General features: G+C 37.7%; 55 protein-coding genes, 1 pseudogene and 1 riboswitch (1 of these 57 running past the window's edge). Of the genes and pseudogenes, 8 read left to right on the top strand and 48 right to left on the bottom strand.

From position 1 onward, the window contains the following. The first annotated feature begins 172 nt into the window (after positions 1 to 172). From IC621_RS00005 to IC621_RS00015, 3 genes are all read left to right on the top strand, one after another. On the top strand, positions 173 to 721 hold the full coding sequence (locus IC621_RS00005) for a cupin domain-containing protein (RefSeq protein ID WP_191154532.1): 549 nt from the start codon (positions 173 to 175) through the stop codon (positions 719 to 721). 170 nt (positions 722 to 891) lie between these two features. After that, entirely contained in the window at positions 892 to 2,676 is a 1,785-nt protein-coding gene (locus IC621_RS00010) for an L-lactate permease (RefSeq protein WP_191154534.1), read from the top strand. 223 nt (positions 2,677 to 2,899) lie between these two features. Continuing rightward, positions 2,900 to 3,127 (top strand): FtsW/RodA/SpoVE family cell cycle protein, encoded by a 228-nt coding sequence (locus IC621_RS00015; protein WP_191154536.1) that lies wholly within the window; start codon positions 2,900 to 2,902, stop codon positions 3,125 to 3,127. Between the two features lie 39 nt (positions 3,128 to 3,166). On the opposite strand, the gene aroA is transcribed toward IC621_RS00015, so the two are convergent. From aroA to IC621_RS00155, 28 genes and pseudogenes are all read right to left on the bottom strand, one after another. After that, a complete protein-coding gene (gene aroA / locus IC621_RS00020; RefSeq protein WP_191154538.1) occupies positions 3,167 to 4,447 on the bottom strand; it encodes a 3-phosphoshikimate 1-carboxyvinyltransferase in 1,281 nt (426 codons plus the stop codon). Positions 4,448 to 4,456: 9 nt separating this feature from the next. After that, positions 4,457 to 5,563, bottom strand: coding sequence for a prephenate dehydrogenase (locus IC621_RS00025; protein WP_191154540.1), 1,107 nt, complete (start codon positions 5,561 to 5,563; stop codon positions 4,457 to 4,459). A 42-nt stretch (positions 5,564 to 5,605) separates the two neighbouring features. Continuing rightward, positions 5,606 to 6,685, bottom strand: coding sequence for a histidinol-phosphate transaminase (hisC, locus tag IC621_RS00030; RefSeq protein ID WP_191155023.1), 1,080 nt, complete (start codon positions 6,683 to 6,685; stop codon positions 5,606 to 5,608). A gap of 56 nt (positions 6,686 to 6,741) precedes the next feature. Then, a complete protein-coding gene (gene trpA / locus IC621_RS00035) occupies positions 6,742 to 7,539 on the bottom strand; it encodes a tryptophan synthase subunit alpha (RefSeq protein ID WP_191154542.1) in 798 nt (265 codons plus the stop codon). After that, positions 7,502 to 8,734 (bottom strand): tryptophan synthase subunit beta, encoded by a 1,233-nt coding sequence (gene trpB / locus IC621_RS00040; protein ID WP_191154544.1) that lies wholly within the window; start codon positions 8,732 to 8,734, stop codon positions 7,502 to 7,504. The genes trpA and trpB overlap by 38 nt, the downstream gene beginning before the upstream one ends. Further along, positions 8,718 to 9,371: a phosphoribosylanthranilate isomerase gene (locus IC621_RS00045; protein ID WP_191154546.1), complete on the bottom strand. Its 654-nt coding sequence runs from the start codon at positions 9,369 to 9,371 to the stop codon at positions 8,718 to 8,720. The genes trpB and IC621_RS00045 overlap by 17 nt, the downstream gene beginning before the upstream one ends. Continuing rightward, entirely contained in the window at positions 9,352 to 10,128 is a 777-nt protein-coding gene (gene trpC / locus IC621_RS00050; protein ID WP_224752225.1) for an indole-3-glycerol phosphate synthase TrpC, read from the bottom strand. The genes IC621_RS00045 and trpC overlap by 20 nt, the downstream gene beginning before the upstream one ends. Next, on the bottom strand, positions 10,121 to 11,137 hold the full coding sequence (gene trpD, locus IC621_RS00055; RefSeq protein WP_191154550.1) for an anthranilate phosphoribosyltransferase: 1,017 nt from the start codon (positions 11,135 to 11,137) through the stop codon (positions 10,121 to 10,123). The genes trpC and trpD overlap by 8 nt, the downstream gene beginning before the upstream one ends. Further along, positions 11,134 to 12,642, bottom strand: a complete 1,509-nt coding sequence (gene trpE / locus IC621_RS00060) for an anthranilate synthase component I (RefSeq protein ID WP_191154552.1) — start codon at positions 12,640 to 12,642, stop codon at positions 11,134 to 11,136. The genes trpD and trpE overlap by 4 nt, the downstream gene beginning before the upstream one ends. A 492-nt stretch (positions 12,643 to 13,134) precedes the next feature. Beyond that, on the bottom strand, positions 13,135 to 13,500 hold the full coding sequence (gene aroH, locus IC621_RS00065) for a chorismate mutase (protein WP_191154554.1): 366 nt from the start codon (positions 13,498 to 13,500) through the stop codon (positions 13,135 to 13,137). Further along, the gene (aroB, locus tag IC621_RS00070) at positions 13,497 to 14,588 is read right to left on the bottom strand and encodes a 3-dehydroquinate synthase (RefSeq protein WP_191154556.1); all 1,092 of its coding nucleotides are present in this window, start codon (positions 14,586 to 14,588) and stop codon (positions 13,497 to 13,499) included. Before aroB ends, aroH begins: the two co-directional genes overlap by 4 nt. Beyond that, entirely contained in the window at positions 14,588 to 15,760 is a 1,173-nt protein-coding gene (gene aroC, locus IC621_RS00075) for a chorismate synthase (RefSeq protein WP_191154558.1), read from the bottom strand. Before aroC ends, aroB begins: the two co-directional genes overlap by 1 nt. 182 nt (positions 15,761 to 15,942) lie before the next feature. Next, positions 15,943 to 16,170, bottom strand: a pseudogene (locus IC621_RS00080) (CheR family methyltransferase); the annotation flags it as partial. Between the two features lie 491 nt (positions 16,171 to 16,661). Next, positions 16,662 to 17,111: a nucleoside-diphosphate kinase gene (ndk, locus tag IC621_RS00085; RefSeq protein WP_191155025.1), complete on the bottom strand. Its 450-nt coding sequence runs from the start codon at positions 17,109 to 17,111 to the stop codon at positions 16,662 to 16,664. 100 nt (positions 17,112 to 17,211) lie between these two features. Beyond that, positions 17,212 to 18,180, bottom strand: coding sequence for a heptaprenyl diphosphate synthase component II (hepT, locus tag IC621_RS00090; RefSeq protein WP_191154562.1), 969 nt, complete (start codon positions 18,178 to 18,180; stop codon positions 17,212 to 17,214). A gap of 10 nt (positions 18,181 to 18,190) precedes the next feature. Continuing rightward, positions 18,191 to 18,913, bottom strand: coding sequence for a demethylmenaquinone methyltransferase (locus IC621_RS00095; RefSeq protein ID WP_191154563.1), 723 nt, complete (start codon positions 18,911 to 18,913; stop codon positions 18,191 to 18,193). Between the two features lie 288 nt (positions 18,914 to 19,201). Next, positions 19,202 to 19,981, bottom strand: a complete 780-nt coding sequence (locus IC621_RS00100; protein ID WP_191154564.1) for a heptaprenyl diphosphate synthase component 1 — start codon at positions 19,979 to 19,981, stop codon at positions 19,202 to 19,204. A gap of 685 nt (positions 19,982 to 20,666) precedes the next feature. Then, complete coding sequence (gene mtrB, locus IC621_RS00105) at positions 20,667 to 20,900, bottom strand: trp RNA-binding attenuation protein MtrB (RefSeq protein ID WP_191154565.1); 234 nt, start codon at positions 20,898 to 20,900, stop codon at positions 20,667 to 20,669. A gap of 26 nt (positions 20,901 to 20,926) precedes the next feature. Next, on the bottom strand, positions 20,927 to 21,493 hold the full coding sequence (folE, locus tag IC621_RS00110; RefSeq protein ID WP_191154566.1) for a GTP cyclohydrolase I FolE: 567 nt from the start codon (positions 21,491 to 21,493) through the stop codon (positions 20,927 to 20,929). A 518-nt stretch (positions 21,494 to 22,011) separates the two neighbouring features. Next, a complete protein-coding gene (gene hbs / locus IC621_RS00115) occupies positions 22,012 to 22,290 on the bottom strand; it encodes a non-specific DNA-binding protein Hbs (RefSeq protein WP_191154567.1) in 279 nt (92 codons plus the stop codon). Positions 22,291 to 22,793: 503 nt separating this feature from the next. Further along, positions 22,794 to 24,272 carry a stage IV sporulation protein A gene (spoIVA, locus tag IC621_RS00120; RefSeq protein ID WP_191154568.1) on the bottom strand — a complete coding sequence of 493 codons (1,479 nt, stop codon included), beginning with the start codon at positions 24,270 to 24,272 and terminating at the stop codon, positions 22,794 to 22,796. A gap of 176 nt (positions 24,273 to 24,448) precedes the next feature. Then, entirely contained in the window at positions 24,449 to 25,171 is a 723-nt protein-coding gene (locus tag IC621_RS00125) for a hypothetical protein (RefSeq protein WP_191154570.1), read from the bottom strand. Between the two features lie 21 nt (positions 25,172 to 25,192). Continuing rightward, positions 25,193 to 25,396: a DUF2768 domain-containing protein gene (locus IC621_RS00130; protein ID WP_191154572.1), complete on the bottom strand. Its 204-nt coding sequence runs from the start codon at positions 25,394 to 25,396 to the stop codon at positions 25,193 to 25,195. A 456-nt stretch (positions 25,397 to 25,852) separates the two neighbouring features. Beyond that, complete coding sequence (locus IC621_RS00135; protein WP_191154574.1) at positions 25,853 to 26,890, bottom strand: NAD(P)H-dependent glycerol-3-phosphate dehydrogenase; 1,038 nt, start codon at positions 26,888 to 26,890, stop codon at positions 25,853 to 25,855. A 13-nt stretch (positions 26,891 to 26,903) separates the two neighbouring features. Further along, a complete protein-coding gene (gene der, locus IC621_RS00140) occupies positions 26,904 to 28,214 on the bottom strand; it encodes a ribosome biogenesis GTPase Der (RefSeq protein ID WP_191154576.1) in 1,311 nt (436 codons plus the stop codon). Positions 28,215 to 28,543: 329 nt separating this feature from the next. Then, positions 28,544 to 28,735: a capping complex subunit for YIEGIA gene (locus IC621_RS00145; RefSeq protein ID WP_191154578.1), complete on the bottom strand. Its 192-nt coding sequence runs from the start codon at positions 28,733 to 28,735 to the stop codon at positions 28,544 to 28,546. After that, positions 28,735 to 29,628 (bottom strand): YIEGIA family protein, encoded by an 894-nt coding sequence (locus tag IC621_RS00150; protein WP_191154580.1) that lies wholly within the window; start codon positions 29,626 to 29,628, stop codon positions 28,735 to 28,737. Before IC621_RS00150 ends, IC621_RS00145 begins: the two co-directional genes overlap by 1 nt. Before the next feature lies 1 nt (position 29,629). After that, on the bottom strand, positions 29,630 to 30,229 hold the full coding sequence (locus IC621_RS00155) for a YphA family membrane protein (RefSeq protein ID WP_191154582.1): 600 nt from the start codon (positions 30,227 to 30,229) through the stop codon (positions 29,630 to 29,632). Between the two features lie 126 nt (positions 30,230 to 30,355). Here IC621_RS00155 and IC621_RS00160 point away from each other — a divergent pair, with 126 nt between their 5' ends. Further along, complete coding sequence (locus tag IC621_RS00160) at positions 30,356 to 30,490, top strand: YpzI family protein (protein WP_191154584.1); 135 nt, start codon at positions 30,356 to 30,358, stop codon at positions 30,488 to 30,490. A 185-nt stretch (positions 30,491 to 30,675) separates the two neighbouring features. On the opposite strand, the gene fni is transcribed toward IC621_RS00160, so the two are convergent. From fni to prsW, 8 genes are all read right to left on the bottom strand, one after another. Then, on the bottom strand, positions 30,676 to 31,725 hold the full coding sequence (fni, locus tag IC621_RS00165; RefSeq protein WP_191154586.1) for a type 2 isopentenyl-diphosphate Delta-isomerase: 1,050 nt from the start codon (positions 31,723 to 31,725) through the stop codon (positions 30,676 to 30,678). Positions 31,726 to 31,735: 10 nt separating this feature from the next. Continuing rightward, complete coding sequence (gene rpsA / locus IC621_RS00170) at positions 31,736 to 32,881, bottom strand: 30S ribosomal protein S1 (RefSeq protein ID WP_191154588.1); 1,146 nt, start codon at positions 32,879 to 32,881, stop codon at positions 31,736 to 31,738. A gap of 221 nt (positions 32,882 to 33,102) precedes the next feature. Beyond that, positions 33,103 to 33,684: a lysophospholipid acyltransferase family protein gene (locus tag IC621_RS00175; RefSeq protein ID WP_191154590.1), complete on the bottom strand. Its 582-nt coding sequence runs from the start codon at positions 33,682 to 33,684 to the stop codon at positions 33,103 to 33,105. 2 nt (positions 33,685 to 33,686) lie between these two features. Next, positions 33,687 to 34,358, bottom strand: coding sequence for a (d)CMP kinase (gene cmk / locus IC621_RS00180; protein WP_191154591.1), 672 nt, complete (start codon positions 34,356 to 34,358; stop codon positions 33,687 to 33,689). Between the two features lie 372 nt (positions 34,359 to 34,730). Then, positions 34,731 to 34,907 carry a YpfB family protein gene (locus IC621_RS00185; protein ID WP_191154592.1) on the bottom strand — a complete coding sequence of 59 codons (177 nt, stop codon included), beginning with the start codon at positions 34,905 to 34,907 and terminating at the stop codon, positions 34,731 to 34,733. Positions 34,908 to 35,821: 914 nt separating this feature from the next. Further along, complete coding sequence (gene ypeB, locus IC621_RS00190; protein WP_191154593.1) at positions 35,822 to 37,162, bottom strand: germination protein YpeB; 1,341 nt, start codon at positions 37,160 to 37,162, stop codon at positions 35,822 to 35,824. 14 nt (positions 37,163 to 37,176) lie between these two features. Further along, positions 37,177 to 38,124 (bottom strand): spore cortex-lytic enzyme, encoded by a 948-nt coding sequence (gene sleB, locus IC621_RS00195; RefSeq protein WP_396652950.1) that lies wholly within the window; start codon positions 38,122 to 38,124, stop codon positions 37,177 to 37,179. Between the two features lie 279 nt (positions 38,125 to 38,403). Beyond that, the gene (gene prsW / locus IC621_RS00200) at positions 38,404 to 39,057 is read right to left on the bottom strand and encodes a glutamic-type intramembrane protease PrsW (protein WP_191154594.1); all 654 of its coding nucleotides are present in this window, start codon (positions 39,055 to 39,057) and stop codon (positions 38,404 to 38,406) included. Positions 39,058 to 39,170: 113 nt separating this feature from the next. Between prsW and IC621_RS00205 the strand changes: the two genes are divergently transcribed. Next, entirely contained in the window at positions 39,171 to 40,139 is a 969-nt protein-coding gene (locus tag IC621_RS00205) for an asparaginase (RefSeq protein WP_191154595.1), read from the top strand. A 219-nt stretch (positions 40,140 to 40,358) separates the two neighbouring features. Here IC621_RS00205 and IC621_RS00210 read toward each other — a convergent pair whose 3' ends face one another. The 11 genes from IC621_RS00210 to IC621_RS00260 form a co-directional block, all read right to left on the bottom strand. Then, the gene (locus tag IC621_RS00210) at positions 40,359 to 41,339 is read right to left on the bottom strand and encodes a YpdA family putative bacillithiol disulfide reductase (RefSeq protein WP_191154596.1); all 981 of its coding nucleotides are present in this window, start codon (positions 41,337 to 41,339) and stop codon (positions 40,359 to 40,361) included. 264 nt (positions 41,340 to 41,603) lie between these two features. Further along, the gene (locus IC621_RS00215; protein ID WP_191154597.1) at positions 41,604 to 42,875 is read right to left on the bottom strand and encodes a Glu/Leu/Phe/Val family dehydrogenase; all 1,272 of its coding nucleotides are present in this window, start codon (positions 42,873 to 42,875) and stop codon (positions 41,604 to 41,606) included. A 682-nt stretch (positions 42,876 to 43,557) separates the two neighbouring features. Further along, positions 43,558 to 44,145 carry a genetic competence negative regulator gene (locus IC621_RS00220; protein ID WP_191154598.1) on the bottom strand — a complete coding sequence of 196 codons (588 nt, stop codon included), beginning with the start codon at positions 44,143 to 44,145 and terminating at the stop codon, positions 43,558 to 43,560. A gap of 713 nt (positions 44,146 to 44,858) precedes the next feature. Further along, entirely contained in the window at positions 44,859 to 46,832 is a 1,974-nt protein-coding gene (locus IC621_RS00225) for a hypothetical protein (protein WP_191154600.1), read from the bottom strand. A 38-nt stretch (positions 46,833 to 46,870) separates the two neighbouring features. Further along, the gene (locus IC621_RS00230; protein WP_191154602.1) at positions 46,871 to 48,139 is read right to left on the bottom strand and encodes an ATP-grasp domain-containing protein; all 1,269 of its coding nucleotides are present in this window, start codon (positions 48,137 to 48,139) and stop codon (positions 46,871 to 46,873) included. Positions 48,140 to 48,266: 127 nt separating this feature from the next. After that, a complete protein-coding gene (locus IC621_RS00235; RefSeq protein ID WP_191154604.1) occupies positions 48,267 to 49,049 on the bottom strand; it encodes a metallophosphoesterase in 783 nt (260 codons plus the stop codon). A 251-nt stretch (positions 49,050 to 49,300) separates the two neighbouring features. Then, a complete protein-coding gene (locus tag IC621_RS00240) occupies positions 49,301 to 49,759 on the bottom strand; it encodes a DUF2663 family protein (protein ID WP_191154606.1) in 459 nt (152 codons plus the stop codon). Positions 49,760 to 49,830: 71 nt separating this feature from the next. Then, positions 49,831 to 50,394: a LysM peptidoglycan-binding domain-containing protein gene (locus IC621_RS00245; RefSeq protein WP_191154608.1), complete on the bottom strand. Its 564-nt coding sequence runs from the start codon at positions 50,392 to 50,394 to the stop codon at positions 49,831 to 49,833. Beyond that, positions 50,387 to 50,989 (bottom strand): CPBP family intramembrane glutamic endopeptidase, encoded by a 603-nt coding sequence (locus IC621_RS00250; RefSeq protein ID WP_191154609.1) that lies wholly within the window; start codon positions 50,987 to 50,989, stop codon positions 50,387 to 50,389. The genes IC621_RS00245 and IC621_RS00250 overlap by 8 nt, the downstream gene beginning before the upstream one ends. A gap of 5 nt (positions 50,990 to 50,994) precedes the next feature. Then, positions 50,995 to 52,461: a RecQ family ATP-dependent DNA helicase gene (locus IC621_RS00255; RefSeq protein ID WP_191154611.1), complete on the bottom strand. Its 1,467-nt coding sequence runs from the start codon at positions 52,459 to 52,461 to the stop codon at positions 50,995 to 50,997. A gap of 7 nt (positions 52,462 to 52,468) precedes the next feature. Then, positions 52,469 to 53,521 (bottom strand): helix-turn-helix domain-containing protein, encoded by a 1,053-nt coding sequence (locus IC621_RS00260; RefSeq protein WP_191154612.1) that lies wholly within the window; start codon positions 53,519 to 53,521, stop codon positions 52,469 to 52,471. A 462-nt stretch (positions 53,522 to 53,983) separates the two neighbouring features. On the opposite strand from IC621_RS00260, the gene IC621_RS00265 reads away from it, so the two are divergent. Further along, positions 53,984 to 54,232 (top strand): ferredoxin, encoded by a 249-nt coding sequence (locus tag IC621_RS00265; RefSeq protein ID WP_191154613.1) that lies wholly within the window; start codon positions 53,984 to 53,986, stop codon positions 54,230 to 54,232. A 433-nt stretch (positions 54,233 to 54,665) separates the two neighbouring features. Here IC621_RS00265 and IC621_RS00270 read toward each other — a convergent pair whose 3' ends face one another. Further along, the gene (locus IC621_RS00270) at positions 54,666 to 55,247 is read right to left on the bottom strand and encodes an ECF transporter S component (protein ID WP_191154614.1); all 582 of its coding nucleotides are present in this window, start codon (positions 55,245 to 55,247) and stop codon (positions 54,666 to 54,668) included. A gap of 172 nt (positions 55,248 to 55,419) precedes the next feature. Beyond that, positions 55,420 to 55,562: riboswitch (FMN riboswitch) on the bottom strand. A 209-nt stretch (positions 55,563 to 55,771) separates the two neighbouring features. Between IC621_RS00270 and serA the strand changes: the two genes are divergently transcribed. Both serA and IC621_RS00280 read left to right on the top strand, forming a co-directional pair. Beyond that, complete coding sequence (serA, locus tag IC621_RS00275; protein ID WP_191154615.1) at positions 55,772 to 57,346, top strand: phosphoglycerate dehydrogenase; 1,575 nt, start codon at positions 55,772 to 55,774, stop codon at positions 57,344 to 57,346. A gap of 238 nt (positions 57,347 to 57,584) precedes the next feature. Then, positions 57,585 to 57,671, top strand: the 5' portion of a protein-coding gene (locus tag IC621_RS00280) for a CatA-like O-acetyltransferase (protein WP_191154616.1). 30 nt of this gene lie beyond the right edge of the window; 87 of the gene's 117 nt are visible here — the first part of the coding sequence; the start codon lies at positions 57,585 to 57,587; the stop codon falls past the right edge of the window.

Here is a 57,671-nt window from a genome sequence, read left to right on the forward strand (position 1 = left end):
CCTAATGTTTGTTGTGGTAACTAACATTATTGCCAGGAATTCGTTCGTGTTTTCCTATTTTTGTGCTATTTTCACAAAAAGTGATGATGAATCAAACTATTAATTAACAAACAAGCTTGGTTTGTAAAGAATTAAATATCTATTATCCTAATCATATGAAGGAGGAAAAATAATGGGTAATGCAGCAGCAGAATTTATTAGTTACAAAGATTTTCTTCAAAAAAGTACAAAGCCAACCGTTCGACCTTGTATTTGGAAAGGAAAGGACATAATGAAACACTTAGATGAATCTTTGGCCGGAGATTTTATGGGTGATGGCAGAGGGGCAGTATCGCTTATTAATAAAGATACTGGGGATTCTTATGGGGTTTCACCTAATATAAATGCACTAGTACAAGTATTAAAACCAGGGGAACATAATAACCCGCATAAACACAGTAATTTTGCTATCTTTTTTGTCTTTCAGGGCGAAGGTTACAGTGTCATTAATGGAGAGAAGATCGAATGGGAAAAAGGAGATGTGTTTTTCTCCCCTGCTTGGCTAGAACACGAACATTGTAATACGTCTGATCATAAAAATGCTATTCTATATACGATTCAAGACGTTCCTACTCTTTCTGGTATAGGCGCATGGTTTTTAGAGGAACCTGTTGGGACAAAGCCACAACATGTTGTGGAGGAAGAGGTAAGCGATAAGAATAGTATTTTGCCAGAAAAGTAGTTTTTTACTTTATAGTAAGGTTTTATGAACGCAAAACTAGAAAATTCTATCTTAGAGGAAGAAGTTTGATGATATCATCCTTCTTCTCTTTTTAAGTATATTTTTCAGAATATTCTTTTTATTGAAAGGCGATGAAATTTTAAAGATAAATAGAAAGTAGAGGTGTAATAATGAGTCAATCACTTCTTATTTTACTAGCATTGTTACCTATTTTCATTATATTTTTATTTCTCGTAGTATTACGTTGGTCTGCCAAAAGAACAATGCTTTTAGCTTATATAATGGTATTAATTTTAGCTCTATTTGTATGGAAGATATCCATTAGCCAAGTCGCCGCCTCTAGTGTGAATGGACTTATAACCGTTTTCAATATACTTTATATTGTTTTTGGTGCCGTTCTTCTACTTCATACAATTAGGGAAAGTGGTGGATTAGGGCTTATTCGGGAGAGCGTTTCCACGATTACCAAAGACCGGCGTATCCAAGTAATAATAATTTTATGGATATTTGGTGCCTTTCTGGAAGGCGCAGCTGGTTTCGGATCAACCGGCGCAGTAATAGGACCACTACTGATGGGTCTTGGCTTCCCTGCCATGGCTGCAGCAATGGTTTGTATGATATTTCAAAGTTCTGCTGTATCCTTTGGTGCTGTCGGGACCCCTATATTAATTGGAGTGAGTACAGGATTAGGGGATGGCGCCATTGATAAAGTAAATGCCACAATTGGTGGATTATCATGGGATCAATACATTCACAGTATAGGTATAAAAGTAGCGCTTATTCACGGGATGGTAGGAGTATTTATACCTTTGTTCATGGTTGTGTTGTTATGTCGTTTCTTTGGCAAAAATAAGTCCTTTAAAGAAGGGCTTGGTGCATGGAAATTCGCTCTATTTGGGGGAGTTTGCCTAGCAGTACCTTACGTTTTAACAGCTATTTTCTTAGGACCAGAATTCCCATCGATTTTTGGTGGTTTAATTGGTGTAATACCAGCCGTAATCGCTGCAAAAAAAGGATGGTTTATGCCTAAGGATACGGTATGGGACTTCCAAGGAAAATCAAAATGGGATGAAAAATGGACAGGTTTGATAGAGATACAAGAAGAGGAAAAGACTGCACCATTTTCACTATTTAGAGCGTGGATACCTTATATTATTATGGCAATCGTGCTCTTTGTAACTAGACTTGATTACCTTCCTTTTGCTTCTTGGTTAAAAATATTAACTGTTAAATTTAATAATCTGTTTGGCACAGATATCAGTTCATCTATTGATATCTTCTATTCACCAGGCACTGTTTTTATAGTGGTATCGATATTAACGTATTGGATCCACGGTATGCGACTACAATCCTATCAAAAGGCAATAAAGTCATCGTCTGACATCATAATTGGGGCAGGAGCAGCTTTAATATTCGCAGTGCCGATGGTCCAGGTTTTTCTTCATAGTGATGGAGGGGCTGCAGAGTTTGCTAGTATACCCTCTGTTTTAGCCGATGGTTTTTCTGTTATTTCTGGAGGTGAATGGGCTTTTGTTGCACCTTTAATCGGGGCTATGGGGGCCTTCTTTGCTGGTAGTAATACTTTTAGTAACATGATGTTTAGCTTTTTCCAATTTGAAGTTGCTGAAAATGTTGGTATTAATTCATCTTGGGTAATAGCACTTCAATCCGTGGGAGCAGCTGCCGGTAATATAATTTGTGTGCATAATGTTGTAATGGCTTCAGCAGCAGTTGGACTTATCGGTAGGGAAGGAGAAGTATTAAGAAAGGTTCTCCTTCCAGCAGCCTATTATATTTTATTTACTGGAACTGTTGGATACATCATTTTAAATGGATTCGGTTTTAATCTTGGTACAATTATTGGAGTAGCTATTATTGGTACCATTGTAACTTTTATTGTTAAGAACCGGTCTTATCATCAAAAGCAACATAAATCAAATAACATAAACATGTGAAATACTCCCCTCTAGGAGGATAATGGTCGTTTCGGTTGGGGAACTCTTCTTTTCATTCATGCAAGTTTAGCACAAGGAAAAAACAGGTCGGATTTAGATTGGTTTTTGCATTCATGGTTTTTTGGATCAATAAAACATGTACAGGATGTGGGAGTAAGCTCCCTGGTCAGAATTTGAAAGCTGATGATCCATACTCCATACAAGGGGTATCTCCAATTCCTCTATGATTAGAATACAAGCATTTATTAACATTGGTGGAGCTACTGGAATGTTGCCTATTACCGGGGTTACGTTACCATTTGTAAGCTATGGCGGATCTTCTTTATTGTTGCTAATGATTTCGGTAGTAATACTTGTTAATATTTCGATGTTAATCAGGTTAAACGAGAATTCGACAAAAGCACCTGATAAAGGAGCCCCCGGCATAGCCAGGGGTTTTCTAAATCATTAAAAAAACCTGCCAACTCCTAAGGAGACGGCAGGTACCTTTTTATTCTGATAAATTCCGAAGATGTTCAAAAAATGAAGGATAAGAAACATTGATTGCCTCATTTCCTTCAAGCTGGATTGGTTCCTCGCAAATTGTCGAGGCAACTGCAAGCATCATGCCAATTCGATGATCACCATGACTTGAAACTATTGCCCCTCCTTTAAGGGCGGTTTTTCCACGAATGATCATTCCGTCATCTGTTGCTTCGATGTCAGCACCAAGCTTAGATAATTCAGAGACAACAGTATCGATTCTGTTCGTTTCTTTTACTTTTAATTCACTTGCATCTTTAATAACCGTCGTGCCTTCCGCTTGTGTAGCCAGCAAAGCAATAATTGGAATTTCATCAATTAATCGCGGAATTAGATCACCTGATATTTCCGTTGCTTTCAAATTAGAAGTTCGAACTATAAAATCAGCCATCGGTTCGGCTTGATCTGTCACCGAATTTGCTTGGGTAACTGATGCGCCCATGTTTAACAGGACATCGAGAATCCCTGTTCTTGTTTGATTAGTCCCGACTCTATTTAACCGAATTTCACTTCTTGGATTAATGGCACCGGCAGCTAGGAAAAAGGCAGCAGATGAAATATCGCCGGGTACAAAGATAGATGCAGCTGTTAATTCTTGGCCGCCTTTTATTTTTACTGTCAAACCATCAACCTCAAGGTTTACACCAAACGCTTTCAGCATGTTCTCGGTATGATCCCTTGATTTATGGGGTTCCCTAACAGTTGTCTCACCTTGAGCTTGCAATCCAGCCAAAAGAATGGCAGATTTCACTTGTGCGCTGGCAACTGGAGAAATGTAATTAATTCCTTTCAGGTCCCCGCCGCGAATGGATATCGGTGTATAATTGCCGTATTCACGTCCATCAATTTTAGCCCCCATTTGCTTAAGGGGATTTGTAACTCTAGACATCGGGCGCTTGGCTATAGACTCATCCCCGATTAAACACGAATGAAAGGGCAGTCCAGCTAGAACCCCTAATATTAGTCTCGTAGTTGTCCCTGAATTACCTACATCCAAGAGACTTGCAGGCTCTTTTAATTGACCCATTCCCTTTCCAACCACTGAAACATCTGTTCCTGATTGACTGATGCTCACACCCATTTTACGAAAGCAGCTGATTGTACTCAAACAGTCAGCACCCGGCAGAAAGTTTTCTATTTTTGTAACTCCATTTGCCATAGAACCAAACATCACAGCTCGGTGAGAAATGGATTTATCACCGGGAATTTGGATTTCTCCGTTTAACTTGTTTACTCTCTCTAATTTCATTTCAACACCTCAATCGCCAAAGAATGTGTCATAATCAGAATATTTTTCAATACAAGCTTTTGCTTCCTTCCGATCTTCTTCATTTTGAAAGCTGACCCTTAAAACTCCGTATATTTCTTCCCTGGTTTCGATAATTCGGATATTGGTAATACTTATTTGTTCTTTTGCTAAATAACCAGTGATCTCAGAAATAACCCCGGGATAATCAGGGACATCTATGTATAAATCATAAAAGGCGGGAATGGCCCCTTTTTGTCGCTGCGGTAGACCATCTCTATACGTTTTCGCATGAATGAAATAGTCGTGCAGCTTTTCCGCTTCCTCTGCTTCTACTAAAGCACGAATCGTATCCATTTCATGTTGCCAATCATTGAACAAATGGAGCAATTCCTCTTTATTATGTAACAAAATGTCTCTCCACATTGTCGGAGAACTCGAAGCTATCCTCGTAATATCTCTAAATCCGCCTGCTGCCATTCTTTTTATCATTGGATATTCATGATTAAATCTTTCAGCTTGGTGAACAAGACTTGCAGCAATTACGTGAGGGAAATGACTAATTACCCCTGTAATTGAATCATGCTCATCTGGCGCCATTTCAATTAGATTTGCCTTGGTCCCTTTTAAAAGCTTTTTTAACTCATCAATAGCAGCAGGGTCTGTATTATTTGAAGGAGTCAGGACATAAAAGGCATTTTCAAACAAATGGGGTTTTGCGGCTGTTATTCCTGATTTATGTGAGCCTGCCATCGGATGACCTCCGATAAATATCTTATCGGTTCCAAACTTATCAGCAGCATGCTCTACTATTTTTTGCTTCGTACTGCCAACATCCGTGACAATCACTTTTTGCTTTAATTCCATTTTGCTAAGATAATCTATTAAGGATAACGTTTGAACAACAGGTGTTGCTAAAATAATAAAGTCCGCAGCACTTGCTCCCATTTCAATCGTCTCGACTTTGTCGTCAATTACAGTTAAAAGCTTCGCGATATCTGCTTGCTCCTCATCTATATCAATCCCTAATATTTTGCAGTCAGGATATTCTTTTTTGATTGCAAGAGCGATGGATCCGCCGATAAGTCCTAAGCCAACCAAAAAAACTGTTTTATGCATCATATCACCTTTTCCAAAAAGAAGAGGTGATTTTCTCACCTCTTACACTATCGTTTTTAAAATTTCTATGATTTCTTCATTTTCCTGATGAGACCCGACAGTTATTCGGAGTGACGTTGGAAAGCCAAGTGCCTTTCCTGATCGGACAATATAACCGTGTTTTAAAAGTCCTTCAAATAACACATCAGCATCTTTTTTGAAATCAATCAATATAAAATTTCCTTCTGAAGGGTAATAGGTAAGGCCTGCTTGATCACAAAATTGATAATACTGCTGTAAGCCTTCTTTATTCTTAATTGAACATTCCTGTACAAAAGCTTGATCTTGAAGTGCTGCAATGGCTGCTGCTTGGGCAAGACGATTGGTATTAAACGGCTCACGGGCTGGTTCAATTTGTTTGATTAACTTCTTATTTGCAATTCCAAACCCAATTCGTAAAGCTGCTAATCCATAAGCCTTAGAAAATGTCCGTAAAATCATTAAATTAGGATAGTCATTAAGCAGCCTGATTGTATCAGGATAGTCAGAAGCTGTGACATATTCATAATAAGCTTCATCTAAAACGATTAAAACATGCTCCGGCACTTTTTTCAGAAAAGATAATAATCTGTTTTCGTTAACATAAGTCCCTGTAGGATTATTAGGACTGCAAACCCATATAACCCGAGTATGTTCATCAATGGCTTGCAGCATTTTTTCTAAGTCATGATGACCGTCCACCAAGGCAATTTCACGAATTTCAGCTTTTTCAATAACCGCATTATGCCGATATTGAGGAAAGGTTGGAGTCGCCATTACTGTATTCGTTTGTTCATTTAAAAATGCCCGGCAGATGATCTGAACAACTTCATCAGAACCGTTTCCAAAAATAAGCTGTTCCTCATCTACTTGAAGATGTTTTGCTGTGTGCTCCCTTAATGAAGCACTATACCCGTCAGGATAGATGGCTAATTCTTTTATTGCCTCTGCCAAAGCTACTTGAACCTCAATTGAGCTTCCGTAAGGATTCTCATTTGAAGCTAGCTTTACCACTTTTGTTAATCCGTACTCTTTTTTTACTTCTTCAATTGGTTTACCTGGTTGATAAGGCTTCAAATCTAATAGCTGTTTTTTAATCTGCAACTCGTTCCACCTCATTCTCTATATACTCCCTGCAAGTATTTGTTACCAAAACTAGTTTAGATAACAAATGATTTTGCAAATTGAGAGAACTCTATGATCGCTTCTTTCTCCGTCTGGTGATTAAGAAGTTTTTCTTCCAGCTTTTCAATTTCATTAACTAAGGCACTGCCAACGACAACCCCATCACATATTTGATTCATTCGTTTAACATGGTCGGAATGAGAGATTCCAAACCCAACCGCAACAGGGACTTTTGCATGTTCTTTAACCTTCATTAGAAATTCTTCTATGGCTGGATCAAAATCATTTCTTACTCCAGTCACGCCTAACGATGAAACACAATATATGAATCCTTTAGCATTAGTTGATATTTTACTTATCCGCTCTACTGATGTCGGTGCCACCATTGAAATATAAGTAACGTTATGATCCTCACATTGGGATCTGAGCTGATCACTTTCCTCAAATGGAAGATCTGGAACAATGAGACCATCAATCTGATTTTGTTCCGTTAAAGCGAAAAAGCGTTCCTTCCCTAATTGTAACACAGGATTATAATACGTAAAGAGAATAATTGGAATTGTTACTCCTTTTTCTTTTAACTCTCCGGCTAAATTCATAACCTTCTCAATGTTCATGTCATTTTTTAAAGCACGCTTCGTTGCTTTTTGAATGACAGGACCATCGGCAAGAGGATCTGAATATGGAACACCGAGCTCAATAGCTGATGCGCCTATCTTCTGGAGGGATAGGGCTAATTGAATTGTCGCATTGGGAGTGGGATCTCCAGCAGTAATAAAAGGAATAAACAACTTTTTATTTTGCTGCAACTGGTTCTTTATCTGTTGTTCCATCAAGTTCCACTCCTTCATCAAATGTTTTCATTAGTGTATGCACATCTTTATCTCCTCTTCCTGACAGGCAAATTAAGATGCTTTCATCAGAATTCATTGTTTTCGCCGCTTCAAAAGCTTTCGCTAAAGCATGTGCTGACTCAATAGCAGGCAAAATCCCTTCCTGCCTAGCTAATAACTCAAGAGCCTCTAAAGCTTGATCGTCTGTTGCACTTACATACTTCACTCTGTTTGAAAACGCAAGATGAGCATGTTCCGGACCTACACCAGGGTAATCCAGTCCTGCTGAAATAGAATAAGGTTCGATGATTTGTCCGTATTCATCTTGAATAAGATAAGTTAGAGACCCGTGAATAACTCCAACTGTACCTTTGGTGATCGTAGCAGCATGCAATGGCGTATCAATTCCTTTTCCTGCTGCTTCAACCCCAACTAAATTCACATCCTCTTCTATGAATGCAGCAAACATCCCTATGGCATTACTTCCCCCTCCAACACAAGCGTAAATCTTTTCAGGTAATTTTCCTTCTAAAGAAAGAAACTGCTTTTTTGCCTCATCCCCTATGATTCTTTGGAACTCCCTAACAATATATGGATAAGGATGAGGGCCAACTACAGAGCCTATCATATAAAAGTGATCCTCACAATGTTGAACCCAGTAACGAATCGCCTCATTTGTAGCATCTTTTAATGTTTTATTTCCGCTGTAAACAGGGACAACTTCTGCTCCAAGCAATTTCATTCGAAACACGTTTAATTGCTGTCTCTGAACATCTTCATCTCCCATAAACACTTTACATTCAAGACCAAACTTTGCCGCAACAGTTGCAGCCGCCACTCCATGCTGGCCGGCTCCTGTTTCTGCAATAATCTTTTTCTTACCCATTTTTTTCGCAAGTAATGCCTGGCCAATCGCATTGTTTATTTTGTGAGCACCTGTATGATTTAAATCTTCCCGTTTCAAATAAATTTTGGCTCCGCCAAGCTTTTTTGTTAGGTTATCAGCAAATGTAAGCGCAGTAGGCCTGCCCGAATAATCCTTTAACAGTGACTTATATTCTTCCTGAAAGCTTGGATCATTTATACAATTATGAAAGGCCTCTTCAATCTCGGCTAAAGGCTGCATTAATGTTTCGGGTACAAATTTGCCTCCAAATTCACCAAAACGCCCTTTCTCGTCAGGAAATTGATACATGCTTGTTCATCCTCTCTATTAATAATTGCAGCTTTGCAGAATCTTTCTTTTCATTTTGTTCAATTCCACTAGATAAATCAACTCCAGCTGGATGTAAGTCTAAGAGATTTGATACATTATCTGCATCGATTCCTCCTGCAATAAAACAAATTTTATTTAATTTTTGAGCCATTTTCTTATAGGAAGGAACACTCATCCAGTCGAATGTCTCTCCCGTCCCCCCCCACTCTCCTTTAATAAGAGTGTCAATTATATATCCATCAACAAAAGGCGCATATGCTGACATTTTGCTTACTGTATCAGCTTGATGATGGAGTGCCTTCCAAAAACAGGAATCAAAAGCAGCTGTTAATTCTTCCACTCTCTCAATGCTCTCATTTCCGTGAAGCTGAATCACGTCAAGAGGGACAGCATTTAAAACCTCAGCTATTTCTTCATTTGTTGGATTTACAAAAACTCCGACAATTTTTTGTGAAAAAGGAATGTGTCGACCGATCCATTCTTTTACTTCTTGAGGCTGTACCTGCCGTTTACCCTTAGCAAATATAAAGCCTAAATAATCGGCAGGAGATTGACTTGTTAGCAAAAAATCCTCGTATGACCTGTTTCCACACAGCTTAAGAAGTGGTTTTTGCATGACTTGTCTCCCCAAATAGTTCGTAGATGGCATTCTCCTGACTTTCTTTTCTCATTAGAGATTCTCCAACCAGTATTGCTTCTGCACCATCCTTCTTTACAACCTGCAAATCATCATAGGTATGAATTCCACTTTCGCTCACGACGATGGATTCGTTTGGAATAATTTCAACACAATGCTGTAATTGCCTTATATCTGTTTTAAAAGTGGTTAAATCCCGGTTATTTACACCAATTATTTTAGGGGTAAATAAAGCAAGCAGATTGGATAACGTTTCGTAAGAATGAACTTCAACCAAAACGTCCATCCCTTTTTCATACGCTGAAAGATATAACTCATATAATTTTGAAGGTTCAAGAGCTTCTCCAATTAACAGAATAGCGTCTGCTCCTATTTTTTTCGACTCCAGGACTTGAATATCTTCAATGATAAAATCTTTTCTTAGGACAGGTATTTGAACAGCCTTTTTTACCTTTGTCAAATAATCTCTGTTCCCTTGAAAAAAACGTTCATCCGTTAAAACGGAAAGGCAATCTGCCAATCCCTTTTCATATTCTTTTGCAATTTGGACCGGTTGAAAATTTTCTTTTATTAACCCTTTTGAAGGGGATGCTTTTTTCACTTCAGCAATTAGACCAACTTCTCTATTACTATTTTTTAACGCCTGAAAAAAAGATCGATTTTGAATATTTTCATCATTTGGCATTTTTATTTGCAGGATTTCCTCTTTTTTGTGCTTCAGGATTGTATTAAGCATATTTTTCTTCCTTTTCTCTAACAATTGTTTGAAGATGATCATAAACCTTACCGCTCGAAAGTGCTTGCAGAGCCAACTGTACTCCTTCAATCAAAGTTTTTGCTGTACCTGCTACATAAAGGGCAGCTCCGGCATTTAAAGCAACAATATTTTTGGCGCTTTGATTACTGTCTCCAGTGAAAATTTTTTGAATAAGAGTAGCACTTTCAATCGGTGTTTGGACTTGAATTTCTTCCAAGCACCCTTTTTTTAGATTTACGTCTTCAGGAGCAATGGAGTACCTTTTAATCTCCCCGTCTTTTAATTCAACAATATCCGTCTCTGTTGAGATGCTTAATTCATCAATGCCATCTCGCCCTGTGACAAGCAGAACATGTTCAGAACCTAATTCTCTAAGAGCTTCCGCCATTCGTTCAGCATAGTCTGTAGAAAAAACACCGATTACTTGTTTTTTTGTATTTGCAGGATTGGCAAGCGGTCCAATCAAGTTAAAAACTGTCCTAAACCCAATTTCTTTTCTTGGCGTGACAGCGTTTTTCATTGAAGCGTGATACAACGGAGCAAATAAAAAACTCATATGATTTTCATCAAGTGCTGTTTTAGCCTCAATTGGCGTTGTCTGGATCGGAATGCCAAGAAGCTCCAACACATCTGCGCTGCCGCTCTTTGAAGAGACAGCCCGATTTCCATGCTTTGCTACCTTTGTACCAGTTGCAGCTACAACAAGAGCACTAGCAGTCGAAATATTAAAGGTTGAAATACCGTCACCACCTGTGCCACAAGTGTCAATCACTTCGTCATTATATTCAAGAGAAATCATTTGCTTTTTCATCGCTTTTGTAAATCCAATGATCTCCTCTTTGGTTTCGCCTCTATATCTTAAGATAGATAAAAAACTAGCGATTTGACTTGCTGTTGCTTCCCCTTCCATAATTTGAAGCATACTTTCCTCCGCCTCTATAGAAGATAACGTTTCACCATTAATACATTTCGACAATAATTTTTTCATGCTTTTACCTCCCTTTTTGAAAAAACCTGCTCAGCAATTTGTATTGCATATATTAGGGCACTAGCCTTATTTCTAGTCTCTTTCCATTCAAGCTCAGGGACTGAATCAGCGACAATCCCTGCGCCAGCCTGCACATAAGCTGTTTGGTTACGGATGACCATCGTCCGAATCGTTATACAGGAGTCAATATTTCCATCAAACCCGATATACGCCACACATCCAGCATACTCGTCTCTTGCTGTAGGCTCTAATTCCTGAAGAATTTGCATTGCTCTTATTTTTGGAGCACCTGATACCGTTCCAGCTGGAAAAGAGGATAATAAAGCATCTACCGGGTGATAAGAATCCTTTAACCTTCCAGTTACTTTTGAAATTAAATGCATGACATGTGAAAAACGGACAAGCTTTTGTTTTAGAGGGACACTCACGGACCCGTATTCTGCAACCTTGCCAATATCATTTCGAGCCAGGTCTACGAGCATGACATGCTCGGCTATTTCTTTGTCGTCCTGTGAAAGATCCTTTGCAAGCTCCTCATCTTCTTCCGATGTCCTTCCGCGTCTTCTTGTACCAGCAATTGGATGAATTTCTAAATGGCCGTTTTGAATGTGAATCAATCTTTCAGGTGAACTCCCGACCAGCTCTGTTTCATCTGTTTTTATATAAAATAAGTAAGGAGATGGATTGATCGTTCTTAAAATCCTGTATAAATCAAATCCGCTTATCGTTATTGGAATTTGAAATCTTTGGGAAAGAACACCTTGAAAAATATCTCCGCTTCGAATATATTCCTTCACTTTTTCAACATCTTGTAAAAAGGTTTCTTTTTCATAATTTGAAGTTGCAAGCGAAAAGTCGACCTTGTTTCGTTCCATGATTGGTAAAAGGAGGTCATCGACTTTTTTACCAGCCTGCATTTTTGACAGTATTCGATTAATTTCTGCAATTCCATTTTCATATTTTTGTCGAATCATCTCTTTAGTATCTTTGTCTTGAAGTCTAACATACTTAATCATATACAATGCTTTTTCTTGATGATCAAACGCAAGCATCGTCGAACAAATAAATAAATGACATTTTTTCCGGTCCGATTGCTTCACAGAAACAGAAGGTTCAAACATGTGGATAGCTTCATAACCAATGTATCCAACCGCTCCCCCTGCAAAAGGTATCGATATATCTGGCAAGCTGACTTTCAATTCTGCATCAATCCAGCTCATAACGGACCTTAATGATTCTGATTCAAATTTGGCAGATTCGTTTTCTAATACTTCTAGCGTGTTATTACTTTCTTTAATTGTATAAAAAGGGTCTAAACCTATAAAGGAATATCTGGACCAGCTCGATTCATCATCCTTACTTTCAAGTAAATAAACAGCTTCATCTTCTAAACTTTTAAAAATCTGAATAGGTGTTAACGTGTCTACATTGAATCGTTTTACAATAGGAATCGTTCGGAAGAGGGAAGATTCTTTAAAAAATGAGTCAAAATCTTCATTAAACATTTGTATCACTCCTCGTATTAGTTTGAACGCGAGGAGAATGGAGGCATTTTGAGGTTAAAAAATAAAAACCCAAAAACAATCCAACGTAAATGGAAAGTCTTTGGGTAGTAGATTTTATGACAAAAAAACAAACCTCAGCTAAACTCTCTCATTCTCAGACTAGCTACCCTAAACTCAACTCTTTACTTGCTTTTTCATTTTTACCTTTTCTAAACTAATCTCATTCTTAAAACTTGTTATTATGGTATTACAGTTGATCTTTACTTGTCAATAATAGATTTAATTTTTTGATAATGAGAATTTTCCATCAATGGGGTTTTCTTCATCCCACTGATAGATAGAGAAAGCCCTCAGGATGCGAGTCACACAGATATGGCCACGACTAGGGAAGACACGGGTGAAATAGAGCCCGAGACGCCTTCTCACTATTCACCTGCTAAATACAATCCCTATTTTGTTTGACCACCCAAAGAGGTTTTGACCTAACCTGAGTTAGGAGTGGGATAAATCAGGCCTTAATAAAACGGCTCCCTTTAAGTATACATGCTGAATTTCTTTTTGATCAATATCCGTGTTTATCGTCATCATCACTCTTATGCAACGAGCTAGACCATCTGGTACGTCCATTTCTTTCATGCACATGATCGGGACATACTGCCATCCATCAAATGATCGAAGGGCTTTTGCAGGAAAAGTACTGTTGACGTCACTTGTTGCAGACACTAATATTTGTGCTACATCATATGGTTTTATATTGTTTAGCTCAATCATTTGTTTTAGCAATTGCTTTGTTGCATCCAAAATTTCCTCGGAATTGTTTTTCTCTACGGTTGTTGCCCCTCTTACTCCACGTATCAAACCAATTCCTCCTCTCTCCAGCTTTCCAGAAAGTTTGTCAATTCTGATGCTGTAAATTGTTCTATTTTCACTGATCCTGGTTTTTCTATGAGAACCATATTTATTTGACCTGATGTTGATTTTTTATCTGATATCATTCTGCTTATAAGATCTTCTGTAAGAAGGTTATCAGGAATTACAACTGGAAAACCCAGACTTTTAAACCAGGATTTTATTTTCACATAATTTAAGTCAACTTTAAAAACTTTTTCACTTAATGAAAAAGCAAATAGCATTCCCACAGCAACACAATCACCATGGGAAAGCTTACCGTAACCCATTTCCGCTTCTACCGCATGGCCCAACGTGTGTCCTAAATTCAAATAAGCACGAATACCTGCTTCTTTTTCATCCTGGCCGACAATTTCTGCTTTAACTTCAATACCCTTATAGATTATTTCAGCCAGATGGCTTTCATCAAGCATTTCTATATCCTCTATAGAAATAAGCTCCTGTAAAAAGGATTCCCCTTTAAGAAACGCATGCTTCACCACTTCGGCGAATCCTGATCTTAGCTCGAGAGACGGAAGCGATTTTATAAATAATGTATCATACAGAACCGCAATTGGTTGGTGGAAGGCTCCGATCATATTTTTACCGAGTGGATGATTAATGCCCACTTTCCCTCCAACTGCGCTGTCATGGGCTAAAAGAGTTGTCGGGATTTGAATGTATGGAATCCCCCTCATAAAGGTTGCTGCCACAAAACCAGCAAGATCACCGACGACCCCGCCTCCAAGGGCAATAATAAGAGACTTTCGGTCAAGCTTCTCCTGCAGTGCATAGGTTTGTATATCAATAAATTGTTGAAAAGATTTGGATTGCTCTCCGCTTTCTACTACAAATTTGCTGACAGGATAAGGGGTATCCATTAGAAGATGGAGTACTTTATCCCCGTAAAGTTGATTAACTGTACTATCGGTAATAAGTAATATTTTAGATAGTTGATTCATTCGATTTTTTAGAAAATCAGGCAAAGTCTGCAAACAATTTGGACCCACAATAACTGGGTATTTGGAAGAGGTTGTTTTAATTTCCAGCGTTCTCATTAAAACTCCCTCGCATATTTACGCATATTCTCCACATTTTCTTTAATTAGGTCAAGACGATCGATTCCAAATTGTTCAATTAAAGCATTAGCTACTTCCCATGCGACAACCGATTCAGCAACGACGCTTGCCGCTGGAACTGCACAGCTGTCAGAGCGTTCAATACTTGCAGAAAACGGCTCCTTGCTTTCAATGTCTACACTTTGAAGAGGCTTATATAATGTCGGAATAGGCTTCATGACACCTTTCACAACTATAGGCATCCCTGTCGTCATTCCTCCTTCAAAACCTCCTAACCGATTTGTCGTTCTGTAATACCCTTTTTCTTTACTCCATGCAATCTCGTCGTGGACTTCGCTACCTGGTTTGCGAGCTGCTTCAAAACCAATACCAAACTCAACACCTTTAAATGCATTAATGCTTAAAACAGCGCCAGCGATTTTTGCATCAAGTTTACGGTCATAATGAACATAACTTCCTACTCCAGGAGGCATCCCTTCTACAATTACCTCAACTACGCCTCCAATCGAGTCACCGTTTTCTTTCGCGGAATCAATAGCGTTCATCATTTTTTGACCAGCTTCCTCGTCATAACATCTAACTGGTGATTCCTCTGTTACTTTTCTTAAATCTTCTAAATCTTTATAACCCTGTCGCTCGGCCTTTATTCCCCCAATTTCTCTAACATGGCCGACAATCGTAATACCAAGCTCCGCTAGAATTTTTTTAGCAACCGCTCCAACTGCTACACGCACCGTCGTTTCCCTTGCAGAAGAACGTTCAAGTACATTTCTCATGTCTCGGTGGCCGTATTTGATTGCTCCGTTTAAATCAGCATGCCCAGGGCGGGGTCTTGTAATCTGTCTTTTTACTTCTTTTGCATCTTCCTCTGTGATTGGTTCAATACCCATAATTTTTGTCCAGTGGGTCCAGTCTTTATTTTCTACCACTAATGCAATTGGAGAACCTAAAGTCGCTCCATGTCTAACACCACTAAGGATTTGGACTTGATCCTTTTCAATTTGCATTCTTCTTCCTCTGCCATGTCCTTTTTGCCTTCTTGCAAGATCTGAATTTATATCCTCTGCTGTTATCGGAACTCCTGCCGGAACCCCTTCAACTATCGCAGTTAGCTGCGGGCCGTGTGATTCACCTGCTGTTAAATATCGCATTTTTTTAGTCTCCCTTCACCACATTAACGCTTTTAAGTAAAACTATAGCACATATAGGTACACATTTATAGATTTTTTGATATTCCTTTTTGATAAAAAAATGGATTAATTGATTGAAGCTGATATTTCCCAGCTTGAAATATTTGTTCAGTACTGCCAACAATTAAAATTCCCCCAGGCTTTTATGCTCTACTAAAATTATAATAGGTTTGGTCTTTTGCTTGTTCAGTAAAATAAATAAGAACATTCCGGCAAATAATTAAATCACATTGTGTCTCAAACGGGTCAGCTAATAGGTTATGTCTTTTAAATTCAACCGAATTTTTTATTCGATCATCAACCTTATGTAGCTTCCCCTTTTCCATTATAAAATATTTTTGTTTGCTTTCGGCCGGTACTTCTAGCATAGACCTTTCAGGATAAGGTCAATTCCAGATTTATGCTTGACATGTTCAATGAATATCCTGTTATCATCCATAAAGTCTCTCCTGATTATTTTCGATAAGATAGCAAGAAAAGTGCAAGACGCGAGTCCTTCGGCGACAAGCACTCGGGCGAGCTTCACAAAAAGGCGTTTTTTCCTTTCTTTGAAGATTGGCTTGTGACCTCAGGCGGCCTAGGCGCTGCAGCTAGACAACAACAATTCTCTTTAACACGTTAATACTTTAATTAACTTAAATTTCTGAACCTATAAAATTAAGCAAGCACAGCCCTTAATGAAGGAGCATCTTATGCTTGTCGGGGACAGCATTAGCTACTTGCACTTTTCTTATTATATCGAACAATTGAAACAATTGTAGATGTTTTGATGCTAGAAACGATCTGGCAGAAGAAATTTATCATTTTTGCAAAACAAAAAAAGCCAGCTTGTGCTGACTTTTTTATTAGTTCAGAAAGTTTCTTAATAGATCCATTCATTCATTGATTTGTTATATTCGACAAGCTCTTCTTGATTAAAGAATAAATTGATTTCACGTTCTGCACTTTCAGGTGAGTCAGATCCGTGAATGATATTTTTCCCTACAATCACTCCATAATCACCGCGAATGGTTCCTGGCAGGGCATCCTTCGGGTTGGTTTTACCCATCATTTGTCTAGATATTTCAATTACATTTTCCCCTTGCCAAACCATAGCAAAAACTGGGCCGGATGTAATAAATTCAACTAAACCTTCAAAAAATGGTTTGCCCTTATGTTCTCCATAATGCTGCTGTGCTAGTTCTGGTGAAATGGTCATAAGTTTAGCGCCAGCTAAATGCAAGCCTTTTCTCTCGAACCTGGAAACAATCTCTCCGATTAATTGACGTTGTACACCATCAGGTTTTACCATTAAAAATGTTTTCTGCATAATAATTCTCCACCCCGTAAGAAATATGTATGTATGGGTTTTCATTCCCACATGAATCGTAACACTTTTTATAGAAAATGGCAATGGAGGGTAAAAAATTTCATTAAAATTTTCTTTTTCCGATATATTTTGCAATATTAGCTAAAGCGATTCGGGCCCTATTTCTCGGTAATTCTTCGAGAATTTCAAATGCTTTTTTCAAATATAAATCACTAATTTCTGAAGCTCGATCAATTGCACCGTACTTTTTAACAGAATTGATAATAGGATCAAGCATCTTTATTGAGGCAGTTTCTTTCGATAATAAATTCAAAAATTCCTGGATACTTGGGTCTTGTTCCATCGCCAGAAGTACAGGCAAAGTTATATTACCTTGCAAAAGATCGCTTCCTACCGGCTTTCCCAGCTCCTCTTCTGTTGAAGTAAAATCCAATATATCATCTATTATTTGAAAGCTCATCCCTACAAAGTATCCGAACCAATACAGTTTTTTGCAAATTTGTTCATCTGCGTTGCCGGCTACCCCTCCGAGCTGGCAGCTTACAGCTATTAGCATCGCCGTCTTTCTTTTTATTCTCCGTAAATATGTACGAAGGTTTTGGTCAAAGTTGTATTTATCTTTTACTTGTTCAATTTCTCCTAATGTCAATTCTACCATTGCCTTAGAAAGAATTTGATGGGCTATAGGCCGTTCGATGTTAGTAATCAACTCAAGTGATCTTGCAAATAGGTAATCGCCAGTATACATGGCAATTCGATTGTCCCATTTTGCTTTAATCGTTGGCTGACCTCTCCTAAGTTCTGCATCGTCTATTACATCATCGTGAACTAAAGAAGCCATATGGATTAGCTCAAGTGCCACTGCCACATTTTTTATTTTATGAATGTTGTAGTCGCCAAACATCCCTGACAGCAAAACAAAAACTGGGCGAATTCGTTTCCCGCCTGCTTTTAATAAATGAAGCCCAGCTTCCGTAAGCAGGGGAAAATCGGAACGAACTGTTTTTTCTAATTCTGTTTCAATTATATCAAGATCTGTATTCAAGAAAGAATACACGGCTTTAAATTTCATTTACTTCACCTTACCGCTTTCTGTCATCCAACGATTTGTAGCCTAAATGCATGGCAGCAACACCACCACTAAATGGCTTGTATAGTACATTTTCCATTCCTGCCTGTTTAAACATTTCAGAAAGCTCCTTCATACCAGGAAAATCTCGTGCAGACTCCTGCAGCCATGAATATTCTTCATAGCTTTTAGCAAAAATCTTTCCAAAAAGCGGCATAATAAATCTAAAATAGATAAGATAGGCCTGTCTAAATCCAAGCATGGTTGGCTGGGAAGTTTCAAGACATACAACCTTCCCTCCCGGCTTCACAACACGATTCATTTCTTTTAATACCGCCATATAATCAGGAACATTACGCAATCCAAAGCCAATTGTTACATAATCATATGAATTGTCTTTAAAAGGGAGGCTCATGGCATTCCCGTGAATTAATTCAATATGGGAATACTTTTTAGCCTTTACCTTCTCCTGACCGACTTTAAGCATATTTTGACTAAAATCTAAGCCAGATACCTTTCCTTTTTCACCGACTGCATCTGCTAAAGCAATGGTCCAGTCTGCTGTTCCGCAACAAACATCCAGTGCAGATTTACCTTTTTGGACGTCCATGATTTTCATCGTTTCCTTACGCCATGCAATATGTCGTTGAAAACTGATAACAGAGTTCATTTTATCATAATTTTTATAGATTTTTTCAAATACAGAATGTACTCTTTCTTCCTTAGATTGCTGCATTTTAATACCCTTCTTCCACAGTCTGATGATGATTTGGGATTCAGCGAGAAAAAATAAGCTTGTGAATCCGCCTGAAGCAGGCCGTCCGCGAATTTATCCTAAATTCCTTATCCGCTGCTATTGGTTTGTTCGCTATACAGGGATGACTACAACGGCCCTTTGAGGTCCACAGGATATTAGTCACATAGACAAAAGCATCACTCTTAGTCTGTGATCGTTTTCCGGACCCTTAAGAGCTATTTTACCCCCACCTACCTTTTTCGATAGGAAGAAAGTAGATGAAGGTTACTACCCGTTAAGAGTGGGATAAATGTAGTCAGCAGATAATGACATTGACTGCATTCGAGTATGAAAGACATTTCCGATCGTTGAATGGATGCCTATCCCTTTTTCTAATATAGATACCGCTTCTTTAAAATAACGGTTACAATGTTCGCAAACCATTTTAGGGTTATTATTTAAATGGAGGTGTGAAGTCTTATTTATGTTAGATAATCCAGATTCCAAACGCTTTTTTTCATTCATTAAACGTTTAAAGGAAAGAAAGTTTATAATAAAATCTTCCCACTTTGTAGATTGAAAATGTCTTGCGATTTGTTTATAAAGAGCTGTTTCAACAATGGTTATGCTTTTATATAAGTCTTGTATATCATTTGAAGAAAAAGTATATAAGCGAATTTTGTGTTCATTAATTTCTTTTATTGCCTTTGCTAACGTTCGAATCATCGGTATGTCTTGTAATTCTGATAACAACGCATAATACAGTCCGCTGAAATAATCACCAGCTAACACAGTCAATTGCCGTTGTTTCATCTGTTCCATTTTCTTCAGCTGATTAACAGAAACTTCATCATGGGTATCAAGGGCTATTTGAACAAGCATAGCGGTTAAGATATATTTACTCTTTTTATCTTCCTCTATTTGTATGTCTTCAAATAAAGCATAAAACAATAACAGCTTATCTTCATCAATTACAGGGGCTGTTATGTTTTTTACTAAAAAAGGATGAGTTAGCTTATCATTCAATTGTTCCTTCAGATTTGCGATTGTACCATAGATGTCTTGCAAAATAATCACCCTTGTCCAAAATCAAAAATATCTCATTTCATTCGAAAATGCTAGCAATGACAAAAAAGGAAAATAGCCAAACTATATTATATCATAACTTTTAATCAAGTTAATGAGGAAATATTCTTTGCTTTTCTACTTCTTACTTTAAAGTAATCATTTTTAAAATGTAAGCTTCAGTTCATCTCAATGCTGTTATCCCGATGCCACTGGATATGGCTCTCCAAGCTGTGTCCCAAGCGGGCAGTTATCTTCTTCTCAACAATCTTCTTTGCTTCCTTAGAATCTTGAGGATTGATGTCATACATCGTATTAGTAGGATAAAAAATGATAGAGCAAAAGTTATGTTATGTATAATTAATTGTGATGCTTACTTTAATAATTCAATTTTTCATTACCTTTATTATTCTTATTCAGGAAAGAAAAGCTCAGGGGCGCTAGTCCTTCGGCGACAAGCATTCGGGCGAGCCGGCTGGAAGGTTGTTCTTTAACCTTCTCGGGTGAATTGGCTTATGACCTAAGGGCTGATGGCGCCTGGCCGGCAAAGGCGTCACGTCCTTATGCCTGCCGGCACTAGGACGTCCTGTGCGCCTGCGCTGGACATCGATAGCCAACTTTAACACGTTAATACTTTAATTAACTTTAACTTTCTGATCTCACAAAAAGAAAAGCAGGTGCCACCTGCTTATTTTCTAGAATCGCTCTCCGTTTCTCCAAAGCTTGATTGTATTTGAGCTTTTCCTCGGATTTTAATTGCAGAAGTATGCTCTGTAAATTGAGCAATCATAACTTCTCCTTTGTCCAGCTTTTCTGAATGATGAAAACGCGTATCCGACCCTCTCGTGAGCCCAATTACGTTAACACCATCTTCAATAGCTTTTATGATAATATAATCACTTTTATTATTTTTCTCATTCATTTGAAACACCTTCTCATCTGGTGGAGTTAGTCTTTTATTAGGGAGAGCACTTCTGACCTTGCCGCATCGCTTGATTGAAAGATGCCTCTCACAGCAGAAGTAACTGTTTTTGCACCTGGTTTTTTTATTCCTCTCATTGTCATACACATATGCTCTGCTTCAACGATTACCATGACACCATGGGGTTCAAGTGATTCAAGGATACTGTCAGCAATTGTTGAGGTAATTCTTTCTTGTAATTGAGGTCTTTTGGCAACCGCATCTACCGCCCTGGCAAGTTTACTTAGACCAGTTACTTTTCCTCCTCGTGGAATATAGGCAACATGAGCTTTGCCATAGAATGGCACAAGATGATGTTCACACATGGAGTAAAAAGGTATATCTTTAACTAGAACAAGCTCTTCATGATCTTCTCCAAAAATCGTTTGAAAATGCTCTTTCGGGTCTTCGTTTAATCCTGCAAAAACTTCAGCATACATTTTAGCAACTCTTTTTGGTGTATCTATTAATCCTTCTCTATTAGGATCTTCGCCAACAGCTTCTAAAATCTGTCTAACTGCTTGCTCAATTTGTTCTATATTCACTTTTTTCATCTGAGGTCCTCCAATTGCAAGTACATTTGATTCAGATTTTAGCACAATTACAGGCTGGAAATCAAAGAACAAGTAGCCTAACGCTATTTTTATTTAATAAAGCAGCAAGGCTTCCACTTTTGATTCCTGTATAACAAACCGGTATTTTTGATAAATTAGCATATGATGACCTTTGTGCCCATGACTTTTAGATCGAGATAAAGAAATTCACTTCATCTGTTATCGAATTGAAAAAACTTTGAATCCAAAGAAAAGTTCAAGATGCGTAGTTTTCGGCGACAAGCATAAGATGAGCCGGCTGGAGGGTTGGTCTTTATCTTATCAGGAGGATTAACTTGTGACCTCAGGCGGGCTAGGCGCTGGAGCTTGAAAATGATACTGCTCTTTATCATGTTAATACAATCATGAACTTAAACTTGCTTAACTGACAAAGGAAAAGCCCCTAAAAAAGGGGCTCTTTCTGTGAAGAAAATTAAGTGTATGTATGAAGATTAATTGTCATACACTAAAAATGTTCTTTACTTTCCAGCAACAGCGTCTTTAAGAGCTTTACCTGGTTTAAAAGCAGGTACTTTGCTTGCTGGAATCTCAATTTCTTCACCTGTTTGAGGGTTACGTCCTTTACGAGCAGCGCGCTCACGTACCTCGAAGTTACCAAAACCGATTAATTGAACTTTGTCACCATCTTTTAGTGCATCTAAAATTGTATCAAAAACAGCATCAACTGCTTTTGTTGCGTCTTTTTTAGACAATTCACTTGCTTCAGCAACCGCATTGATTAATTCTGTCTTGTTCATGCCTTTCACCTCCTCCCAAGAGGGTTTGGTAAAAATGTTTGTTACTTTCATTTCTTCACAGATTGTGCCTATTCTATACATGAATAGATAAGCTTTTTCCGTTGACACGCTTATAGTAACGGATATTTAGTGATAATTCAATCATTTTCGAGCACGTTTTCAAGATTTTAATTTATCCTGGTGATGCTCAATTGAATTTCATAAAGTAGATTAACATAGATTTTAGGGCATAGCAAGAAAATTAACCGTTTAATCCCTTATATTACAAGGATTACAGAATAATTAAAGAACATACATTCTAAAATCTTAACATTTTCACTGTTACTATACTACGATATTGGAATAAACCTTGATAAAAATTATGAACCAACAGAATGTATGTAAAGATCATTTTACTAGTATAGGTTCCATTTGGGTACTAGGTAGCTTTGGTACCTGGTACCCCTTACCCCCCAAAAAAACACCTTCCAAAATTGAAAGGTGTTTTCGTTGTTATTTTATTTTTAGAGGATAATGGCTATTAAGCCGCCAGAACCTTCGTTAATAATTCTTTCCAACGTTTCTTTCAACTTGTAACGGGCGTTTTCAGGCATAAGCCCCAGCTTTGCTTGAATACCTTCACGTACGATCGAACTTAAAGACCGTCCAAAAATATCAGAGTTCCAAATGGATAGTGGATCATCCTCAAAATCCTGCATCAAATAACGAACAAGTTCTTCACTTTGTTTTTCAGTACCGATAATCGGAGCAAATTCAGATTCTACATCCACTTTTATCATATGAATAGATGGGGCTACCGCTTTTAGTCTTACCCCGAACCTTGATCCTTGACGGATAATCTCTGGTTCATCTAAGCTCATATCTGCGAGTGCAGGAGCAGCAACGCCATAGCCAGTTTGTTTAACCATCTTTAAGGCATCTGCTACCTGATCATATTCAGCCTTTGCAAAGGCAAAGTCCTGCATGAGCTGAAGCAGGTGATCTTTTCCGCGGATCTCTACTCCAACCACTTCTTTTAAGATTTGGTCATATAAGTCATCCGGTGCATATAAATCAATTTCTGCAATCCCTTGACCCATTTCAATACCAGCAAGCCCTGCCTGGGCAATGAAGTCATATTCACTGAATTGTCCAACCACTCTGTCAACATCTCTTAACCGTTTAATGTCCTTCACTGTATCCTGCACTGCTTCCTGATAGCTTTCTCTCAGCCAATGGTTTTCCCTTAATACCATGACCCAGCTAGGAAGGTTTACATTTACTTCAAGCACAGGGAATTCATAAAGTGCTTCCCTGAGAACATTTAAAACGTCTGTTTCCCTCATGCTTTCCACACTCATTGATAAAACAGGGATATCATATTTCTCACTTAGCTGTTGTCTAAGAGCTTCTGTTTCAGGATGATGCGGATGGACAGAATTAATGACCATAATAAAAGGTTTTCCAACCTCTTTAAGCTCTTCTATGACTCTTTCCTCTGCCTCTACGTAGTCACTTCTAGGAATTTCTCCAATTGACCCATCCGTTGCAATGACAACTCCGATTGTTGAATGATCTGTGATGACTTTTCTTGTACCGATTTCTGCTGCTTCATGAAATGGAATCGGTTCTTCATACCAAGGAGTATTAATCATCCTTGGTCCGTTTTCGTCTTCATAGCCCTTTGCTCCCGGTACTGTATAACCTACGCAATCAACTAAACGGATATTGACATCAAGCCCTTCACCAACATGTACAGACACAGCCTGGTTAGGGACAAATTTTGGCTCTGTTGTCATTATTGTTTTGCCTGCAGCACTTTGGGGCAGCTCGTCTTGAGCACGTGCTTTATCCGCTTCATTGTCAATATTAGGTAGAACTACCAGTTCCATAAACTTTTTAATAAAAGTAGATTTACCGGTTCTTACTGCGCCAACTACTCCCAGGTATATATCGCCACCCGTTCGTTCAGCGATATCCTTGAAAATATCTACCTTTTCCAAGTGATCCCCTCCCGATCAACAAACTTTTCAAATTCCGTTTTTCAAATGATAGGACATTACATGTTTATGATGTTGTCCTATTTATTTATGACAAGGGTTATTAAAAAATTTTAGTTAATTATGAATAATGATAAAAACCCTTCTGTAGAGTGTATTCTCTAAAGAAGGGTTCATGACTATTTCTCTAAAAAGATTGGTTCATTTTTTTCATTAACGGTATATGGAAGGGAATGTGCAGGCACAAATTGCGAATTTTCCGGAATAATATCGAGAATATCCTCACCCTGTTTCAACTGAAGATTATTATTTTTGATTATCTTAAACAAGTCGATTCGATAGTCCACATATACTTCACCTTGGTTATCAATAACAAGCGGCAAAAGCTCACCAGAAATTGGACTTCTCACTTGAGGAGCTTCTTCCAACCCCAGCTTCTTATGGTCAAGAGTATAAACAGTATTCGTGATAAGTTCTTTGTAAGGAGGGTATCCGTTCTTCTGTCTATACACCATCACATTCATTTTCAAATCTCGTATCTTTTCAGAGATTCTAACATCCATTAATTTTACTGTCGGATCCTCTTCAACATCTGTTAAGACATAGAGATATACCCCCCCATTTTCATAGGCTGTGCCCGGAGGCTCTGCTATGTATCTTGGAACCACCTTTGTAAAATCGATCGGGTATTTTTGATAAAGCGGGGTTTTCATATCTCTAGTTTTAATAGGCAGCAGCCCGTTTGAATCCTTTTGAAATTGCTCTATTGCAGATTGAACAGAATCTAATTGATCTTGATAAGCTATTTGATTTTTTGACAATTCTTTTTGAGGATACAAACATCCTGATAATAAAAATAGCTGCAAAAATAATAGAAAAGGTATAAATACTTTTGTCTTCATCAAATCTTCCTTTAAACATTATTATTCATTAACCGGACCACTAAATACGACAAAAAAGATAATGATCCCAGCTAGAATCATAAATAAATAGGCAATAATAGAAACTATTGTTTTAAAAATCTGATTTTTAATTTTAAAACGGCTGAAATAAATAGAAATAACCGCGATAAACATAAATCCCATTGAAGCAAGGGCAATCCACATTTTTAATAAGGCAGGACTCATCTTTCTCCCTCCTTCTTCATTGCATAAAGTTTGTCTGAATAGCTTGTCTAACCTAATATTGATTTTATAGAAAGGCTGTATCCGATTACAAGGGTAAGGAAATGGAGATTTTATGAACTTTTTAATATGTAAAATACAAAATTCAACCTTTTTAAGCTAAAGGTTTATGTAAAAAAAGACTGAAGTAAAGAGGGGGCAGACTTTACTTCAGCGACTTGTCTTGCATCAACTAATTTTACCCAGTCGTAACCAACTACTCTTCATAGACTACGATGCATTGTATGCGAATCATCATTATTTTGCATCCTCTAATGCCTAGCTATGTGATAACTACTGAAAATTTTGGCAAAAAAGCCATTGAACACATGAATGCATATAAAACCTTTTCCTTAGCTAAAGAAAAGTTTCATTCGCAAATTCACCATATATTATGCACTCTCACTATAGTTGGTGAATTTACAAATTTGGAAGATCTGTAATATTAACAAGATCCTCCATCTCATGGGTTTTAACACGAGCCATTAACGAGTCAACAGCTTGCTTTGCTTCAACTCCATTAAATAAAACGTCATATAATGCATTTGTAATCGGCATTTTTACATCGTATTTTTTTGCCAGCTGATAGGCTGCTTTAGTGGTACGTACACCCTCCACAACCATTCCCATACTTTCAAGAACTTCATCCAAATTTTTGCCTTTTCCAAGCATATGGCCTGCACGCCAGTTTCTCGAATGAACACTTGTACAAGTTACAATTAAATCCCCAATCCCAGTTAGACCTGAAAATGTTAATGGGTTTCCTCCCATTTTACTGCCAAGGCGGGCAATTTCCGCAAGGCCTCTTGTAATGAGGGCTGCCTTTGCATTGTCACCATACCCAAGCCCATCGGTAATTCCAGCAGCAAGGGCGATAATATTTTTTAAAGCCCCTCCTATTTCAACTCCAATGACGTCAGGGTTTGTATAAACTCGGAAGTGCTGGTTCATAAATAAATCTTGAATATATTCAGAAGCCTCCATGCTTTCAGAAGAAACTGTAACAGTTGTCGGGTGCCGCAAGCTTACTTCCTCTGCATGGCTTGGTCCAGACAATACAACTACATCTTTTAACAAAGCTTCTGGCATCTCATCTTTTATTATTTCTGAAATTCTGAGCAATGTGTCAGGCTCAATCCCTTTACTTACATGTATGACTGTCAGCGGTGTATTCGTTACTTTACACACTTGCCCAAGCACTTCCCGAATAGCCTTAGTAGGGACGGCTAGGACAATCGTTTGAATACCAATCAGTGCCTCTTCAAGCGAATGAAATCCATTAATTTCTTTCGGTAGATTAATTTCGGGCAAATATTTTGAGTTTTTGTGCTCTTTATTGATTTCTTCAATCAGCTCTTTTCGATGTCCCCATAACCTAACATCGTGACCATTATCTGCTAAAACTATGGCAAGAGCCGTACCCCAGCTTCCTGCTCCTAATATTGTGATTTTTTCCATTTTAATCACCCTTTTATTTTCTAGCTCTTGCAAATATTTTAATTGGTGTACCTTCAAAACCAAATGCGTCGCGTATCCGATTTTCTAAAAATCGCTCATATGAAAAGTGCAATAATTCAGGTTCGTTTACAAACACCACAAAAGAAGGCGGCTTTACAGCGACTTGAGTAGTATAGAAAATTTTTAAACGTTTGCCATTACTGGTTGGAGTAGGATTCATGGCAACAGCATCCATAATAATGTCATTTAAGACCCCTGTTTCTACTCTCATTGAATGATTATTGCTTGCTTTTACAATCTCAGGAATTAATGTATGAATACGTTTCTTTGTTTTAGCTGATAAAAAAACAATTGGAGCGTAGTCAAGAAATTGAAAATGGTCGCGGATTTTTGTTTCAAATTCTTTCATTGTCTTTTCATCTTTTTCTACTGCATCCCATTTATTGACGACTATTACTACCGCTCTCCCTGCTTCATGTGCATAACCGGCAATACGTTTATCCTGCTCAATGATTCCCTCTTCTCCATCTAACACAACCAGAACTACATCTGAACGGTCAATGGCTTTTAATGCTCTTAAAACACTGTATTTCTCAGTAGTTTCATACACTTTGCCTTTTTTCCTCATCCCTGCCGTATCAATAATGACAAATTCTTGGCCATTATATTTTAGAGTTGTATCAATGGCATCTCTCGTTGTTCCAGCAATATCACTGACAATTACACGTTCTTCTCCTAACATCGCGTTTACAAGTGAGGATTTTCCAACGTTTGGTCTGCCTATCAGACTGAATTTTATGAAATCCTCTCCATAGTCTGCTCCAGTCTCATCTGGAAAATGCTTAACTGCTTCATCAAGCATGTCCCCAAGGCCAAGACCATGTGTTCCTGAGATTGGGAACGGTTCGCCAAACCCAAGAGAATAAAAATCATAAATATCTGATCTCATTTCTGGATTATCAACTTTATTTACTGCTAAAACTACTGGTTTTTTTGAACGATATAAAATTTTCGCAACTTCTTCATCAGCTGCAGTGACACCTTCGCGACCGTTCGTCATAAATATAATGACATCAGCCTCATCTATCGCTATTTCAGCTTGATGGCGAATCTGGGCTAAAAAAGGTTCGTCCCCTAGGTCAATTCCACCTGTATCGATAACATTAAATTCATGTGTTAACCATTCACCTTTACTATAGATCCGATCTCTTGTGACGCCTGGGACATCCTCAACAATCGAAACTCTCTCCCCTACAATCCGATTAAATATAGTGGATTTCCCGACATTTGGTCTTCCTACAATGGCTATTACTGCCTTTGCCATATACAACAACCCTTTCTAAACTATCAGTCAAGTAGCGTTTTAATTTTCAGGTAAACTATTGTAAGTTCCATCAGTTTATATATTCAAATTTTTACAATGCTTCAGCCGTCCATTTTACTAGGCATCCGATTAGAACGAAATGCGCAATCCGCTTTTTCCTTTCTTTGAATCGTGTCTTGTGAGCACAGGCGTCTTGGCGCTGGAGCTGGACAAAGAAAACGATTTTTAACACATTAATACTTTATTATATCTTATGAAAGAAACCCTTCTAATTAAAAGGTAGAAGGGTTCAACTTATTTATTATATCAATTTCTGAGAATCTGACAACTTAATGTTTTACAACCACATATAAATCTTCACCAATCCCGTGTGCAATTCCATCAAGGATAGCCTCCATGTTTTTTGCATAGAAATCCATTTCATCTTTATCCTTGCATATAAAAATAGCAGTCCCTCCAGCTGCTTTAGCAGGATTGGTCGTAATAATGGCCAATATGAATTTTTCAATTTCTCCGCTCATTATTTAACCCCACCTTTTTGATTCGCATTCATTTCAGTTGGCATTCGAATTGCGTTCTCAAGTGTTGGAGTTTCACCAATCACTTGAATAGCAGTTTCTTTGTTGCTTTCTTGAGGTAAGACGAATACTCCAAGCCTCCCATCATCCAGGTCGCGTTTTGCGAGCGGCATTAACGATGGCTCCCCTGAGTCCCTAAATACGCCGAGAGCCGTCGAGACATCATGTAGAATAGCCTGTCTTTGGCCCAAATTTGCTATCGTTGATCTGGCATTAAATGTTTTAGGCTTTAAAACGAAGCCCATTCCGTATTTTAAAACGGCCTCTTGTTTTTCAGGAATCCCAATGTTCATAATATATATATTGTCAACATATAGTCCTGCCCCTTCAAAATGGAGCTCAGCATATTCAATCTCGACTATTTCTTTCAAAGTACCTCCTGCCATCAGTTTCATAGCAAGGATGATTAAAACAACTCCTACGATTAGGGAAGCCCAAAAATTAACTAATAGATAAACCAATGTCGTAGTAAGAGAGCTAAAAATAACGATATAATTCCTGCTCTCAAAAGCAATCGCTATACCTTCTATGTAAGTAGCCCCTCTTGACACTAATTCATACCCATCCAGCTGTGTGAGCGTATTTCTTTCCATATTGCGGACTTCTCGAAATTGTGTTGCTGCCAAGGTTAAAAAAGTAATCGCAGTAAACTCTTCTTCCATAATTGCCGGGATTGCAATCGCACCTAAGCCTGCAGCAATAAACCCAAGCGCAACATGAATAATTCTCCCATGCAAATAGGTTGGATATTGCCTGTAGTCTGTTTTTAACATAAATAACCGTGTTGCCACTCCTACTACAACACCAAATATGATTGGATAAACATATTCGTTCATTTTAGCCTTGTTTCTCCTTTGTTGTCTTTTGAATTTGCTGATCAAACATGATGGCAATCGTTTCATACATTGTCCAAGCAAAGAGGAACAGGCTTCCAACTGCTGCGAGATCCAAAAAAGGAAAAGCCCCTACTTCTAAACGTCCCTGAAATTTTGAAATCACTAAATAAAACAGAAATTCCCCTTGACAAATCGATAGGTAAAAAAGGGAAACTCTCGCAAAAAAGCTTTCCATAAAATAAATACAAAAACCGCCAATCAGAAATGATAACAGCCACTTTGATTCAATGAAAAACCATACTGGATCATACAGTTCAAATAAAAGAATGCCAGCATATCCGAATGAAAGCCCTGTTCCAAGGAGTAAGTTTCTAAACGTCCTGCTATATTTCCCTGCACTTAAAATGATTAAGCTAATGAAAAAGAATAAAAAATAAGAACTATTTACATAAAAAGAGTGAATCTTAACGAAATGAGGACTCACAATAATATTTAATAAAATAAACAGGGAAATAAATGTTCTTTGTTTGTTCTTTTTCAATAAAAAGGTGGCCGTAATCCATCCTGCCCACATCAACCAGTAATAAATTGTCCCTTCCACATCCCTACCTCCTACTATTTCCATTATGGGTAGGTTCTATGTAATTTAATCTTTTTCAAGGAAAAAAAATACAGGAATGAAAGGATTGCGGTCAGCTGAAAATATAAAGAAGAAGGAGGGATTGACATGGGCAAGGACAGACAAGAGAAAAAATTAAAAAAAAGCAAGCGAGTGGAATCTGATCGCGATCAATCAATTAATTACAAAGGGGCAGCTACTTTAGAAGGTCCTGAAGCAACTCATGAACGAATTAAACAATAAGATTGAACGGACAAAGCGCAAGGCAGTGCCTATCAGCGGCAAGCATTATTGAGAGCTGTCGCATAAAGGTTGTTCATTACCCTTTTTACAAGTTGGCTTTTGGCCTAGGGAACGGTGGTGCTCGGAGCTGGACACGCATAAAAACACCACCAAAAAAATGGTGGTGTTTTTATTAGATCGATGACCTATCGGCGGCTGTAAGTCTTTGTTTGAACACCTCGTTCAGTCAACCAATGATGGGTTTTTCCTGATATAACCAGAGGTGCATTTTGTAATTCTTCTATATTTTTTGTTCCAAGAGCTGTCATAATCATTTTTATATCTGCATGCAGAAGCGAAATCTCTTGCAAGAGCATATCATATCCATTTTTAAGTAAGATCTTTAGAAAATATCCCGCCATACCAACTCCGGATGCACCAAGTGCAATAGCCTTTGCTGCATCATAAGCGTTTTGTATGCCTCCTGATCCAATTATTGAGTTAGGAGGAGCAATGCTGGCGATTTCTGCAACAGATGAAGCAGTTGAAATGCCCCACTCATTAAAATAGGTTAAGTACTTTTCTCTGCGCTTATTCTCAATTTCAGCAAAATTTGTACCACCAAATCCTCCCGTATCAATTGCTGAGACACCAACTGATAGTAATTGGGAAGCTGCTTCCTTGTTCATGCCAAATCCTACTTCTTTAACAATAACCGGGATGTTAAGTGAATTTACAACTGCTCCTATGCGGTTTAATGCACCCGTAAAATCTCGATCTCCTTCTGGCATTACAAGCTCCTGAACGACATTTAAATGGATCTGGAGGGCATTTGCTTTTATCATGTCCACTGCTCTTTCAGCCTGTTCAACAGTTGCCTCACTTCCTAAATTCGCAAAAATCAAGCCGTTAGGATTTGCTTTTCTAACAATTTCATAGGAAGAAGCTTCTTCTGGGTTTTTTATCGCGGACATTTGGGAACCGACTGCGAGGGGAATATTACATTCTGCAGCTGCTCTAGCTAGCTGTTCATTGATTTTTAATGTCTCTTCACCGCCTCCTCCAGTCATCGCATTGATAAAAATTGGCGAACCTGTAACAAGTTCGCCAATTTTTGAATCAAGGTTAATATCTGCCAATGACAAGTTAGGTAAGCATTGGTGAACAAACGTAACATCGTCCAATCCATTCATCCTGCTTTGACCGATTGAAAGAGCATGTTGAATATGCTGAATTTTCCGTTTTGTTCTGCTCACTTTATCACCATTATTTTAATTTATTTAATTTATCGCCGATCATTTCTCCAAGCTGAAAGCCAGAGGATTCTTCTTTTGATTGATAGTTTTGCAAATCTTGATTATCTGGTTTTGCTGATTCCTCAAGCTCACGAATACTTAATGAAATTCGCTGCTCCTCTTCATTAACATCAAGTATTTTCACTTTAACTTGTTGATTTTCCTCAAGGACTTCATGAGGTGTACCAATATGTTTGTTTGATATTTGAGAAATATGAACTAAACCTTCCACACCTGGAAGAATTTCAACGAAGGCACCGAAGCTTACTAAACGGCGGACAGTTCCCTCAAGGACATCCCCGGCCTTCACCTTTTCAGAGATGTTTGCCCATGGTCCAGGTAAAGTCTCTTTAACTGAAAGAGAAATTCTTTCATTATCCCTATCAACAGACAGTACTTTAACAGTGACCTTCTCACCTTCTCCAACCACGTCTGATGGTTTATCTACATGGGAATGAGATAATTGGGAAATATGGACTAACCCGTCGATACCTCCAATATCAACAAAAGCACCAAAGTCTGTTAATCGCTGAACAGTACCTTCCAGAACCTCGCCCACTTTTAACTGATCAATTAATTTTTGCTTTTTCTCTACTTGCTCTTTTTCAATAACCGCTCTATGGGATAAAATTACCCGATTCTTTTCACGGTCTAATTCAACCACCATTAAGGTTAACGATTTGCCTTTATAATCGGAAAAGTCTTCAACAAAATGCGCCTCAACTAGAGAAGCTGGGATAAATCCGCGTACACCTAAGTCGACTACTAAGCCGCCTTTGACTACATCTTTTACTTCTGCTTCAAAAACTTCTTTTGCGTCATATTTTTTCTCGAGCTCATCCCATGCTTTATCTGCATCAACAGCACGCTTTGATAAAATGAGGGCATCCTCTTCGACTTTTGTTACTTTTAATTCCAATTCTTCATTTAGCTCCACAACATCTGACGCTTTTTCAACGTGTAAACTTGATAATTCACTAATCGGAATGATTCCAGTATGCTTGCAGTTTTCAATGTCTGCAATGACATGCTTTTCTTCCACTTTCGAAACGATTCCTTTTACTACCTCTCCCACCTCAGGTGTTTTTACCTCTACTTGATTCATTTCCTCTGTCATTTTGTTTACCTCCTTGATCCAAACCTACACAACTAAGTTTAGTAAATTGAAAGTATTTGACCCGAATTAACTAATGCAATCAAACACTTTATAATTGTGATTATTTAATTTATGTATCATCAATACACACATATCTAAATTGAAATGTGAGTGCTTGAATATCCCCCTCTTTTTACTAACTTCTAATAAATGCTACTTTTTGTCAAGCAGAAACTCCTGAACTAACTGTTTTTTTCAAGTAATTGTCGAATATGGTCCATTATGACTAAAGTTGTTTCTTCCGCACTAGCTTTCCTATCTCTAAGTGAAGTCATATCGATCGGTTCCCCAAAGACCACCTTCAAAGGTTTGAATTTTTGATAAGGACCAATAATTGCGCATGGGATTACGCTCGCATCAGATCTTGCAGCAAAAAAACCTGCCCCAGCTAATCCTTTTCCAAGCTTTCCAGTGCGGCTTCTTGTTCCTTCTGGAAACAAACCTAAAACTTCTCCATCTTTTAATACTTTAAGTCCTTTCCGTAAAGCCTCCCGGTCGCTTAACCCTCGCTTTACTGGGAATGTCCCAATTTTAAGAAGAATTTCCCCCAATACAGGCACTTTAAAAAGCTCTTCCTTTGCCATAAAATGAACTTGCCTTGGGGCACATATCCCTACAACCGGCGGATCAAGATTAGTTATATGATTTGAACAGAGAATGACCGGTCCCTCTTTTGGAAAATGCTCTAGACCGGATATTTCAAATCGATACATAGGTTTTAAAATAACTGTACATAAGGTTTTCCCAAAGTTATAAAGAGACATGCTTATCCTTGCCTTTCATTGATTAAATGTTTAATTTGTTCTACGACTCCCTCAATTGTTAGAGAGGTTGTATCAATCTCTATTGCATCGCTTGCCTTCTTTAATGGGGCTATCTCTCTTTCAGAATCCAGTTTATCTCTTCTCGCAATCTCAGCTTTTAAATTCTCTAAATCTGATTCAAATCCTTTTTCCAAATTTTCTTCATGTCTTCTTTTTGCCCGTTCTTCAACAGAAGCTCTTAAAAACACTTTAATATCAGCGTTAGGTAAAACATGTGTGCCAATATCACGACCATCCATGACAACTCCGCCATCTTTTGCAAGCTTTTGCTGCCTCAGTACCATTTCTTCTCTTACCTTTGCATGTTTAGCTACAATCGAAACCTTATTGCTAACATTGCTTGTTCGTATGACACTTGATACATCCTTTTTATTTATAAGCACAAGCTGCTTACCTGAGGCTGGAATGAGTTCTATCATTGATTTGGATAATATAGCAATCAATGCATCTTCATTCTCCAAATCAACACTTTCTTCGATTGCTTTATAAGTTAGAGCCCGGTACATAGCTCCTGTATCAATATATATGTAAGATAAATCTTCAGCAATAATTTTAGCAACTGTACTTTTTCCGGCAGCTGCAGGCCCGTCAATTGCAATAGATAATTTTTTCATTTCTTTTCTCCTCAAGATTAATAGTTTATAAGAAGGCTGGAAGAACGAAAAGTGCAGAGCACTAGTTTCTCGGCGTCAAGTACTCGGGCGAGCCGGCAGAAAGGTTGTTCTTTAACCTACTCGGGCGGATTGGCCCTGAGACCTAAAGGTCGATGGCGCCCGGCCGGAAAAGACATCACGGCCTTATGCCTGCCGACACTAGGAAGTCCTGTCCGCCTGCGCTGGACAACATAGAAAAGCAAAATCGCCTTGACCAGCCACCACCTTTTGGATATCGAGGGAAAGGATGCCGCTGGACAACGACAGCTCACTTTGCTGCTTAATCAAGCATAAATTCCTTTAAAAAATAAAGAAGCAGGTTTCACCTGCAGCTTACTGTTTAAATGTTTCCAGCCATTCTGTAATCGTGAGCTTGTTTACTCCCTCGTATTGAACGACCTTGGAAATGTATGGTTGTATTTCCTCTTGGTTCATTAGAAACTGCGCTATAAAGAGCAAAACAAACTGAATTATCGCCAGTTTAATTAGAATTCCTTCAAACCGTTTCATAAAATCTCCACACTTTTATATCAATAAAAAATTTTTTCAAACTCAAGCTTTCTTTCTAGTATGGAAAAGCGGCGAAATATTTATTCAGCTAATATACCTTTTTTTCGATGCAAAAGCTGCTGTTCAAAGCAGAACTGGACAATTAACTGCTCTGTTTTATCATCGAACCACTCTCTCTAAAGCTATTTAGAAAAGCGTAAGGCGTAAGTCTTTAGTCGAAAAGCATTAGACGAACACACCATAATCCTGCTATTACCTTTTTAGGAGAATGATCCTTTGACAAGAAGAATCAGGCTAGATGCTTCAGCTAGGGCAACGATAACTACATTTATACGTAAATATTTTAACTAACACAAACTTCTTTATCCGGTTAAAAAGATACTTATTCTCCTTTCTTATTAAATCATGGATAGGAAGAAAAGTGCAAGAGGGGTTATTAACCTGAGAATGAATTTGCATTCTCTATCAAGACAGGTGTGGTCACATATTTATATTATGGAAAGTAGAAAAGATTTTCTCTACTCAAATTGAAAGGAAAAGCAAAAAAATCCCAAACAGCCTTAAACCCGTTTTATTAATAGACGCTGAAACCATACTTTAGCACCTTAGAACGAAAAGAGCAGAGCGCCCGTTTATCGGCGGCAAAGGCGTCACGGCCTTATGCCTGCCGGTACTAGGACGTCCTGTCCGCTGCGCTGGACAATGATACCACTCTTTATCACGTTAATATTTTAATTAACTTAAACATTCTTAATTGAAAAAAAGAAGAAAGCATAACCAACTGCTTCCTTCTTCCTAATAGACCTATTTTCCTATTGCCAGCTGTAACATCCCGTATCACTCTTTGTAGAAAACAAAGCAGCTTGGACAAGGGCGAACCATCAGTGGAAGACTAACACTAATGGCAGTTACATTTAAATCTCTTGATAAATTGGTTCTGCATTTTTCAGTTTTTCGACTTTTTCTTCTGTACCATTTTGAGCATTGATGAAAATTTGATAGGTATCGTTGTCAATTGTTCCTAGAAATTCATAGCAAAGCACTTCTTCATCAAGTTCATTTACAATAATTGCTTGCCGTTCTTCTTGGACAAGCAGATTTTTGTTGAGTTTTGTTTTTGCTTCTTCTACCTTCATTTTCGGGTCAGGGATTTCACGTTTTCTATGTGATGCAAGATAATCTCTTGCAGAAAACCCAATTATTTTTCCGTCGTCCAAAGCAACTTTCATTCTAATCGTGTCCGGATAAAGTCTAACTCCGTTTTCATTAGGAACGAAGGTGAAAACTCCTATGTTCTCATATTGAGAGCTTTCATCAAGCTCAAGATCTTTGAATCCATGTTCTTTTAGAAACTGAACCGCATTATTAGATGCATCATTCAAACTTATTTTTGCTTTTTTTACTTGTCTGTTTTGAATTAACCATATTGGGTGTCCGCCCTTTTCCGTTATATCCATATAAATGTCTGCCTCGTTTTTATCGTGCAACGTGACACTATAGAATTTAAATTTTGAGTTTTTCCCGCTTTTTGTCACTTCGATATGATCAACTGCTTCTGGGGAGTATTTCTTCGCAATTGCTTTAGCTTCTTCCGCTGATATCTTTTTCCCCTTAAGCTGATTAAAGCCAGTTTTTTTATTATTCGTTGATGTAAAAGCAGGTCCAAAGTCTGCTTCAGAATAAGCATCCACATTTTTTTCTACGGTTTTGAATCCATCAATGATCGTATTGTCATTTTGCTTTTGACTGGATGCTAATGCAAGCTCCACATCCATCCATCGTAAATTATTTTCCATCACTAAGTGCTGAACATTTCGAAGTTCATTTTGTATATCTCCCGATTTTTCATAAAGGCCTTTTAATGTTTGATACTCTTTGTCTGTTAATGGTTCATCCTCAAGGTCTCTGATCGCTGCTTTGTAACTGAAGTCGCCGATATTTGCTAAAAATTCTTCTGTTTTATTAAAAGGAAGGAGAGTCAAGGGCAGCTGACCAACATCACTGTGTGCTTCTGACGTAATTCGCCATACGTCTGCAAGCTCCGGAGACAATGATTGCCGAGAATTCATCGCAAGTGTCGCACCAATTTTATCATGCAATTGATCAATCTGATAGGTTAATTCATGAAAAGCTCTTTGATAGTTATTCTCAGCATTAATGAGTACTGCGTTCTTTTCCTGATGTTCCTTATATCCCCAGTACCCAGTTCCAATAACTCCTATTGCTAATACAGTAATAAGTATTCCTCGAAACATGATAGATCACCTCTCTACTCGCAGAATATATGCTTGCCGATTTTTTTAATTTGTGGCCGTCCCCAAATCCAAGAGCTTGTAGCTGTGTTTGGATTGAAATAGTAAGTAGCATTTTCTGTTGGATCCCAGCCGTTTATGGCATCAAGTACAGCTTCTTTAGCCTGTTCATTCGGAGTCAAATTTATCTGACCGTCAGCCACAGCAGTAAATGCTAACGGTTCATAGATGACTCCAGCAGCTGTATCCGGGAAAGTTGGACTTTCAATACGATTTAAAATAACAGCTGCTATTGCGACTTGACCTATATAAGGCTCACCACGGGCTTCCCCATAAACAGCATTTGCCATTAATTGAATATCATTTTGTGAGTATCCGCCTGGCATATTTTGAGCGACTGTTTTTTGTTTTTCCTGCTGTTCTTGTTTTTCTGTTTGCTGTTTTGGTGCCTGCTTTGGTGCAGCAGGTTCTTTTGCCCTAGGCTGTGCTTCAGCTCCACCGCCTTGTTTCGTACGGCGTGCTTCAGCTTGTTGTCTGGCTTTTGCTCTCATCTCTTTGGATGGAGCCATTTGTTGATCTAACGGTATTCCTCCATAATGGGTAAAATCCTTCCCGCTGTTTAATTGCCTATGAACAAAGGTTTTATAGTATTTTGTTGTATCTCTCAATTTTTGCTTAGTTTTTTCTCCTATCAGTCCATCAACTTCTCCTAATCCAAATTGTTGTTGAAAATTTCGAGCTGCCCAATATGTTCCCCATCCATAAACACCATCAATTTTCCCATGATAATATCCGTTATACTGCAATCTAGCTTGCAGTTCTACAACATCTTCTCCTGTTGCCCCTCTTTGGATCACTTGATTTGTAAAAGCATATGCTTTATTTTCTTCTAAAGGTAAGGATTGAAAAATTAATACACATGAAAAGATGATATAAATCAAACATACCATTCTAAAGCATTTCATCCTGCTGCCTCCTATATCCTTGATGTTTGTTACATGTATTTTTTGTAGCGGGTGCCATTTTATTCATGAAAAGGATAAGAAATGGTCGAGAAGTTTTGAAATAATGAATGAACCCTTGTCTCTTCCCTTATGAAACATACATAAAATCGTTAATACTACCTCCAACTTATCTTTTTAGTTTTTAACAAATGAATTACTTGGGCTCAAACTAGAAGAAAGATTTAATTAATTTAAAATTTCTGAAACCAAAAAAAGAAACTGAGCAATATCAGTCTCTTTTTAAGCATGCTTCTTTATTAATCTTGCTTTTTTTGCTTTATGTAGGCCAAACCACCATAAAAACAACATAAATGGCATCATATAGTAACCCCAGTGTTCATAGGCCATAATAATATAATCATAAAACCCGTGTAAAAAAATAGGGATTAATAATGAGTATGTAAGCCACTTATACTTACTCGAATATGTTGAGAATTTCCCTTTTCCTATATAGTAACCCATAATTACACCAAATAAAGCATGACTGGATACAGGTAAAATGGCTCTTCCAATTGCATGCTCTACTCCATTTCCAACTAAGAATAATATATTTTCCAATGTAGCAAACCCAAGGGAAACAGAGGCTCCATAAACGATGCCGTCATAGTGCTCATCAAAATGTACATGCTGATAGATCGTCACCATTAGTATAAACCATTTAAAAAACTCCTCCAAAAGCCCGGAAGTCACAAATGCATGTGAAAAGATTGAGGGAAAAATGTTCTCTGCTTTAATAACATATTGAACAAACATTAGCGGGAAAACGAGAAGCGCACCAAATATAAATGATCTAAAAACCATATGAAATGGTTCTGAGTCATATTGGTCTTTTAAATAAAAATAAATTAATATTGCTATCCCTGGTGCTATACCAGCGGAAATAATCGCAAACATGTAAAAGCCTCGTTTCTATCAAAAATCTCCTATTTTTATCGTATCATCTTACTATATAATTGAAAATGTAAACTATAAACTATTTATGCAACGACTTATTTTGGAGGTACATCATGAAGAAAATATTAATTATTCATACAGGCGGAACCATATCCATGCAGGAAGATGCAGCAACAGGTGAAGTGAAGCAAGGAAAGATGAATCCTTTATTGACAAGCATATATGATGTTCAAGCAGCGAACATAAACACTATCGAATTATTTTTTTTACCTTCTCCTCATATTACACCTAATCATATGCTTCATCTAAAAGAAACGATTATCGAACAGTTTGAAAAAGAAGGGCTAGATGGGATTGTTGTCACTCATGGTACAGACACACTTGAAGAAACAGCCTTTTTTCTCGATATAACTACTAAATTACCTGTTCCAATTGTAATGACAGGGGCAATGAGGTCGAGTAATGAGCTAGGTTCAGATGGGTTATATAATCTATTATCGGCCATAAAGGTTGCTTCTTCAGAACAAGCTAAAGAGCTCGGAGTTCTAGTCGTAATGAATGACGAAATTCATGCAGCAGCTAATGTAACAAAAACACATACAAGTAATATTGCAACATTTCGAAGTCCTCAATATGGACCAATTGGAGTTGTAAATAAGAGCGGGGTCTTTTTTCACAATCGACCTATTCAACAAAGACAATTCCAAATTAAAAACTTAACTAAAAATGTCCTTCTGTTAAAAGCATATGCGGGAATGGATCATTCTATTTTAGAAGCACTTGAGCCTCTTCAAATGGATGGTCTTGTGATCGAAGCATTAGGGCAAGGGAATTTACCCCCTATGATGCTTCCAGGAATTAAGTCACTTCTGAATAAGCATATTCCAATTATTATTGTTTCGAGATGTTTTAATGGAATTGTTCAGGATGTTTACAGCTATGAAGGCGGAGGAAAACACCTAAAGCAATTAGGAGCGATTTTTAGCAATGGGCTAAATGGACCAAAGGCTCGAATAAAATTAATGATCGCCTTAGAATCGACTTCATCTCAAAAAGAAATTGAGGAAATATTTACTTTTTAATAGCCGTTTTTAAATTCAATAAGTGCCTAAAGCGCCTGAATACCCGAGGTTTGAGAATCTCTAGGTGTCAGTCAGGCGCTTAAGCTGGACAACCCTGCTGCAAAGTCTATACTTCATCGTCAGATGAAGAATAGACGCACACAGATTATCTTTATTTAAAGCTTTTGTTGTTCAGTGGCAATAGAAAAAGTCAATAGAAAATGCCTGCTCACTTAGCGGTCAGCAATTTTTATATGATTCCTGGGATAAAATATGCCGTGCAAGTAGGTCACCGTGAAACCTTCCATTTTCAATAAAAATTTCATTTGCATTGTTACCTGCTGCAATAACTCCAGCAATATAGATACCTTTCACATTTGTTTCCATCGTTTGAGGATCATATTGCGGTCTGCCTGTTTCAGAATCAATAATAATCCCAACTTCTTTCAAAAAATCATGATCAGGATGATAGCCAATCATAGCAAATACAAAATCGTTTCGTACAGATTTTTCTTCGCCATTCAATTCATAAATCACTTTATCTCGCTGAATTTCCTTTACTTTTGCATTGAATTCCATTTTGATTTCTTCTTTTCTAACTAGAGCATCAAATTCTGGAAGTATCCAAGGTTTTACACTTTGAGAATAGCTTGGACCTCTGTATATAACAGTTACTCGTGCACCTGCTTTATGAAGCTCCAGAGCGGCATCAACACTTGAATTTTTTCCACCTACCACAACTATATCTTTATCAAAATACGGATGTGCTTCCTTAAAATAATGAAAAACCTTAGGCAGATCTTCACCAGGAATATTCAGTTTGTTTGGGTGATCATAATATCCAGTGGCTATAATAACATGTTTTGTTTGATAGGATTGTTTAGAAGTATTTATAATAAATTGCCCTTCTTCTGTACAAGCAATTTTATTTACCTTTTCAAATGCCTGAATTCTTAATTTTTTCCTTTTCACTACTTCTCTATAATAGGCCAATGCTTGTATTCTCACTGGTTTGCGATTTTCAGTAATAAACGGAACATCCCCGATCTCCAGCTTTTCACTTGAACTAAAAAAAGTCTGGTGAGTTGGGTAGTTATAGATCGCATTTACAATATTACCCTTTTCCAGCACAACAGGATTTAGTCCTTGATCCTGTAAAGAAATAGCTGCGGCGAGGCCGCAAGGTCCTCCTCCAACAACAATTACTTCTTCATTCTTCATCTTTTTCACTCCTGATAACTTCCTATTATGAACGACAAGCTTTTGCCGGGCTTTGTCCAACCTAGGCCAAGCACTGATAAGTGCGGAAAAAGGCAGCTCCTCCCTTTTTGAAAGGATTGGCTCGTTTTGTGTGACCTTAAGAATCGGGCAAGATGCTGAGCCGGACATTATGAGCTCGCTTAACTATTGATATTTTCTAAACCCAATAAAAAAATCTCCTATTCCATGATAGGAGATTTTTCATATAGTTGCAAACTATCCAGCTTAAATCCATCCTCTGAAACGAGAGGCTTCCGCCATTTTACGTGCGCCGACCATGTATGCGGACAGACGCATATCACAACGGCGATTTTGGGCGGTTTCATAAATATTATTAAAGGATTTAACCATCACTTTTTCTAATTTTTCTTCCACTTCATCTTCAGTCCAATAATAACCTTGATTATTTTGAACCCATTCAAAGTATGATACTGTAACTCCTCCAGCACTAGCAAGAACATCCGGTACTAAAAGGATGTCTCTTTCAGTCAGGATTTGAGTTGCTTCTATTGTCGTTGGGCCGTTTGCTGCTTCGACAACAATGCTTGCTTGTATATCGTGTGCGTTCTCTTCGGTAATTTGATTTTCGATTGCTGCAGGGACAAGAATATCACAATCTAATTCAAGCAGTTCTTTATTTGATATCGTATCATTAAACAACTTCGTAATTGTCCCAAAACTATCACGACGATCTAACAAGTAATCAATATCTAAACCATCTGGATCATGAAGTCCGCCATATGCATCTGAAATACCAATTACCTTTGCACCAGCATCATGCATAAATTTAGCTAAATAGCTTCCTGCATTACCAAATCCCTGGACGACAACACGTGCACCCTCAATAGCGATTCCTTTTCTCTTTGCCGCTTCTCGAATACAAATTGTTACTCCCTTCGCAGTGGCAGACTCTCTACCGTGAGATCCACCTAACACAAGGGGTTTTCCAGTGATAAAACCAGGAGAGTTGAATTCATCAATTCGGCTATATTCATCCATCATCCAGGCCATGATTTGTGAGTTTGTAAAAACATCTGGTGCTGGAATATCTTTGGTTGGTCCAACTATCTGACTTATAGCCCGGACATACCCGCGGCTTAATCGCTCCAATTCACGGAATGACATATCGCGTGGGTCACATACAATACCACCTTTTCCTCCCCCATATGGAAGATCGACGATTCCGCATTTTAAACTCATCCAAATCGAAAGCGCTTTAACTTCTTTTTCAGTAACATTGGGGTGAAACCTGATGCCTCCCTTTGTAGGTCCAACAGCATCATTATGTTGTGCACGGTAGCCAGTAAATATTTTAACAGAACCATCATCCATTCTGACAGGAATTTTCACTGTCATCATTCTAATCGGCTCTTTTAATAATTCGTACACTTCATCTGGATAACCAAGTTTTTCAAGTGCCTTATGTATCACCGTTTGAGTTGATTTTAACACATCATGTTTCTCATGATTTTGGTCGGTGTTTTTATCGGCTACCATAAGTTAACCTCCTACTATCTCTCATAAGTTAAGTGGTGAGTCCACCTTTCATGACATAGTATACACCTTCCATCATTTTATGCAAGATGAAAGTTTTCTTTTTATGAAAATCCTCTTAATTTTTGAAAACATCAAAAAGCAGAACGAAAAGCGCAAGGCGCCCGCCTATCGGCGACAAGCATAAGACGAGCCGGCATGAAGGTTGTTCCTTAACCTTCTTGACGGATTGGCTTATGACCTAAGGGCCGATGGCGCCTGGAGCTAGACAACGACAACACTCTTTAATACGTTAATACTTTAATTATATTTAACTTTCTGATCTTATAAGAAAAGCGCAGAGCGCCCGCTTAACGGCGACAAGCACAAGGCGAGCCGGCATGGATTGACCCTGAGACCTAAGGGCCGATGGCGCTCGGAGCTGGACAATGATAACTAACTTTAATGCGTTAACACTTTAATTTATTTAAACTTTCTTAACTGAGAACGAAAAGCGGATAGCAACCGCCTCTCGGCAAACAATCACTCCCTCGAGCCGTCAAAACCTAAGGGCGAATGGCGGAGCTGGACAGCTATTTACATTCTTTTACACGTTTGCACTTTAATTTATAGTAACATTCTGAACTGATAAAGATCGTCAGGCCCGGTGTCAGATACCGGGCTTGAACTAAATTACTTTACTCTATTACAATTTAAAATAAGATTTTATTTTTTCAATTGCTTGATCAGAGAAAATGACTTTTCCGTATTCATGTAAACGATAAATCGTTAAATGAGTGGGGTTGCCATACTCTGCAAGAATAGCTACCATATCATCAACTGGAATTGATTGTATTTTTTCCATTTCAAGATAATATAAATTTTGGTATGAGTGAACAGCACCGCCTGTTATACCTAATGAATGCAAGTGGTGGGAGAGCTGAATTAAATCTTCAAATGAAGCAAATTCATAAACAATATCCATGCTTTCATCAAGCTTTACTTGCATCTCAATGTAATCATCTGAAAAATCTTCATCAACCTCATAATTTTCCTCATTGTTTGTTACAATGACAACCATTCCTTGTGCTTGGAGAGAATAAACTTCAACTGCAATCGGTCCATGTGCTTCGAACCCTAATTCCTCGCTCGCCTCATTCATCATTTCGCGAAACAACTGATGAACCTTTAAAGAATCCTTCCACAGATCCTCTTTTGTCAGTCCTCTGTCAGTTAAATCATCAAGAGTTAAAAAGATTTTGATTTTATTATAATTTAACCTTTCAAGACGCATTCCTTTCCCTCCTGCCGCATACACAAATCCATACATTATCATATGAAATTTCAGAATGATGGTTCAATAATTTTGATATCAGTTTACAACGGAAAGAAAAGGAAGACAAGCTTATTTGATCATTGAATTATTTTCAGCCGTCTTCTCTAGTGCGATAAAAGCATAATTGCTAAAGTTATCTAAGCTTTAAAAACTCTCTTTACAATATAAGTAATTGACAAAATCCAAGCTTCTACCGGTTACTTAAGATCGTGGACTCTTGTACAGCAATATTTGCAGATAGATGATACACATTGAAAAAATTGGAAATAAACTTAATTCCAGTGAATAGAAATGGGATATTTGTGGTTACTTTAAAGCAACATCGTAATTGTTGCTCAGTCAATGCCCCTAAACCAATTTACTTATATTAAATTATGAAAGAAAAGCACAGAGCACCCATCAATCGGTGACAAGCATAAGACTAAGCAGAAGATTGTTCTTTAACCTTCTCGGGCGAATTTAACTAGTGCCCTATGGCTGATGGCGCTTGGAGCTGGACTATGATAACACGCCTTATCACGTTAATTCTTTTATTATCTTAAATTTCTTAACTGAAAAATAAAGACCAGCTAGTCTTTCTGCTTACTAAGCAAAAATAACTCAGCTTGGTCCTCATTTTTCGGATTAATTATTTCCTTTTTCCTTATAAAGCAAAATAAAGTTCAACCAGCTCAAACCCATGTATATTCCTTTCCCCAGCTTTCGCGTGCTAATTTTTCTATTCCATCAACAATCTCTTCTTCAACTGCAAAAGCCTCTCCTTGTTCATATGGGTTGTAATGAAATGCATATAAACGGGATACAAATTGGTGAAACGGCAGAGAAGATTCACCCTCTATTTCTCCATGTCCTGAAACACTCGGTTTGATTCCTTGGCCCCAATTTTGGGAGCCGTCGTTATTAGGGTTATAAAAATAAACACGGTACTCATCCTGCGGATCCTTAGCAATACGCAAAATAGAAACAGCATGCAGCCCGAGTAACTTTCCATGTACATTCGTAATATAGATTCCTACCGGATTCGGGTAGATGAGCTCATAATCATCGTTATAGTCTGGATGATGGGTAGCATAAAATAAACGGACATATCCAGCATAATCGCTTATTGTACCTGTTATAGGTTCAATGACAGTACTGAAGCCATTTTGAACCCAGTTTCCATAAAAAGCGGGATTAACCCATCGGTGTCCATCATCACCCCGGAGTGCCACCCGGGTCATCATTTCATTGTAGATTCGATCTAGGTGTGGAACTAACACTAACGATACAGGATCTAACTCTTTGTGGAGATCAGGTGCCAATCCACCTTTTAAATCCTTAGAATGGAGCGGTATTCCTTCAAACATAAAATCAATATCACCATCGCGTGCAGCACGTGGTATCAGCTCCAGTAAATAGCCTGGGGCATGCTGTGCCCATAGACTTATCCCTCGGGCTGACTGACAAGTAGGATTCATTCCCTGGCCTACTCCTAAAGGTTGACCGAGGACACTAATCACACCGGAGACGAGAAGAGTATTTGACGTTAAGCCTTCCCGGTTTCGATAGGAGCTAAATAAATCTTTGCGAACTTCAGGTTTAATATCCAATTCGATCAGTCTTCGCAGTCCAGGAATCACAGGTGATGAGGACAACACTCCGCGATCAAGCAATTTTGAAAGCCCGTATACAGACTGTCTAGTTGCAGGATAAATCGCTACTTTAATAAGCTGCTTGACAAGTTCATAGTGCTCCTCTATATTCGCTTTCCCTTTATCACTAAGCATAAGGGCTTTCGAAAGGAGTGCCGGATTAGCTCGATTTAAATACCGAACGAGAATCGCATGATGGGGAGCAACTAATCCCGTTTCTTGCATTGATTTAGCGAGAGATTCTGCTTCTTCTTCTATTTCCATTTCATTTAAATCCTTTAGTTTCTTTCGGTAAACATTGATTTCTGGATATTGCTGGCTTAACCGAGTAGGACCTTCAATCGCCTTAATGTAATGGCTCAATGCTCGCTGCTCACTATCATCATCTTCTCCTTTCTGCAAGTTCTTCGCCATCTTAATCATGGAAACACTTCTTTTTACCATAATTGGGCGTTGAGCTGTTAACCTGTCAATTTCTGAAAGCAAAGTTTCCGTGAGAATATTTGCTGAAAGGTTAGAAAACAGAAATTGAAAGAATTTTTGCGATCGTTCATGCCCTTCCTTCTGCTCCTTCATTTGTAACCTTGTTTCTTCTGTAGCATTTGGAAAAAGTGAATCAAGGTTTAATGCAAGCACCTCATGTAAAAATGCTGATGCCTCCTCACTGCCAACTGAAGAATGGTGATACTTTTCTTTAGCGATGGCCAGCATCCTTAGATCGCTTAACACTTCAATAATTGAAGTCACTCCCTCGGCCATCAAAGAGCCTGCGACAAGGGGGGCCTGAAGCTTCGAGGCATCTTCCCATGGACCACCGGAAAAAACTCCCGCTTCGTCAAAACGATCGGAAAAATGATACAAACATTCTATTCCGGCTTCTGATTCCATCAAACGACCGGCTGCTTGAAAAACGTCTGTTTGATACATTGTTTTTGCAAAAACAGCTGATTTATCCAGCTCATCAAACGCACGCTGAAACTTTTCCACCTTCTTATCAGTCAATTCAGAAGACATTGTACAACTCCCTTTACTCTATTTGGTTAGTTACAAACTTAAATATAGAAATCATATTTCTCATATTGTTTAAGCAGATCTCGCATTTCCTCACTATCTTCACCATATAAAAATATGGTTCCGTAATGGTTACCAAAACCAATTCGCTCAGCAACTTTACCCTGAGACGGAGAAAACATATCATGCTTTTCAAAATATGGATGATCTTCTAATTCTTGTGGTACATCTAGTTTTTGAATGTAATGAACATGAGGGTGAACCATCAAGCAACCAGCATATCCTTCTGGTTGATCATTTTCATCTGGGAAAAAGCTCCGAAGTTCTGCTTCTGTTGTTTTTGGATCACTGCATAGAATTTGGGCTTGATAAGCGTTAAATCCATGAGCCCGTTCGATAAGATCAAAGATATGACCACCAGGCACACGGGCAGCAACCTCTCCGAAATGAAGAGTTTCATCAGAAGTTATAAAATATTCAGGGTGGATAACTCCATATTCTATTTCAAACGCATCAATCAATTGCTCGACTGCTTTACGTATCAATGGACGTTTTTCTTCTAATGCTGGTGAAGCTGGTACAAAGTTCGAATACCCAAGACGGATATATTCAGTAATATTTAGAAATTGTATTTTTCCATTATGAACAAATACCTCGCAGGAAAATTCTTGACCATCTAAATGGCTTTCCATAAGTAAAGGAAAATCTGCTTCTGTCAGTGCTTCGATTTCGGCTGGGTTATCAATTGCTCTGTGCCCTACCGAACCCGCTTTATCGAGCGGCTTTACATGAATCGGGTCATTTTTGTCCCCTTCGACTTTTAACAAAGCTTCATTAACGCGTTTTAAGAATCGCTTCACATCTTCCTTAGACCAAGCTTCTTCAAAAACGCCAACCTTAATTCCGGCAATTTGTGCTTTCCTTTTCATCATGCCTTTATCACGAAGCAGAAGGGAACGATTAAATATACGTGGTTCATCTCGAAAGCGAGAGTTAAGGGCACCAGCCCATTCCACACATTCCTCATAAAGAGGAATGGCTACTTCAGCTCCAAGACTCTTCAATTTTTCATAAAGCTTGTTCGAATTTTCATTTAAGCGCTCAAAGTTCCATCCTATAAAACGAATACTGTTTTTTTCGGCAAACGATTCGAATTCTGGCGGTCCTACTACGACATACGGTTTATTTAATTTGTCACAGGCCTCAATAGCTTGGAGGCTCCACCCTATTAACGCAGTCAAATAAGGTTTAGTTTCTTTTTTTTCTTTCAGGTGTTCTGTACTCGAAAGTTCTAATTGATCCAACTCCATTGTCGTCTCTCCTTTGTTTGTTTAATAGTTTGGAAAGTAAATATGATCAGTCTTTTTCTCTAATACCCCTTCGTGAAAGGATCATAAACTAGTTCTATATAATAAATGCAGGTAAACCACTTGCAACTCACTTAAACGAAGATTTCTTTCGATCATAACCTTTAAGAGTTATTAGATGAGCTTCTGAAGGAGCTCCAAGCCTCATCGGCAAAAGAGTTGTGCCGTAGCCGTTGCTAACGAGTTTTGTGTAATGACTGCTCGATTTTAACGATCCTCTTTCATATAAGCCTATATTCAGAAATCTTATTTGCCCGCCATGTGTATGTCCGCTCAGCACAAGGGAAATTTGATATTCTTTCCTAATTTTTTTTACAATTTCAGGATTATGGCTTAAAAGGATTTTAAATGAATTTTTAGGTACCTGTTCTACAGTTTCTTCTAAGCGATCACCATCAAATGTCATATCATCTACACCTAATATAGATAGATCAATTCCTTCTTCTTTTATAACTACTGCCTCGTTTTTTAAAATCTTTACATTATATTTTTCAAGGAGTTTTATTAATGTATCTGTTTCAACTTCATAATCATTGTTTCCCCAAACAAAATATGCTGGGCCGAATTCAGTTAATTTTCGAATATTTTCTTCAACTCTTGCAAAGGGTACCTTACCCTCTGTTATGTCACCTCCAATAAAAACAAAATCCACTGGTTGATCGATTTGGTTAATTAGATTTGGAGATAAAACACGTTTATGAAGATCAGAAATAAAAAATATGTTCATTTCCCTGCCAGTGAATTCTTTAAAAAAGAGGACATCTTTCTTTAAATTGTTTTCAAACGCTTTTTTCATCATAAATAGGCAAAAAACGACTGATCCTGCAGCCGCTGTAATTAATAAGGTTGTCATATATTCCTCCTATTAGTTCTCATGCTATTTTATAAACGGTAAAGCAATCGGTCAGTTAACTCGTCGGTGCATTAAACGCGGTGAAGCACCTAGAACTTTTTCTCTCTTAAGGTGTTATGTAAGACCGGTAACATTTGTGATAGACGATTGCCATCATTCATCAGTTTTTTTGATAATAGCATTTCCAAAAGAAAAAACCTCCCATAATGGTATGTAAGGGAGGACTAAAAAATAAAAGCTTAAAATTATCATTACTTGCTTTCATAAAATAGATTTATATCAAATTCTTTTTTCATCACTTTAAACACTTCATGTCTTTTTTTCCACAAAAATGGTTTTGGCCACAAGTCCGGGCTTTTTGTTATCACCTCACACCTTAATTTATGATACTCTGTTTCCGCTTTTTCTTCTTTCTTCTTACAATGTAAGGCGCTGCCATACCCTGCTACTATAGCAACTAAAAAGAATATGTGCATTTCATCTCCGGTAAACTGTCCAAGTAAAATAGACAAATTGCTATCACCCGGATGGAGAATGATAAAATAAAAATAAGCCATAAATGAAAGGACCGATAAAAAGGTGAAAATCTGCCACCTTAAACACAAAGTCTTATATTTATCAAACTTTCTTTTTTTATCAATAAGACTTTGAAGCATTTCTCTAGTAGGTTCATCAGCAAAACCATCCAGTTGTTCGATTTGTTGATTCATCCCGCTCACCCTATCATACCAGTTACTTTATATATAAATATGATGTTGTCCAAATAGAAATGCCTCAAAGTTTACTTTTTCAGCGGGATCTTAAGGACCTGGTCCTCATAAACTTCGTTGCCATCCAAATTATTATATTCTCTTATTAATTCTTCACCATTACGATTATGATAATACTTCATCGAAATCTGATATAATGTTTCTTTTGGTCCTACGATATGTTCTACGATCCTATAATCCTCCTGATTAGTAGATACATCAGAGCTGTCTGTGCTTTGTTCTGTTTCTTTAGATGATTCGTTCTGGTTGTCCCCTCTATTCGTGTCATTTTCTTCTCCAGGTTCCATGTCTATATATAATTCCTCGTGTCCAGACAATTGCTCTCCATCACTGCTAACAACCTCTTTGTTTGCCGAAGAAATCATAAAAAAAAGTATAGTCCCGGGTAATAAAATAAAGACAGCTGCAAGAAGGCTGATTAATGGATATTTTACCTTTTTTTCTTTCTTTTTTTTCTTGTTCTTTTGATGTATTTCACTTCTTGACGGATAAGAACCAGTTTCAGCTTCCTTTTTGTTTGTCACCTTTTCCTTTAGCTGCTTAGATTGCTCCCTTCGTCGCTGTATTCTACTCATTAGGCTTGATTTCACCTCTTTTTAAAAATTGCATTCGGATTGTAATAGCAAATACTAAATCTATCATAAAATGGGAAAATACCGGAACAAACAGGTTCCCTGTATAACTATAAATGATGCCAAGTAAAAAGCTTATCGTTACGACTAATATAAAAAGAAGCCATTTTGATAAGTATCGTAAATGTAAAACAGCAAAAAGAAAACTTGCTACCCAAATGCCAAAATTCGTTTGAATGATTCCTCTAAATAATATCTCTTCAGAGAAAGAAATGAGTAACGTAAGGAAAATGATGTGAGGGATCGACCGATTTTTAAAAATCTTTTCATTAATCCCGCCATCATCAATCCAACTCTTTGGTGCTACTTTCATTATAAAAAAATCTAAGAAAATAACAACCAGAGCCAAGCCCCCGCCAATGACAAAAATTGATCGATCATTTAACGACCATAATTGCAGGAATTCTGCTGGTTGGTCAAATAAAAAAAAGACCAAAATACTGGAGATAATTAATAACAGTAGTTGTGTAAAGTATAACTGCTGCACAATTTGCTTATCAGTTAGAAGATGTATTAGTTCGGATTGTTTTTTAAACAAGAATATCACTCACTTTGATGAAAAATCTTTTTTAATTCTTCCTTCCATTCCAGCTCTATTTCACTATGGAAATTTTCCTTTCTATAAAATTGACGATAATCCAGTCCACATTGATCACAGCAATCTTGCACGCCCGAAACATTTGAATTTTCATCAAAATAAGAAACTATTCCTTTTCTCCTGCAACTGTTAGATTGGGTCCAATCAAGTATTGAGGATAACTTCTGATATTTAATCTGCAGTCTTTTCTCTATGTGATTCCTTACATAACGAAATGCTTCAGTCTCACTTCCTTCAACTGAGCCGAATTGACCTAGCAGATGAAGTACAAATCTAGCCTGTGTTTCCGTTAAACTACTTAATAAGACTTCCTCTCGCTCTTTTCCTAGAGAAATGGTCTTGATTGCCTGCTCTAATACCGTGAAGTCTGGAATCTCCGCTTCAATTAAGTTTCTTGGTATCTCTTGATCTCCTTGGCTAATCAGCAAAACCGCAACACTTGCCAAACCATCTCTACCCGCACGGCCGATTTCTTGCAAATAGGCCTCGATTTGAGAGGGAATATGGAAGTGAATGATATATCGAACATTCTGTTTATTAATCCCCATTCCAAAGGCTGTAGTACAGCAAATAATCTCAAGCTGATCTTGAATAAATTGATTTTGAGTAAGAATTCTTTGCTCTTGATCTAGGCCTGCATGATAATAGGCAACCTTTTGATGCCCTTTTTCTTTCAGAAACCTAGATATTTTTTCTGTCCATGTACGGCTTGAACAATAGACAATCCCGGGACCTTGAAAAAGGGAAACAAGCTCATTCACTCTTTTTAGTTTAGCCTCTACTGTTGAAAGTCTTTCCAGTGAAATGGAGATGTTTGGTCTGTCAACAGAAAGAATATGTTTCTCACAATCTTCCAGTTTAAGAGTATCCTTTATATCTTTTACTATTTCTTTCGTTGCAGTAGCTGTTAATGCAAGACATACTGGAGAATTTAAAGCTTTTCTAATTTCCCCCAGCTTCGAATAATCAGGGCGGAAGTCATGACCCCATTGCGAAATACAATGTGCTTCATCTACAACAAACAAATCGATAGTCAGCTGTTTGAGAAGGGATATGAGATAGTCTGATTGTAAGATTTCTGGGGAAACAAAAAGAAATTTATATTGATCGATCTTTCTCAAAATTTGTTTTCGTTCCTGGTAGCTAAGTAAACTATTTATCGCTGCTACACTCTTCTCCCCATTTTGTTTCATCTGCTGAACTTGATCCTGCATTAGTGATAATAATGGGGACACAATTAGCACAGTTCCATTCATAAAATATCCAGGAAGCTGGTAACATAAGGATTTACCTGTGCCTGTTGGAAGCATAGCGATGACATTTTTATTTGCTATCACATCCTCGATTATCTCTTTTTGCTTCGGTCGAAATGTAGAATAGCCAAAACGTTTATGTAGTACGGTCTCAAGCAAATGTGTTTCACCTCCAGGCTTTCGCTATTGCAAGGCGAATTTGAAAATAGCTGAACTTATTATCCAAACTGTCTCTTAATCGTTTTAATTGAAATGTGTTTAACTCTTTTGCTCTTTGAACAATTTCATCTATTTCACTCTCTGTCAAATAGCCTTGCAAAGAGAATTTATCATCATATAAAGCGATTTCGACTATATGGTCTTCAATTGTACTTTCCTTAAGCTTTCTCAATACAGCAGCGTCTTTTATAGAATATCCCTCTTTAAGCAGCCGTCTTGTTTCTTCGGTTGAAAACGTCAGACGATTCTGCCGCTTTATCTCGGGCAATAGTGACAGAAAAATTGGCTTTTTGCTGCCTATTGTCTTTTTTAGAAGAAAATGAATGACATTCCAAAAAAGTAATTGAGTATAAACAATATCCTTTCCAATTCTCTCTGCTATTTGATCGAATGTAAATCCTACACGGTCATTTGAGCTGATGTGCCATACAAATACTTGACATTCAATATTTGACAGTTGATCCAATGCAGCACTTAATTCGGAATATATGCCATTTGCCAGTTCAGTTATTTTCATTTTTTTCTGAGTCTTTAAATAAACTTTAACCCAAGCTAGCAATTGTTCATCTCTCGTAATAGGGATATAGTTCTTATTATTACTTAACAAATGTGAGAGCACTTGCGTGAGAATAGAAAATCTCCCCCAAAAAACCCTGCCTAAATCTCCATATAATTGGCCATTTAAATGGATAGGGATTGGATGAGTAATCAAAGCAGCTGTTAAAAAAGAATGTCCAGTTTCTGTAAGTTCGCTACAGTTTTCATTAACTTTTTCTATGAGATTCTTCTGTTCTAAACGATTTATACAATTATTCATCTCTTCCCTTGACAGCTTTGGAAAAATAGAAAATAAATGAGATAAATGGAATAGTTGGCGATCTTGAATCGTTTGGGAAGATTTTTTTCCTCTTAATAAATGAAAAACAGCTGATGGAGATCTTTCTCCCTCTAACTTTTTAATACTATATAATACAACTACATCAAGATAGTTTTTGGTCATTATACCACCCTGCAATTTTTGACAGCATTCGATTTATACATTCATTTTAACAGATTTGTGAGTATGGGTTTATTAGGAACACTTCATTGTTTGTTTTTCTTTAAATCTTCACCAAGACTTTTAGTACAATAAGGAATTACCATTTTAAAATTGGGTTTGTCGTAATTCAGCTTTGGCCCACCTGCCTTCGGAGACTCCATCATTCGTGTCAAATTGGTGAACAATTCCAGCAATTTTTACATATTATAAAATGAAATAGCAGGTCATTTTAGATTTAAACGATGATGCTGTGGGAAGTTTAATGAAGAGATGGTTTTGTGAGAAGTATTCTCAGCTGAGATAACTATTGAAAAGTTCCATAAACAGCTTTACAATAAGATTTGAGGGATAGGCTTCAAGGCTCTATTCAAGCTGAAGTAGCCTTTTGTTTAGGTTTGAAGAACGTTTCGGGAGGTAATGATCATGCCAAAATATACAATCGTAGACAAAGATACTTGTATTGCATGTGGTGCATGCGGGGCAGCAGCACCTGATATTTACGATTATGATGATGAAGGAATTGCATTTGTAACACTTGATGACAACCAAGGTATTGTCGAAGTTCCAGATATCCTTGAAGAAGATATGATGGATGCATTCGAAGGCTGTCCAACTGATTCCATTAAAATCGCAGATGAGCCGTTTGATGGCGATGCGCTTAAGCACGAATAGTTTTTGTGGAAGAACTCTCTGATCCTCAGAGGGTTTTTTTATTGTGAACGAATAGCGAAAGGAGCCCGTCTTATCAAGGACATGCACTTGGCGGGCAAGCATGAAGGTTATTCTTTAACTTTCCTTTCAGATTGGCCCTGAGACCTATGGGTCGATGATGACTTGAGCTGGACCAACAAGGAAAAATCGAAATAGAACAAGCTCATAGAAAAGCGTTTTTTTACTTTCTTCGAAGATTGGCTTGTGCCCTTTTTCTGATATTTGCACCGTTATGTGGATATTTGCATTCCGTTACTCGATATTTGCACCGTTATAAGGGCTATGCGCTGCAGATAAATAACGATAACTCCCTATAATACATTAACACATAAACCAACTTAAACTTCACCTATAAAAAAATTAAGGTTAACCTGTAAAAGGTCAACCTTCTCTGTTATGCACTCTGGTATTTTAATTGGTTGAATAACCATACTTTTAATTTCATGAATATAGCCACAAATACAAATGATACGATTATTCCTTTTATAAAATTAAACGGAAGTATTCCGGATACAATCAATTGTTTTGTTTCAGGTCCTGACAATGCAGGCGAGTTTAGGAAAATCGTGTAAGCAGGGAGAATCACATAGTAATTTAATATGCTCATAATGATTGCCATAATGACTGTACCAAAAATTAATCCGATAACGATACCTTTTGTATTATTTAATTTTCTAAACATGTAAGACACTGGTAAAATAAATAACGTCCCAGCAACAAAATTTGCCAGTTGACCAACAGGCATTCCAGTTGCACTACCCTGTATCAAATAGTGAAGGATGTTTTTAATAGCCTCAACGATAATTCCAGCAATCGGTCCGAACACAATTGCCGCTACTATGGCCGGAACCTCACTAAAATCAATTTGCAAAAATGGCGGAAACCCTGGAAAAGGAAAATCAAGCATCATTAATAAATAGGCTATACTGCTTAACATCCCCACTGCTAACTGTTTAGTCAGCTTACTCTTTTTCATTCTTCCTCTCTCCTTCTTGATCCATCTGCAAAAAGAGGAAAGGTTCTATTACCCTGCAACAAAAGAGGAAAAAAGCTTCTCTTTCATTAAAAAACCCTCTACTTTTTTATAGCAGAGGGAGAAATTTGCAGGTTAAATAAACGTTTAAATGATTAATTTTCAAACGCAGAACCTCCATCTTCTCCCATCCAGACTTTACTGTCGGCTCTGGAATCACACCAGATCCTGCCAAAAATTACAGGCTCGCGGGCTTAGAACAATAAGTGCATGCTCATCACCGCCGGTCGGGAATTTCACCCTGCCCCGAAGATAGATCGATATTTAGTTTAATTTCATGATAATTATAGCTGAAATTCTTTTTTTTGTATAGAAAAAGACATCGATCTGAAAGTTTTGCTATTATTATTGATATATACGTAAAAACTGCAATACTTTCATCCTTTACCGCTTTAAACAGCATTGACACAGTAATTTTAATGTGTTAAATTATCAAATATTTAAGTCCAATCTAGGGGGGAAATGGAATGTTCAGGATACTGGTTTCAGATAAAATGAGCGGTGATGGCTTAAAGCCTTTACTTGATGCAGAAAACGTAGAAATTGTTCAACAAAATGTGGCAGATGTAGAAGAGCAGCTACATACATTTGATGCTCTTTTAGTGCGAAGTGCAACAAAGGTTACTGAAGAACTGCTTTCAAAAATGAGTCAATTAAAGATTGTTGGCCGCGCAGGAGTTGGGGTCGATAATATTGACATCGAAGCGGCAACAAAACATGGTGTTGTCGTAATTAATGCTCCTAATGGTAACACCATTTCAACAGCAGAACACACTTTTGCGATGATGGCTTCATTAGTTCGTCATATTCCTCAAGCAAATATATCTGTTAAATCAAGAGAATGGAACCGTTCGGCATTTGTCGGTACAGAGCTTTACGGAAAATCTTTAGGTATTGTAGGCTTTGGCCGAATTGGCACAGAGATTGCTAATAGAGCCCGTGCCTTTGGCATGGACGTTTTAGTATTTGATCCCTTTCTAACAAAAGAACGTGCAATTAAAATGGGTGTTACTGTTTGTACTCTTGATGAACTATTACAAACTGCTGATATTATTACCGTTCATACCCCATTAACGAAAGAGACAAAAGGTATTTTAAACAAGGAAACAATTGCTAAAACGAAAAAAGGAATTTATTTATTGAATTGTGCGCGAGGCGGCATAATTGATGAAGAAGGACTCATTTATCATTTAGAAAATGGTCATATTGCAGGAGTTGCCCTTGATGTTTTTGAGGTTGAACCTCCTCAATCTTCTAAGCTTTTAGATTTTGAACAAGTCATTACAACTCCACATCTAGGTGCTTCAACAAAAGAGGCTCAGCTAAATGTAGCAGCACAAGTATCTGAAGAAGTTTTATTATTTTTAGATGGAAATCCAGTTACATCTTCTATCAACTTGCCAACCCTATCTAAAGAAGTTTATGAAAAAATCCAACCATTTCATCTTCTAGCAAAACAAATGGGGAATATTGTTTCCCAATGTATGAAAGAGCCGGTCCATGACATTTCAATAGACTTCGAAGGCAGTGTAACAGATCTTGAAACTTCTTATATTACGAAAAGCTTAATCACTGGTTTCTTACGTCCACGTGTAGATTCAACAGTCAATGAAGTCAACGCAGGAATTATTGCACAGGAGAGAGGAATTAGTTTCGGCGAGAAATATATCCCTAATAACTCAGGTTACGAAAACTGTATTACTGTAAAAGTAAGCGGAGACCATTCGGCTTTTGAAATTAAAGGCACCTATGTGCCACATTACGGCCAAAGAATTGTCGCCTTAAACGGCTTCGATATAGATTTTTACCCTGTAGGCCATCTTCTTTATATCCAGCACACTGATAAGCCTGGTGTAATTGGCAGAGTGGGTCAGATCCTTGGAGAGCATGGTCTTAACATTGCGACAATGCAAGTGGGTCGTAAGAACAAAGGCGGAGAGGCAATCATGATGTTATCATTTGATAAACAGCTCGAACAAGCCAGCTTAAATGAGTTAAAAAATATTCAAGACATTGTCTCAATCCATACGATTGAATTATAAAATATAATCTGAGTGATGAAGAACTGCCTTTAAATAATTTGGCAGTTCTTTTTTTATTCAGATAGGTCCATCAGCGGCCGTGCGGGTTGAACAAAAACTGCAATCAATCTATATTAACATTGGAAAGAAATTTGACAGCTATAAAAAAGGATTTAAATTAATTATCAGGTAAGGTTATGGTAAGGACATACAAGGAGCCTCCTAAAATTAAACAATCACAATTTTAGGAGGCTATAAAATGAAATTTCATTTAATTGATATAGATAAATGGAAAAGAAAACCTTATTTTGAACATTATCTAAACCAAGTTACTTGTACTTTTAGT

It is taken from the genome of Metabacillus arenae (genome assembly GCF_014773385.1).
Classification (GTDB): domain Bacteria; phylum Bacillota; class Bacilli; order Bacillales; family Bacillaceae; genus Metabacillus_D; species Metabacillus_D arenae.

Coding starts and splice junctions, on each gene's coding strand:
- IC621_RS00005 (WP_191154532.1), top strand. CDS start 173: ATGGGTAATGCAGCAGCAGAATTTATTAGTTACAAAGATTTTCTTCAA.
- IC621_RS00010 (WP_191154534.1), top strand. CDS start 892: ATGAGTCAATCACTTCTTATTTTACTAGCATTGTTACCTATTTTCATT.
- IC621_RS00015 (WP_191154536.1), top strand. CDS start 2,900: ATGATTAGAATACAAGCATTTATTAACATTGGTGGAGCTACTGGAATG.
- aroA (WP_191154538.1), bottom strand. CDS start 4,447: ATGAAATTAGAGAGAGTAAACAAGTTAAACGGAGAAATCCAAATTCCC.
- IC621_RS00025 (WP_191154540.1), bottom strand. CDS start 5,563: ATGCATAAAACAGTTTTTTTGGTTGGCTTAGGACTTATCGGCGGATCC.
- trpA (WP_191154542.1), bottom strand. CDS start 7,539: ATGGAACAACAGATAAAGAACCAGTTGCAGCAAAATAAAAAGTTGTTT.
- trpB (WP_191154544.1), bottom strand. CDS start 8,734: ATGTATCAATTTCCTGACGAGAAAGGGCGTTTTGGTGAATTTGGAGGC.
- IC621_RS00045 (WP_191154546.1), bottom strand. CDS start 9,371: ATGCAAAAACCACTTCTTAAGCTGTGTGGAAACAGGTCATACGAGGAT.
- trpC (WP_224752225.1), bottom strand. CDS start 10,128: ATGCTTAATACAATCCTGAAGCACAAAAAAGAGGAAATCCTGCAAATA.
- trpD (WP_191154550.1), bottom strand. CDS start 11,137: ATGAAAAAATTATTGTCGAAATGTATTAATGGTGAAACGTTATCTTCT.
- trpE (WP_191154552.1), bottom strand. CDS start 12,642: ATGTTTAATGAAGATTTTGACTCATTTTTTAAAGAATCTTCCCTCTTC.
- aroB (WP_191154556.1), bottom strand. CDS start 14,588: ATGAGAACGCTGGAAATTAAAACAACCTCTTCCAAATACCCAGTTATT.
- aroC (WP_191154558.1), bottom strand. CDS start 15,760: ATGCGATATTTAACAGCAGGTGAATCACACGGCCCGCAGCTAACTGCG.
- hepT (WP_191154562.1), bottom strand. CDS start 18,180: ATGAAATTTAAAGCCGTGTATTCTTTCTTGAATACAGATCTTGATATA.
- IC621_RS00095 (WP_191154563.1), bottom strand. CDS start 18,913: ATGCAGCAATCTAAGGAAGAAAGAGTACATTCTGTATTTGAAAAAATC.
- mtrB (WP_191154565.1), bottom strand. CDS start 20,900: ATGAATGAGAAAAATAATAAAAGTGATTATATTATCATAAAAGCTATT.
- folE (WP_191154566.1), bottom strand. CDS start 21,493: ATGAAAAAAGTGAATATAGAACAAATTGAGCAAGCAGTTAGACAGATT.
- hbs (WP_191154567.1), bottom strand. CDS start 22,290: ATGAACAAGACAGAATTAATCAATGCGGTTGCTGAAGCAAGTGAATTG.
- IC621_RS00125 (WP_191154570.1), bottom strand. CDS start 25,171: ATGAAGACAAAAGTATTTATACCTTTTCTATTATTTTTGCAGCTATTT.
- IC621_RS00130 (WP_191154572.1), bottom strand. CDS start 25,396: ATGAGTCCTGCCTTATTAAAAATGTGGATTGCCCTTGCTTCAATGGGA.
- IC621_RS00135 (WP_191154574.1), bottom strand. CDS start 26,890: ATGGAAAAAATCACAATATTAGGAGCAGGAAGCTGGGGTACGGCTCTT.
- der (WP_191154576.1), bottom strand. CDS start 28,214: ATGGCAAAGGCAGTAATAGCCATTGTAGGAAGACCAAATGTCGGGAAA.
- IC621_RS00145 (WP_191154578.1), bottom strand. CDS start 28,735: ATGAGCGGAGAAATTGAAAAATTCATATTGGCCATTATTACGACCAAT.
- IC621_RS00150 (WP_191154580.1), bottom strand. CDS start 29,628: ATGAACGAATATGTTTATCCAATCATATTTGGTGTTGTAGTAGGAGTG.
- IC621_RS00160 (WP_191154584.1), top strand. CDS start 30,356: ATGGGCAAGGACAGACAAGAGAAAAAATTAAAAAAAAGCAAGCGAGTG.
- rpsA (WP_191154588.1), bottom strand. CDS start 32,881: ATGACAGAGGAAATGAATCAAGTAGAGGTAAAAACACCTGAGGTGGGA.
- IC621_RS00175 (WP_191154590.1), bottom strand. CDS start 33,684: ATGTCTCTTTATAACTTTGGGAAAACCTTATGTACAGTTATTTTAAAA.
- cmk (WP_191154591.1), bottom strand. CDS start 34,358: ATGAAAAAATTATCTATTGCAATTGACGGGCCTGCAGCTGCCGGAAAA.
- IC621_RS00185 (WP_191154592.1), bottom strand. CDS start 34,907: ATGAAACGGTTTGAAGGAATTCTAATTAAACTGGCGATAATTCAGTTT.
- ypeB (WP_191154593.1), bottom strand. CDS start 37,162: ATGTTTCGAGGAATACTTATTACTGTATTAGCAATAGGAGTTATTGGA.
- sleB (WP_396652950.1), bottom strand. CDS start 38,124: ATGAAATGCTTTAGAATGGTATGTTTGATTTATATCATCTTTTCATGT.
- prsW (WP_191154594.1), bottom strand. CDS start 39,057: ATGTTTGCGATTATTTCCGCTGGTATAGCACCAGGGATAGCAATATTA.
- IC621_RS00205 (WP_191154595.1), top strand. CDS start 39,171: ATGAAGAAAATATTAATTATTCATACAGGCGGAACCATATCCATGCAG.
- IC621_RS00210 (WP_191154596.1), bottom strand. CDS start 41,339: ATGAAGAATGAAGAAGTAATTGTTGTTGGAGGAGGACCTTGCGGCCTC.
- IC621_RS00215 (WP_191154597.1), bottom strand. CDS start 42,875: ATGGTAGCCGATAAAAACACCGACCAAAATCATGAGAAACATGATGTG.
- IC621_RS00220 (WP_191154598.1), bottom strand. CDS start 44,145: ATGCGTCTTGAAAGGTTAAATTATAATAAAATCAAAATCTTTTTAACT.
- IC621_RS00225 (WP_191154600.1), bottom strand. CDS start 46,832: ATGTCTTCTGAATTGACTGATAAGAAGGTGGAAAAGTTTCAGCGTGCG.
- IC621_RS00230 (WP_191154602.1), bottom strand. CDS start 48,139: ATGGAGTTGGATCAATTAGAACTTTCGAGTACAGAACACCTGAAAGAA.
- IC621_RS00235 (WP_191154604.1), bottom strand. CDS start 49,049: ATGACAACCTTATTAATTACAGCGGCTGCAGGATCAGTCGTTTTTTGC.
- IC621_RS00240 (WP_191154606.1), bottom strand. CDS start 49,759: ATGAATCAACAAATCGAACAACTGGATGGTTTTGCTGATGAACCTACT.
- IC621_RS00245 (WP_191154608.1), bottom strand. CDS start 50,394: ATGAGTAGAATACAGCGACGAAGGGAGCAATCTAAGCAGCTAAAGGAA.
- IC621_RS00260 (WP_191154612.1), bottom strand. CDS start 53,521: ATGACCAAAAACTATCTTGATGTAGTTGTATTATATAGTATTAAAAAG.
- IC621_RS00265 (WP_191154613.1), top strand. CDS start 53,984: ATGCCAAAATATACAATCGTAGACAAAGATACTTGTATTGCATGTGGT.
- IC621_RS00270 (WP_191154614.1), bottom strand. CDS start 55,247: ATGAAAAAGAGTAAGCTGACTAAACAGTTAGCAGTGGGGATGTTAAGC.
- serA (WP_191154615.1), top strand. CDS start 55,772: ATGTTCAGGATACTGGTTTCAGATAAAATGAGCGGTGATGGCTTAAAG.